This is a genomic window from Pseudomonas sp. UYEF17 (assembly GCF_040546125.1).
In the GTDB taxonomy this organism is placed as follows: domain Bacteria; phylum Pseudomonadota; class Gammaproteobacteria; order Pseudomonadales; family Pseudomonadaceae; genus Aquipseudomonas; species Aquipseudomonas putida_Z.
This window is the reverse complement of sequence record NZ_JBEPNE010000010.1, coordinates 1-57,671: the sequence shown is the minus strand read 5'-3', so window position 1 is coordinate 57,671 and position 57,671 is coordinate 1. Positions and strand designations below refer to the sequence as shown.

Sequence of the window (57,671 nt, the reverse complement as noted above, 5' to 3'; positions counted from 1 at the left end):
CAAGCTGGGCATCGAGCAGGGGCCGAGCCAGCAGCACCCGCCACTCGTTGCGTGAGCGACTGACGCCGATATCGGCATATTGGCTATCGAGCAGGGCCGTGCAGTAGTCGCTGCGCAGCATGTCAAAGGCCTCCTCGGCATCTTGCGCGCCGACCAGGCGGATGGCCCGCACCTTCACCGCCTGATACCCCGCAGCCTTCAATCCTTCCCGCAACGCCCCGCCGTAGCCGACCGGCAACGCCAGTTTCGGCTTCAGCACCAGCGGCGTCGAACCCCGAATAATGCGCCGCTCGCAGCGTTGTGGCTGGGTGCGATAGTCGTTGATGGCTGCCACCAGTTGCCTTTCCCCGCTGGCATGGGCGGGGTTGGCGAACAGGGGAAGAAAAGGAATGAAGCAGAGCGAAACAAAGGGGGAGCGACGGACTGCTTGGCGCATGGGGTGAATGGCTCTGGTGAATGACGGCGGCAAGGCCGATTTGAGGGCTCGGCTAAGACTGTGCGCCTCAATACAGGTTCACGTGTACGGGGTACAATTTTTCGCGGGTACTCAACTTGAATGCTGCAACAAGGTAAACCGCAATGACACAAGCTACCGATCAGGCTTTTTACGACCGCGCGGATGCGCATATCGAACTGGCGAACCAGCAGATCGAGAAAATCGAAGACCTGGGCAAGGTCAGTGCCTCGCTGACCTTCGGCGCCTCGCGCTTCAATGCCTGGATGAGTGCCCGCAGTTTCAAGACCAGTGCCGAACTGGCTGCCGCGCGGGAGGAGCTGTTGAAGTATTTCTGCGAGCAGTACCGGATGATGCTCGAGGACAACCTGGACGAGCACATCGAGCATTTTGACCGGTATGTGTTGGGCAAAGGCGACTGAACCCTATGGTGCAGGCGGTTTCCTTGTAGGAGCGGCCTTGTGTCGCGAACGGGCTGCGGAGCAGCCCCAGGACCTCAGCCGAAATGCACAAATTGCTGGGGCTGCTCTGCAGCCCTTTCGCGACACAAGGCCGCTCCTACAGGGTACGCGATGTGTGGATAAACCCGGTGACGGGCTATCGGGCCTTTTTCTCCAGAATCCGCGCCCCGGTACCTTCCTTGCCCAGCACATCCTCGGGGTTGCGCAGCGGGCAATCTTCCAGCGACAGGCAGCCGCAACCAATGCAGTTGTCCAGGCTGTCGCGCAACGCTTCCAGAGTACGAATGCGGGCGTTCAGGTCTTCGCGCCAGGCGGTCGACATCTCGCCCCATTGCGCTGCCGTGAGCTTGCTGTTGGGCGCATAGCGGCTGAAGGCCTGCTTGATCTCCTCAAGCGGAATACCCGTGCGCTGCGCCACCTTGATGATGGCCAGCGTGCGCAGCACCAGTGAAGGATAGCGGCGCTGGTTACCCGCCGTACGGACGCTGGCGATCAGCCCCTTGGTCTCGTAGAAGTGCAGCGCAGAAACCGCCACGCCGCTGCGTTTGGCCACTTCCCCTACCGTTAGCATCCGTGTGTTGTCCGCTGCCATGCCTGTTGACCTCAAGTTAACTCGAGCTCTTATAGTCCTGCCCGATCTTCCCCGCAACCGCTTTCCCTGATGATCGGAGCACTGCATGAACAAAAGGACGTTACTGGCCTGGGCTGGCGCTGTTGCAGGTGTGCTGGCCGCTGCCTATGCATTGGTCGGCAGTGGCTCGGCGCCGCCGGCTGCGGCGGCATGGCCGGCGACCAAGGTGGCGCTGGCCACGGCCGAGCAGGTGCAGCTGGCACGACAGAACTTTGCCTCGGGGGAGCTGGAGGCGGTCAACCAGGTACAGGTGGCGGCCGAGACGGCGGGGCGCATCACCCGCATCGCCTTCGAGTCGGGGCAATGGGTGAGTGCAGGGCAATTGCTGGTACAGCTGAACGATGCCCCGGAGCAGGCCCAGCGCGTGCAGTTGCGCGCCAGGCTGCGCAATGCCGAAGTGGTGCTGCAGCGCAGCCGCAAGCTGCGCGCGGTGAACGCTGTGTCACAGGAGCTGCTCGACAATGCGGCCACCGCCGTGGACGTGGCCAGCGGTGAACTGCAGCATGTCGAGGCGCTGATCGCGCAGAAGGCAATACGCGCGCCGTTTGCCGGCAAGCTCGGCATTCGCCGGGTGCATCAGGGCCAGTACCTGAGCGCCGGTGAGACCATCGCCAGCCTGGCCGACATCAGCCAGCTGCATGTCAATTTTTCCCTGGGCGAACAAGCCGCCCCCGAAGTGCACGTGGGGCAACTGCTGGCGCTGACGGTGGATGCGGTGCGCGGGCAGGACTTCCAGGCCCGGGTGGTCGCGGTGGACCCGGTGGTGAGCAAGGCGCGCCTGGTGCAGGTGCAGGCGGCCTTGCCGAACCCGGGCGGGCAGTTGCAGCCGGGCATGTACGCCGGCGTGCGCCTGGATGCCGCGCAGCCGTCAAGCGTGCTGGCCGTGCCGGAAACCGCGATTACCTACACCGCCTACGGGCAGACGGTGTTCGTCGCTACCCGGGACCCGGAACAGGGCACCCGGGTCAGCCGGGTGCGGGTGACTACCGGTGAGCGCTGGCAGGGGCGGGTGGAGATCACCTCAGGCCTGGCGCCCGGTGACCAGGTGGTGGTTTCCGGCCAGTTGAAACTGAGCGACGGCATGCCGGTCGAGCCAGTGGCGCAAGACAGCCTGCAGGCCAGCCAGGGAGGGCGGCAATCGTGAAGTTCACCGACCTCTTTGTCCGCCGCCCGGTGCTGGCGCTGGTGGTCAGCAGCCTGATCATCCTGCTGGGGCTGTTTGCCATGGGCAAGCTGCCGATCCGCCAGTACCCGCTGCTGGAAACCTCCACCATCACCATCAGCACCGAGTACCCGGGCGCCTCTGCCGAGCTGATGCAAGGTTTCGTGACCCAGCCGATCACCCAGGCGGTGTCGTCGGTCGAGGGCATCGACTACCTGTCCTCGTCGTCGCAGCAGGGGCGCAGCCTGATCACCTTGCGCATGGTGCTCAACCGCGATTCGACCCAGGCGCTTGCCGAGACCATGGCCAAGGTCAACCAGGTGCGCTATCGCCTTCCGGAAAAGGCCTACGACCCGGTGGTGGAGCTGTCGGCAGGTGACTCCACGGCGGTGGCCTACGTGGGCTTTGCCAGCGAAACCTTGTCGATACCCGAACTGAGCGATTACCTGTCGCGGGTGGTGGAACCGCAGTTCTCCGGCATCGATGGTGTGGCCAAGGTGCAGTCGTTCGGCGGGCAGCGCCTGGCCATGCGCCTGTGGCTGGACAGCGAACAGATGGCCGGGCGCGGGGTGACGGCCGCCGATGTGGCGCAGGCGGTGCGTGCCAACAACTACCAGGCGACGCCGGGGCAGGTGCGTGGGCAGTACGTGCTGGCCGATATCCAGGTGGACACCGACCTGACCCGGGTCGAGGACTTTCGCGAGCTGATCATCCGCAACGATGGCACCGACCTGGTGCGCCTGCGCGATGTCGGCACTGTCGAGCTGAGCGCGGCGGCCACCCAGACCAGCGCCACCATGAACGGCAAGCCCGCCGTGCACCTGGGGCTGTTCCCCACCCCGACCGGCAACCCGCTGTTGATCGTCGAGGGTATTCGCCAGCTGCTGCCGCAGATCCGTCAGACCCTGCCACCCGGGGTGGAGGTGGCGCTGGCCTATGAGACCGCACGCTTCATCGACGCCTCGATCGACGAGGTGCTGCGTACCCTGGTGGAAGCCATGCTGATCGTGGTGCTGGTCATCTGGCTGTGCCTGGGCTCGCTGCGCAGCGTGGTGATCGCGGTGGTGGCCATCCCGCTGTCGATGCTCGGTGCGGCGGGCCTGATGCTGCTGTTCGGCTTCAGCCTGAACCTGCTGACCTTGCTGGCGATGGTGCTGGCCATCGGCCTGGTGGTGGACGATGCCATCGTGGTGGTGGAGAACGTGCACCGCCATATCGAAGAGGGCAAGTCGCCGGTTGCTGCTGCGCTGGCCGGGGCGCGGGAAATCGCCGGGCCGGTGATCGCCATGACCCTGACCCTGGCCGCCGTATACGCGCCGATCGGCTTGATGGGCGGGCTGACCGGCACGCTGTTCCGTGAGTTTGCCCTGACCCTGGCGGGGGCGGTGATCGTTTCCGGCATCGTCGCGCTCACCCTGTCGCCGGTGATGAGCTCGCTGTTGTTGCAACCCGGCCAGCAGCATGGCGCCATGGCCAACATGGCCGACCGCCTGTTCGGCATGCTGACCGGGGCCTATGGGCGAGTACTTGCCTACACCCTGTCGCATCGCTGGATCAGTGGTGGTGTGGCGCTTCTGGTGTGCCTGAGCCTGCCTTGGCTGTACCTGCTGCCGCAGCGCGAACTGGCCCCGCCCGAGGACCAGGCGGCGGTGCTGACGGCCATCAAGTCGCCGCAGCATGCCAGCCTGGATTATGTGGAGCGCTTTGCCCTGAAGCTGGACCAGGTGATGAAGTCCCTCGCCGAAACCACCGACACCTGGATCATCAACGGCACCGACGGCCCGGCCGCCAGTTTCGGCGGCATCAACCTCAGCGCCTGGCAGGCCCGCGAGCGTTCCGCCGCGCAGGTGCAGGCGCAGTTGCAGCAGGCCGTGGCGGACATTGAAGGCAGCAGCATCTTCGCCTTTCAGGTGGCCTCGCTGCCGGGCTCCAGCGGTGGTTTGCCGGTGCAGATGGTGTTGCGCAGCGCACAGGATTACCCCGAGCTGTACCAGACCATGGAGGTGATCAAGCAGCGTGCCCGCGACAGCGGCCTGTTCAGCGTCGTGGACAGCGACCTCGACTACAACAACCCGGTGGTCAAGGTGCGCATCGACCGCGCCAAGGCGGCCAGCCTGGGCATCAGCATGCAGGCCATCGGCGAGTCGCTGGGCGTGCTGGTGGGCGAACAGTACCTCAACCGCTTCGCCCTGTTCGGGCGCTCCTACGACGTGATCCCGCAAAGCATCCAGGACCAGCGCCTGACGCCGGCGGCGCTGAACCGCCAGTACGTGCGCGCCGAAAACGGCAGCCTGGTGCCGCTGGCCACGGTGGTGCACCTGGACATCGAAGTGGCGCCCAACCGCTTGCTGCAGTTCGACCAGCAGAACGCCAGTACCCTGCAGGCGATCCCGGCGCCCGGTGTGTCGATGGGGAATGCCGTGGCATTTCTCGAACAGCTTGCCGCCGAACTGCCACCTGGCTTCAGTCATGATTGGCAATCGGAGTCGCGCCAGTACGTGCAGGAGGGCTTTGCCCTGATGTGGGCGTTTCTCGCCGCCCTGGTGGTGATCTACCTGGTGCTGGCCGCGCAGTACGAAAGCCTGGTGGACCCGCTGATCATCCTGGTGACCGTGCCGTTGTCGATCTGCGGTGCGTTGCTGCCGCTGGCGCTGGGCTGGGCCACGCTGAATATCTACACGCAGATCGGCCTGGTGACCCTGATCGGGCTGATCAGCAAGCACGGCATCCTGATGGTGGAGTTCGCCAACGAGATCCAGGTGCGTGACAACCTCGACCGTGCCGCCGCCATCGTCCGCGCCGCGCAGATACGCCTGCGGCCGGTGCTGATGACCACGGCGGCGATGACCTTCGGCGTGCTGCCGCTGCTGTTTGCCAGCGGCGCCGGGGCCAACAGCCGCTTTGGCCTGGGGGTGGTGATCGTGTGCGGGATGCTGGTGGGGACCTTGTTTACCCTGTTTGTGCTGCCGACGATCTATGCCTTGCTGGCGCGAGACCATCGGGTGACCACGGTGCGGGGGCAGCAGTTGGCGGAGGCTGAGCGGGTGTTGGACATGTGAGGTAAACCTGGCCACATGCGCAATCCCTGTAGGAGCGGCCTTGTGTCGCGATAGGGCTGCGCAGCAGCCCCGGCAATTTGTGCACCTGCGCGGAAATCCTGGGGCTGCTGCGCAGCCCTATCGCGACACAAGGCCGCTCCTACAGGGATCGCGCAAGTTTTGGGATATCGAGCATGGCGCTGGTTTGATCAGCCAGGCGACCGATCCCGGCGCATCTGGGTAACCAGGGTAAAGCGATCATCCGGGTGCACCGTCTCGGACACCGCCATCAGGTCGCCGTTTTCCTCGCGGTAATGGCGAATGATCTTCAGCCCTGGCGCGCCTGCCTCGGCCTTCAGCACCCGGGCCATTTCCGCGCTCAGCAACACTGCCCGCACCTGCTGGTCGACCACCGCGATCGCCCGGCCATAGTGCTGCTCGATCAGCCCCGCAATCAGTTGGTCGGGGTGCTCGCGGGCCAACTCGATGACCTCGGCATAGTCGCGCTGCGCGTACACATCGGTCCAGCACAGCGGCGCGGCGTTGTGCACGCGGTCGACACGGATGCTCGACACGCAGAAGTAGTGCTCGCCCGGAACCAGCCCCAGCCGCGCCGCCTCGCTCAGGTCGGCGACGAAGTGGCGCACGTCCTGGATTTCCCGTTGCTGGGTTTCCGCCAGGTGCGCCAGGTCCGCCACGCTGGCCAGTGACTGCGAGTAGCCACCGCGCGGGCTGCTGGCCTCCACCCGGGTGCCCACGCGCTTGCGCCGCGATACCAGCCCTTGGTTGAGCAACTGGTTGATCGCCGCGCGCACAGTGTGTCGGCTCACATCGTACAGGTCGCACAGCTCGAACTCGGTCGGCAGCAGGCTGCCCACAGGGTAGCGGCCACTGGCGATGCCTTCCATCAAGTCCTTTGCCACGGTGGTATAGCGCGTCGGGTTCATACCTTTGGTCTGTCTCGCGAATTTGTAACAGCGGCGGGGCGCAATGCGGCCCCGGAAATCAAGCCTGTGCGGACAGGCTCATATGCAGCAAGGGGAATGGCCGGCCTTCGCCATCCAGCGGTGAACGGCCGGTCTGGATGAAACCATAGTGCCGGTAGAACCCCACCGCCTGCGGGTTCTGCTCGTTGACATCGACGCTCATCACGCTGTGCTTCTGGCGGCCGAAGTCCAGCAGCGCGCGGCCTATGCCCTTGCCATGGCGCTCGGGGGCGACGAAGAGCATTTCCACGTGGTTGCCATTGAAGCCGATGAAGCCCAGCGGGCGGTCTTCGGTGTCAACCGCGACCCAGAGCTCGACGGCCAGGAGGTAGACGTCGCGCAATTGCGGCAGCAGCGCGTCGATGTCGGACGCTTGCAGAAAGTGGTGCGTGGCGCGCACGGCGCGCAGCCAGATATCGAGCAGTTGCGGGTGGTCTGCAGCGATGCTTTGGCGAATGATCATGGAGTCATGCCTGGTGAGGCCGGGAGGAAAAAAGGGTACCCGGATTGTGTGGGGCGGGGCAATGGACGGTGGGGCAGGGCATCAGCTGATGTGTTGCCCGGGCCGGCCCTTTCGCGGGTAAACCCGCTCCCACAAGTACGGCACTGCCCTCGAGCCCGGCGCCGTACCTGTGGGAGCGGGTTTACCCGCGAACATGGGCGAAGCCCGTGCCATCGATGGGCTCGACTGCAATCCACACCGATAGTTAGAAGCCTGCCTCCAGGCCCAGCAGGTCCTGCACCGTCTGCCTGCGGCGAATCATCCGTAGCGCTCCATCCTCGATCAGGAACTCCGGCAGCAACGGCCGGCTGTTGTAGTTCGACGACATCGACGCGCCATAGGCCCCGGCGTCGTGGATCACCAGCAGGTCACCCACCTGCGCCTGGGGCAGGTCGTGCGGGGTCAGTTCCTGGTCATCCTGGGTAAACACATCACCCGACTCGCACAGCGGCCCGGCCACCACGGTCGGCTGCCGTGGGCGGTCAACCGGCTGGCCGTCGGCGTCGAGCAGGGTCATGCGGTGGTAGGCCCCGTACATCGCCGGGCGCATCAGGTCGTTGAAACCGGCGTCGATCATGACGAAGGTATTGCGGCCCACCTGCTTCACGGCGCGTACCTCGGCCACCAGGTACCCCGATTCCGCCACCAGGAAGCGCCCTGGCTCGATCTCCATGCGCACGGGGTGGCCCAGCATCGCTTCGATCTCCTTGCGGGCCACGGCCCAGGTCCGGGCGTAGCGTTGCAGGTCGACCGGCTTGTCGCTGCTGCGGTACGGGGTGGAAAGGCCGCCGCCAATGGAGAACGCCTCGATGTCCACGCCCAGGCGGCCGATCAGCTCGATCATCGAGCGCGCCACTTGCTCCAGATGCTGGTAGTCCACCCCCGAGCCGATGTGCATGTGCACCCCTACCAGGTGCAGGCCATGGGTTTTCACGCAGGCCAGCGCTTCACCCAGCTCTTCGTGCCAGATGCCGTGCTTGCTGTTCTCGCCGCCGGTGTTGGTCTTGCGGCTGTGGCCATGGCCAAAGCCGGGGTTGATGCGGATCCACACGCGGTGGCCGGGCGAGCGTTCACCCAGTTGGCGCAGCATGTCGATGGAACCGGCGTTGACTTCGATCTTCGAGGCCACCACCCGCTCCAGGGTCGGCCGGTCCAGCGCGTCGCAGGTCAGCACCACGCCGGCAGGGTCGCCATCCACGCTGGCGCCCGCGGCAAAAGCCCGCTCCATTTCGCCCAGCGACACTGCGTCCAGCACCAGGCCGTGGGCACGCATCAGGCGCAGCACATGCAGGTTGGGGTTGGCCTTCTGGGCGAAGCGCACGGTGTCGAACACCTTCAGCTGTTCGACACGCTCGGCGATGGTGCCGGCGTCATAGGCCCACAGCGGCGAGCCGTGCTGGCGGACAGCCTCGGCCAGAAGAGTGAAGGGTGCAGTCATGGCGGCGCTACTCATATAAGGAAGGCCACGAGGATGAGCCAAAGCAGGAATTCAGAAAAATAGCTATTTTTCTGTCAGCCATTCATATCTGATATGACCATTGCCGACTTGCCAGGTGTTGCCCGTGAAACTGTCCGTCCGCCATATCGAAGTGTTCCGCGCCATCATGGCCGCTGGCAGCGTCACCGGTGCGGCGCGCCTGCTGTTTACCTCGCAGCCCACCGTCAGCCGTGAGCTGGCGCGGCTGGAGCAGGTAACCGGGCTGAACCTGTTCGAGCGCGAAGGTGGCCGCCTGGTGGCGACGGCCCAGGCGCTGCTGTTGATCGAGGAGGTTGAACGGGCCTACGTAGGGCTGGAGCGCATCGACCGCTTTGCCCAGGCCATCCGCAATTTCGAGCAGGGCCGGCTGGCCATTACCTGCCTGCCGCTGTTTTCCCAGACCTTGCTGCCCAAGGCTTGCCAGCGTTTTCACCAGCAGCACCGGGGCGTGAGCGTGAGTATCCTGGCGCAGGAATCGCCGTTGCTGGAGGAGTCGCTGGTTGCCCAGCAGCATGACCTGGGCCTGACCGAGGTAGAACAGATACCGCGTGGCGCCTACGGCGAATTGCTGTTCAGCGCCAACATGGTGTGCGTGCTGCCCGACGGGCACCCGTTGCAGGCCAGGGCCGAGCTGGAGCTGAGCGATTTCCACGAGGTCGACTTCATCAACCTGGCCAGCCTGGACACCTACCGGCAGCGCCTGGACCAGCACTTTCGCGCGGCAGGGGTGAATCGCCGCACGGTCATCGAGACCACCAGTGCGGCCTCGGTGTGCGCCATGGTCAGGCAGGGCCTGGGGGTGGCGATCATCAACCCGCTGAGCGGGCTGGAGGCGGCGCAGGGCGGGTTGCCGATTCGGCGGTTGCGGGTGTCGGTGCCCTACCAGGTGATGCTGATCAGGCCGGACCACCGGCCGGCGTCGGCGGCGGTGGAGCCGTTTTGCCAGGCGTTGCGGCAACAGGCCCAAGAGATGCAAGCGGCACTGATCTGAAGCCTGGCGCGGCCTTTGTAGGAGCGGCCTTGTGTCGCGATGGGCCGCAAAGCGGCCCCAGAATCTCGGCGTCACGGCATACATTGCTGGGGCCGCGTTGCGGCCCATCGCGACACAAGGCCGCTCCTACAGGGATCGCGCAAGCGTTTGGATTGCTGTATGGCTCAGAGTTCGCAGACAAAGGTGCCGGTCCCGGCCAGGATGTTCTCCAGGGTTTCCTTCACTTCATCCATGTCACTCAACTCGCTGGTCAGGTTGATCTCCAGCACTTCATCCCCCTTCAGCGCATCCCGGTCGCCGGCCGCTACTTCGATCAGCAGGCGCTTGGGGCTCAGGGTCACTTTCAGGCCATCCAGCGTCGACGGCTCGTCATCCAGGGTCAGGTCGACGGTGTCTTCGTCCGGGTAGCGGGTCAGCAGGAACATCTGACCCTTGTCGCTGTGGCAGCACAGGGTCGCCATGTTGTCTTCCTCGTCATCGCAAGGGGTGGCGAACAGCAGGGCAGTATTGATTTGCATGGACAAGGCTCGGATCAAAGGAAACGGAAGGGAATTCTGACAGTCTTGCCGACAGGCATAAACGTAAAGTTACCCCCCCTTGACCGAAATTGTCGCAGCGCTGCAAGCCTTGATGACCGATCAGTCGTTAAGCTTCGGCGAGCCCTGGGCGTGCCTGCGCACGTTCAACGCCTGGTTTTACCGTCCGCCTTGCCACGGGTTGGCTATCGTTGATCCGTACACGGCGCACGCAGCGACGCTTCAATTATTACAAAGCCCAAGCGGAGTACCACAGATGGCGTTCTTCACCGCAGCCAGCAAAGCCGACTTCCAGCATCAACTGCAAGCGGCCCTGGCGCAGCACATCAGCGAACAGTCCCTGCCACAAGTCGCGCTGTTCGCCGAGCAGTTCTTCGGCATCATCTCTCTGGACGAACTCACCCAACGCAGGCTTTCCGACCTGGCCGGCTGCACCCTGTCAGCCTGGCGCATCATCGAGCGTTTCGACCCCGAATACCCGCAAGTACGGGTGTACAACCCCGATTACGAACGCAATGGCTGGCAATCGACCCACAGCGTGGTCGAAGTGCTGCACCACGACCTGCCGTTCCTGGTCGACTCGGTACGCACCGAGCTCAACCGCCGCGGCTACAGCATCCACACCCTGCAAACCACCGTGCTCAGCGTGCGCCGCGGCGCCAAGGGCGAGCTGCTTGAACTGCTGCCCAAGGGCACCCAGGGCGAGGGCGTACGCCATGAGTCGCTGATGTACCTGGAGATCGACCGTTGCGCCAACGCCGCCGAGCTGACGGTCCTGGCCCGCGAGATCGAGCAGGTGCTGGCCGAGGTGCGGGTGGTGGTTGCCGACTTCGAACCGATGAAGGCCAAGCTGCGTGAAGTGGTGGCGGAGGTGGAGCAGACCGCCTTTGGCCCGGCGCAGCACGAAAAGGGCGAGGTGAAGGCTTTTCTCGAGTGGCTGCTGGACAACCACTTCACCTTCCTGGGCTATGAAGAATTCACCGTCAAGGGCGACGCCGATGGCGGCCAGATGGTCTACGACGAGCAGTCGTTCCTCGGCCTGCCGCGCCGCCTGCGCGTGGGCCTGACGAGCGACGAGCTGCGCATCGAAGACTATGCCGTGGCCTACCTCAACGAACCGTTGCTGCTGTCGTTCGCCAAAGCCGCGCTGCCAAGCCGCGTACACCGCCCGGCCTACCCGGACTACGTGTCGATCCGCCAGCTGGACGCTGATGGCAAGGTGATCAAGGAACACCGCTTCATGGGCCTGTACACCTCGTCGGTGTACGGCGAAAGCGTGCATGCCATCCCTTATATCCGCCAGAAGGTCACCGAAGTCGAGCGCCGCTCGGGCTTCGATCCCAAGGCCCACCTGGGCAAGGAACTGGCCCAGGTGCTGGAAGTGCTGCCGCGCGACGACCTGTTCCAGACCCCGGTCGACGAGCTGTTCAGCACCGTCATGTCGATCGTGCAGATCCAGGAACGCAACAAGATCCGCGTGTTCCTGCGCAAGGACCCGTACGGCCGCTTCTGCTACTGCCTGGCCTATGTACCGCGGGAAATCTACTCCACCGAAGTGCGGCAGAAGATCCAGCAGGTGCTGATGGAGCGCCTGAAGGCCAGCGACTGCGAGTTCTGGACCTTCTTCTCCGAATCGGTGCTGGCCCGTGTTCAGCTGATTTTGCGGGTAGACCCGAAAAACCGCATCGACATCGACCCGCAGCAGCTGGAACGTGAAGTGATCCAGGCCTGCCGCTCGTGGCATGACGACTACTCGGCGCTGGTGATCGAGAACTTCGGCGAAGCCCAGGGCACCAACATCCTCGCCGACTTCCCCAAAGGTTTCCCGGCTGGTTACCGCGAGCGCTTCGCCGCGCACTCGGCGGTGGTCGACCTGCAGCACGTGCTGAACCTGTCGGAAAGCAAGCCGCTGGCGATGAGCTTCTACCAGCCGCTGACCCAGGTCGGCGAGCGCACCCTGCACTGCAAGCTGTACCACGCCGACACGCCACTGGCGCTGTCCGACGTGCTGCCGATCCTGGAGAACCTTGGCCTGCGCGTGCTCGGCGAGTTCCCGTACCGTCTGCGCCATGCCAGTGGCCGCGGCTACTGGATCCACGACTTCGCCTTCACCTACAGCGAAGGCCTGAGCCTGGACATCCAGCAGCTCAACGACACCCTGCAGGATGCCTTCATCCACATCGTCCGCGGCGATGCCGAGAACGACGCCTTCAACCGCCTGGTGCTGACCGCCGGCCTGCCATGGCGCGACGTGGCGCTGCTGCGCGCCTACGCCCGTTACCTGAAGCAGATTCGCCTGGGCTTCGACCTGGGCTACATCGCCAGCACCCTGAACAACCACACCGACATCGCCCGCGAGCTGACCCGGTTGTTCAAGACCCGCTTCTACCTGGCGCGCAAGCTCACCCAGGAAGATCTGGATGACAAGCAACTGCGCCTGGAACAAGCTATCCTGACCGCGCTGGACGACGTGCAGGTGCTCAACGAAGACCGCATCCTGCGTCGCTACCTGGACCTGATCAAGGCCACCCTGCGCACCAACTTCTACCAGCCGGACGCCAACGGCCACAACAAGTCGTACTTCAGCTTCAAGTTCAACCCCAAGCTGATCCCCGAACTGCCTAAACCAGTGCCCAAGTTCGAGATCTTCGTCTACTCGCCACGGGTCGAAGGCGTGCACCTGCGCTTTGGCAACGTCGCCCGCGGCGGCCTGCGCTGGTCCGACCGTGAGGAAGACTTCCGCACCGAGGTGCTGGGCCTGGTGAAAGCCCAGCAGGTGAAGAACTCGGTCATCGTGCCGGTCGGTGCCAAGGGCGGCTTCCTGCCGCGCCGCCTGCCGCTGGGCGGCAGCCGTGACGAGATCGCCGCCGAAGGCGTGGCGTGCTACCGCATCTTCATTTCCGGCCTGCTCGACATCACCGACAACCTCAAGGACGGTGGCGTGGTACCGCCGGCCAACGTGGTGCGCCATGACGATGACGACCCGTACCTGGTGGTGGCGGCCGACAAGGGCACCGCGACCTTCTCGGACATCGCCAACGGCATTGCCATCGACTACGGCTTCTGGCTGGGCGACGCCTTCGCCTCGGGCGGCTCGGCCGGTTACGACCACAAGAAGATGGGCATTACCGCGCGCGGCGCCTGGGTGGGCGTGCAGCGCCACTTCCGCGAGCGCGGCATCAATGTGCAGGAAGACCCGATCACCGTCATTGGCGTCGGCGACATGGCCGGCGACGTGTTCGGCAACGGCCTGCTGATGTCCGACAAGCTGCAACTGGTGGCGGCGTTCAACCACCTGCACATCTTCATCGACCCGAACCCGGAGCCAGCCGCAAGCTTTGCCGAACGCAAGCGCCTGTTCGACCTGCCGCGCTCGGCCTGGAGCGACTACGACACCAGCATCATGTCCGAAGGCGGCGGGATCTTCCCGCGCAGTGCCAAGAGCATCGCCATCAGCCCGCAGATGAAAGAGCGCTTCGCCATCGAAGCCGACCGCCTGACCCCGACCGAGCTGCTCAATGCGCTGCTCAAGGCACCGGTAGACCTGCTGTGGAACGGTGGCATCGGTACCTACGTCAAGGCCAGCACCGAGAGCCACGCCGACGTCGGTGACAAGGCCAACGACGCGCTGCGGGTCAATGGCAACGAACTGCGCTGCAAGGTGGTGGGCGAGGGCGGCAACCTGGGCATGACCCAGCTTGGCCGGGTCGAGTTCGGCCTGCATGGCGGCGCCACCAACACCGACTTCATCGACAACGCCGGCGGCGTGGACTGCTCCGACCACGAGGTCAACATCAAGATCCTGCTCAACGAAGTGGTGCAGGGTGGCGACATGACCGAGAAGCAGCGCAACCAGCTGCTGGGCAGCATGACCGACGAAGTGGCCGGCCTGGTGCTGGGCAACAACTACAAGCAGACCCAGGCGTTGTCGCTGGCGGCCCGCCGCGCCCGCGAGCGGATTGCCGAGTACAAACGCCTGATGGCCGACCTGGAGGCCCGAGGCAAGCTGGACCGCGCCATCGAGTTCCTGCCGTCCGAAGAGCAGCTGGCCGAGCGCCTGGCCGCCGGCCAGGGCCTGACCCGCGCCGAGCTGTCGGTGCTGATCTCGTACAGCAAGATCGACCTCAAGGAACAGCTGCTCAAGTCGCTGGTGCCGGACGACGACTACCTGACCCGCGACATGGAAACCGCCTTCCCGCCGTCGCTGGTCAGCAAATTTGCCGAGTCCATGCGCCGCCACCGCCTGAAGCGCGAAATCGTCAGCACCCAGATCGCCAACGACCTGGTCAACAACATGGGCATCACCTTCGTCCAGCGCCTGAAGGAGTCGACCGGCATGAGCCCGGCCAACGTGGCCGGGGCCTATGTGATCGTGCGCGACATCTTCCATCTGCCGCACTGGTTCCGCCAGATCGAGGCACTGGACTACCAGGTGCCGGCGGAAATCCAGCTGACCCTGATGGACGAGCTGATGCGCCTGGGCCGCCGTGCCACCCGCTGGTTCCTGCGCAGCCGCCGCAACGAGCAGGACGCCGGGCGCGACACCGCGCACTTCGGGCCGAAGATCGCGCAACTGGGGCTCAAGCTCGACGAGTTGCTCGAAGGCCCGACCCGCGAGCGCTGGATGGTGCGCTACCAGGGCTTCGTCGAGGCCGGTGTGCCGGAGTTGCTGGCGCGCATGGTGGCTGGCACTACCCACCTGTACACCCTGTTGCCGATCATCGAGGCCTCGGATGTTACCGGCCATGACCCGGCGCAGGTGGCCAAGGCGTTCTTCGCCGTGGGCAGCGCGCTGGACCTGACCTGGTACCTGCAGGAAATCAGCAACCTGCCGGTGGAGAACAACTGGCAGGCGCTGGCCCGCGAGGCGTTCCGCGACGACATCGACCTGCAGCAGCGGGCGATCACCATCTCGGTACTGCAGATGGCCGATGCACCGGAAGACATGGACGCCCGCGTGGCGCTGTGGGCCGAGCAGCACCGGGTGATGGTGGAGCGCTGGCGCGCCATGCTGGATGACCTGCGCAATGCCACCGGTACCGACTATGCGATGTACGCGGTGGCCAACCGCGAGCTGGTCGACCTGGCCATGAGCGGGCAGGCGGCGGTGGTGCCGTCCTGAGCCATGAGCTGAAATGAAAAGCCCCGGCAGTGATGCCGGGGCTTTTTTATTCCTGTGCTGGCCCTTTCGCGGGTGAACCCGCTCCCACAGGGATATCACAAGACTTGAGTGCAGTTAGGTCCCTGTGGGAGCGGGTTTACCCGCGAAGCGGCCGGTACAGGCTTACTTGAACCTGCGCTCCACCCCTTTCTCCACCAGAATCTTCGCCGAAATCTCCTCCACCGAAAAATGCGTGGAATTGATGTTGGGAATGTTCTCCCGGCGGAACAGGTTTTCCACCTCGCGCACTTCGAACTCGCACTGGGCAAAGCTGGAATAGCGGCTGTTGGGCTTGCGCTCGTGGCGGATGGCGGTGAGGCGGTCGGGGTCGATGGTCAGGCCGAACAGCTTGTTGTGGTGCTTTTTCAGCACCGCCGGCAGCTGCAGGCGCTCCATGTCGTCCTCGGTCAGCGGGTAGTTGGCGGCGCGGATGCCGAACTGCATGGCCATGTACAGGCAGGTGGGGGTCTTGCCGCAGCGCGATACGCCTACCAGGATCAGGTCGGCCTTGTCGTAGTAGTGGGTGCGCGCGCCATCGTCGTTGTCCAGGGCGAAATTCACCGCCTCGATGCGTTCCATGTAGTTGGAATTGCCGCCGATCGAGTGCGACTTGCCGACGGAATACGACGAATGGGCAGTCAATTCTTGTTCAAGCGGGGACAAAAACGAAGAAAAGATGTCGATCATGAAGCCATTCGAGGTAGCCAGGATCTCACGGATGTCCTGATTGACGATGGTGTCGAAGATGATCGGGCGTACACCATCGCGCTCGGCTGCGGCGTTGATCTGCTGGACCATGGTCCGCGCCTTTTCCGGCGAATCGATGTAGGGACGGGTGAATTTATTGAACGGAATGCTCTCGAATTGAGCGAGCAGACTCTGGCCCAGGGTTTCGGCAGTGATGCCGGTGCCGTCGGAGATGAAGAACGCGGTTCGTTTCATTTGCGATCTGGGCCTTAAGCTGATGACGTTTCTTGGATATGATAAGTTCGGTTTGCCGAATGCGGCTGTCGGCATTCTCACTTATTTTCCAGGTACAGGCCACAAGCGTCCGGCCAAGTCAACGAAGGCAGGCGGGCGCCCTTGAGCTTTTCCAATACAGTTAGTGGAGAGATCACCTTGGTAGAGTACGTAGTTTCCCTCGATAAGCTCGGCGTCCATGATGTGGAGCATGTGGGGGGCAAGAACGCATCCCTGGGCGAGATGATCAGCAACCTCGCAGGTGCTGGTGTATCGGTGCCGGGCGGCTTTGCCACTACGGCGCAGGCGTACCGCGATTTTCTCGAACAGAGTGGTCTCAACGACCGTATCCACGCCGCGCTCGACGCACTCGACGTGGATGACATCAACGCCCTGACCAAGACCGGCGCGCAGATTCGCCAGTGGGTCATGGAAGCCGACTTCCCGGCCCGCCTGGATTCGGAAATCCGTACGGCCTTCGCCGAAATGGCTGCCGGAAACGACAACATGGCAGTTGCCGTGCGCTCCTCGGCCACCGCCGAAGACCTGCCGGACGCCTCGTTCGCCGGCCAGCAGGAAACCTTCCTCAACATCCGCGGCGTCGACAACGTGATCCGCGCGGCCAAGGAAGTGTTCGCCTCGCTGTTCAACGACCGCGCCATCGCCTACCGCGTGCACCAGGGCTTCGACCACAAGCTGGTGGCTCTGTCCGCCGGCGTGCAGCGCATGGTCCGCTCCGAAACCGGCACCGCCGGCGTCATGTTCACCCTCGACACCGAGTCGGGCTTCCGCGACGTGGTGTTCATCACCGGCGCCTACGGCCTGGGCGAAACCGTGGTGCAGGGTGCGGTCAACCCTGACGAATTCTACGTGCACAAACAAACCCTGGAGGCCGGCCGCCCGGCCATCCTGCGCCGTAACCTGGGCAGCAAGGCGATCAAGATGGTCTACGGCGAAGAAGCCAAGGCCGGCCGCTCGGTCAAGACCGTCGAAGTGGACCGCGCCGAGCGCGCGCGCTTCTGCCTGACCGATGCCGAGGTCAGCGAGCTGGCCAAGCAGGCCATGATCATCGAGAAGCACTACCAGCGCCCGATGGACATCGAATGGGCCAAGGACGGTGACGACGGCAAGCTGTACATCGTCCAGGCGCGCCCCGAGACGGTGAAGAGCCGCTCCAGCGCCAACGTCATGGAACGCTACCTGCTGAAAGAGAAGGGCACCGTACTGGTCGAAGGCCGCGCCATTGGCCAGCGCATCGGCGCCGGCAAGGTCCGCGTGATCAACGACGTATCGGAAATGGACAAGGTCCAGCCGGGCGACGTGCTCGTCTCCGACATGACCGACCCGGACTGGGAACCGGTGATGAAGCGCGCCAGCGCCATCGTCACCAACCGTGGCGGGCGTACCTGTCACGCGGCGATCATCGCCCGTGAGCTGGGCATTCCGGCCGTGGTCGGTTGCGGCAACGCCACCCAGGTGCTGAAAGACGGCCAGGGCGTGACCGTATCCTGTGCCGAAGGCGATACCGGCTTCATCTTCGAGGGCGAGCTGGGCTTCGACGTCAAGCAGAACTCGGTCGACGCCATGCCTGACCTGCCGTTCAAGATCATGATGAACGTCGGCAACCCGGACCGTGCGTTCGATTTCGCCCAGCTGCCCAACGCCGGTGTCGGCCTGGCGCGCCTGGAGTTCATCATCAACCGCATGATCGGCGTGCACCCCAAGGCACTGCTGAACTACGCAGGCCTGCCGGCCGACCTGAAGGACAGCGTCGACAAGCGTATCGCCGGCTACAACGACCCGGTCGGCTTCTATGTCGAGAAGCTGGTCGAAGGCATCAGCACCCTGGCTGCGGCCTTCTACCCGAAAAAGGTCATCGTGCGCCTGTCGGACTTCAAGTCCAACGAGTACGCCAACCTGATCGGCGGCAAGCTGTACGAGCCGGAAGAAGAAAACCCGATGCTGGGCTTCCGTGGCGCTTCGCGCTACATCAGCGAATCGTTCCGTGACTGCTTCGAGCTCGAGTGCCGTGCGCTCAAGCGCGTGCGCAACGAGATGGGCCTGACCAACGTCGAGATCATGGTGCCGTTCGTACGCACCCTGGGTGAAGCCAGCCAGGTCGTCGACCTGCTTGCCGAAAACGGCCTGGCCCGCGGCGAAAACGGCCTGCGCGTGATCATGATGTGCGAACTGCCGTCCAACGCCATCCTCGCCGAAGAGTTCCTGGAATACTTCGACGGCTTCTCGATCGGCTCGAACGACCTGACCCAGCTGACCCTGGGCCTGGACCGTGACTCGGGCATCATCGCCCACCTGTTCGACGAGCGTAACCCTGCGGTGAAGAAGCTGCTGGCCAACGCCATTGCCGCGTGCAACAAGGCTGGCAAGTACATCGGCATCTGCGGCCAGGGCCCGTCGGACCACCCGGACCTGGCCAAGTGGCTGATGGAACAGGGCATCGACAGCGTGTCGCTGAACCCGGACTCGGTACTCGAAACCTGGTTCTACCTGGCCGAAGGGCAGGGCGCGGTCTGATGCAGTAAAACGCGGGGGTACGTCTGGCGTACCCCCGCCTGGTTTTTTCCAGGGCGAGCTCCAGCAATGGATCCCGCCCTTTTTTGTGCACCAAGCAACCTTATGCAAAGCAGCAGCACTCTATTCCCCGTGGCCCTGCTCAGTGCCGAGCGCCGCGGTGACCTCAGCGAAGACGTGTACCGGATCAAGGCCGGCAACAGCCCTGACCCCAGCGTCGAGCTGGCTGTCACCCGCCTGGGGCTGGCCGATCAGGGTCAGGCCCAAGGCGTGCCGGTCATTCTCCTGCACGGCAGCTTCTCCAACCGCCGCTTCTGGTACTCGCCCAAAGGGGTTGGCCTGGGGGCCTATCTGGCCCGCGCCGGCTTCGATGTGTGGATCCCGGAAATGCGCGGCCACGGCCTGTCGCCGCGTAACCATGACTGGAAGCACAACAGCGTTGCCGCCTATGCCCGCGATGACCTGCCGCTGATTGCCGCGTTCGTGCGCGAGCAATCGGGCCAGGCGCCGCACTGGGTCGGCCATTCCCTGGGTGGTACGACCCTGGCGGCAGCACTGGGTGGTGGTTTTCTGCCTGCCGAGCAGGTGGCCAGCGTGGCGCTGTTCGGTACCCAGATCAGCCGCGTGTACTGGCCGTTGAAGGTGCCGCCGCTGGCCTGGGGGGCGAAGCTGCTGCTCAAGCGCTGGGGGCAGATTTCCGGGCCGCGTTTCAAGCGTGGGCCGGAGGATGAGCCGATCGGCCTGGCCCTGGAAAGCATGCGCTGGCATGGCCTGTTCGGGCGCTTTGGCGACAAACAGAGCGACTGGTGGGCGGGGCTGGCCAAGGTGGATGTGCCGCTGCTGGCCGTGGCTGGTGCGGGGGACTTCCAGGACCCGGTGTGGGCCTGCCGCAAGCTGTTCGAGCAATTGGGCGGTGAGCGCAAGCAGTTTCTGCGGTTGGGCCCCGAGGAAGGCTTCGAGGCTTTCGGGCATGTCGACATGCTGGTGAGCAAGGCCGCGCAGGTGCAGGTGTGGCCGTTGGTGGAGCGTTGGCTGCGGGATCCGCTGGTGCCGGTGCATGAGTCCACGGTGGTGGCGGAGCCTGTGCCTGTCGGTTGAATGGGTTGCGCCTGTGCTGGCCCTTTCGCGGGCACGCCCGCTCCCACAGGGACCTCACAGCATTCAGCCCCTGTGTGGTCCCTGTGGGAGCGGGCGTGCCCGCGAAAGGGCCGGTACAGGCAAAACACAACTGACTGCTTGGTCCCGGATGACTGCAATGGGCTCTACGGTGTAGCCTTGGCCGATACCCGCTTTCGTTGTGACTGACAGGAGCTTCCCATGCAGCATTACGTTACGCCCGACCTGTGTGATGCCTACCCGGACCTGGTGCAGGTGCTGGAACCGATGTTCAGCAATTTCGGCGGCCGCGATTCGTTCGGCGGCCAGATCGTCACCATCAAGTGCTTCGAAGACAACTCGCTGGTCAAGGAGCAGGTCGAACTCGATGGCAAGGGCAAGGTCCTGGTCGTCGATGGTGGTGGCTCGCTGCGCCGCGCACTGCTCGGCGACATGCTCGCCGAGAAGGCTGCCAAGAACGGTTGGGAAGGCCTGGTCATCTACGGCTGCGTGCGTGACGTCGACGTGCTGATCCAGACCGACGTCGGCGTGCAGGCCCTGGCCAGTCACCCGATGAAGACCGACAAGCGCGGCATCGGCGACCTCAACGTGGCAGTGACCTTCGCCGGGGTGACCTTCCGCCCGGGCGAGTACGTGTATGCCGACAACAACGGCGTGCTGGTCTCGCCAAGCCCGCTGAAAATGCCGGAGTAATGCGCCGCCCGCGCTGATGGAGCTTTGATGTTCGAGGAAGACAACGCGCAGTGGGGGCTGGTACACGCCCTGGTGCTCGATGGCAAAGGCGGCGCGCGCTCGATTGCCCGTACCGAGCTGGACGACCTGCAGCTGCAACCCGAGCAGAGCCTGTGGCTGCACTGGGACCGCAGCCATCCGCAAACCCGCACCTGGCTGCTGCACGACAGCGGCCTGAGCGCATTCGCCTGCGAGCTGCTGCTGGAAGAAAATACCCGGCCGCGCCTGCTGCCCATGGCCGATGAACAGTTGTTGCTGTTCCTGCGTGGGGTCAACCTCAACCCGGGTGCAGAGCCTGAAGACATGGTCTCGGTGCGCATCTTCGCCGAGGCGCAGCGGGTCATCTCGCTGCGCCTGCGGCCGTTGCGCGCCAGTGACGAGATTCTCCAGCAGCTCGAAGAGGGCAGGGGCCCGAAATCGGCTTCCGAGCTGTTGCTGCTGATGGGCGAACTGCTGACCGAAAAGGTCCAGGGCCTTGTCAGCGACCTGTCCGAACTGGTCGACCTGGAAGAAGAAAAGGTCGAATCCGACGAACGGTACACTCCAGAGAATGGTTGCCTGCAGCAGATCCGCCGGCGTGCCGCCGGCCTGCGGCGTTTCCTGGCTCCGCAGCGGGAGATCTACGCCCAGCTGTCGCGTAGCAAATGGAGCTGGTTCGTCGATGCCGACGCCGATTACTGGAACGAGCTGAACAACAGCCTGATCCGCTACCTCGAAGAGCTGGAACTGACCCGCGAGCGGGCCGCCCTGGTGCTGGAAAGCCAGGATCGTCGGCGCAGCGAGCGCATGAACCGCACCATGTACCGCTTTGGCATCATCACCTGCATCTTCCTGCCCATGAGCTTCATTACCGGGCTGCTGGGCATCAATGTCGGCGGCATCCCGGGGGCGGAAAACCCCTATGGCTTCCTGTTTGCCTGCATCGTCGTGCTGGGGCTGGCGGTGGGGCAGTGGTGGCTGTTCCGGCGGTTGCGGTGGGTATAGATGCTCATTGACCTGCACCGGCCCTATCGCCGGCAAGCCAGCTCCCACAGGTGCACCATAGGTTTCAAGGCTTGTGGTACCCCTGTGGGAGCTGGCTTGCCGGCGATAGGGCCAGTGCAGGCAAGCGCCATTCATTTTGAAACACTCGTCCCAAATCGATGTGTGACCCATCGACCGGCCATCTCGTCTCTGACTGACACTGCGCGAGGTGCCCATGCACGATCCGTTTGAAGAATCCCTGCGCGACCTGCTCAAGGCGTCACCCTCCGGCAATGACCGGGACGACCGGGACGACGCCGCTTGCCTGGGTCGCGTGCTGAAAACCGCCAACCGCCAGGTTGGCGCGGGCGATCTGTTCAGCCTGCTTGGCCGCTGGAGCCAGGCGCTGCTGATCGCCGTGAACAATGGCGCGGCGCATGTTGCGCCGGTGCGTCGACACTCTTCCCGCAACGCTGCCAACGGCAGCAAAGCAGATAAGGCCGATTGAATATGGAACTCGATCTCTGGACCCAGAGCCTGGTCACCGCCATGACTGCCCTTTGGACCAAGGTAGCGAACTTCATCCCCAACCTGTTCGGCGCGCTGGTCGTGGTGCTGCTCGGTTTCGTGGTGGCCAAGCTGCTCGACACGCTGCTGTCCAAACTGCTGGCCAAGTTCGGCCTGGACCGCCTTATGGCCGGCACCGGCCTGACCAAGATGCTCGGCCGGGTCGGCATCCAGGTACCCATCTCCACCCTGATCGGCAAGATCGTCTACTGGTTCGTGCTGCTCATCTTCCTGGTCTCGGCCGCCGAGTCGCTGGGCCTGGAGCGGGTCTCGGCAACCCTCGACATGCTTGCCCTGTACCTGCCGAAGGTGTTCGGCGCAGCCCTGGTGCTGCTGGCCGGCGTGCTGCTGGCCCAGGTGGCAAACGGCCTGGTACGCGGCGCTGCCGAAGGCATCGGCCTGGAATACTCGGCAGGCCTGGGGCGTATCACCCAGGGCCTGGTGATCATCATCAGCATCTCGGTGGCCATCAGCCAGCTGGAGGTGAAAACCGACCTGCTGAACCATGTGATCGTGATCGGGCTGATTACCGTTGGTCTGGCCGTTGCGCTGGCAATGGGCCTGGGTAGCCGCGAAATCGCCGGGCAGATCCTGGCCGGCATCTACGTGCGCGAACTGTATCAGGTGGGCCAGCAGGTGCGAATTGGAGAGGTCGAAGGGCACATCGAGGAAATCGGCACGGTCAAGACGACGCTGCTGACCGATGATGGCGAACTGGTGTCGCTGTCCAATCGCGAGTTGCTTGAGCAGCGAGTCAATAGCCGCTAACCGCACAAAGCTGTTAATGTATGCCGCCGCGAAAATCGACCCACGGGGTCGCGCGGCGACATTGACCTGACTGTCGGCCAGATCCGTTTTGAATAAAGTTCATTCGCCGCCCATGCGTTATGACCCCCGCGAGCTCACCGACGAAGAGTTGGTGGCGCGTTCGCATGAGGAGCTGTACCACGTTACCCGCGCCTATGAAGAGCTCATGCGGCGCTACCAACGGACCCTGTTCAACGTCTGTGCGCGTTATCTGGGGAACGACCGTGACGCGGACGATGTCTGTCAGGAAGTCATGTTGAAAGTGCTGTACGGGCTGAAGAACTTCGAGGGTAAGTCCAAGTTCAAGACCTGGCTCTACAGCATCACCTACAACGAATGCATTACCCAGTACCGCAAGGAGCGCCGTAAACGTCGGTTGATGGATGCCTTGAGTCTGGACCCTGTTGAAGAGGCGTCCGAAGACAAGGCTCCAAAGCCGGAAGAAAAAGGCGGGCTGGACAAGTGGCTGGTGCATGTGAACCCGATTGACCGGGAAATCCTGGTGCTGCGTTTTGTCGCAGAGCTGGAATTTCAGGAAATTGCCGACATCATGCACATGGGCCTGAGCGCGACAAAAATGCGCTACAAGCGCGCGCTAGACAAGCTTCGGGAGAAATTTGCCGGCCTCGATGAAACTTAGTGGCGTGCAAATATCTCTAACGAACCGGCGAGTTCTGCTAGACTTGCCGTCGAGTTGTCCCCCTTGTTTGTGGTGGGACTGCTTAACTATCACCAGATGGGGATTTAACGGATGAAATTGAAAAACACCTTGGGCTTGGCCATTGGCTCGCTCGTCGCTGCTACTTCGTTCGGCGTTCTGGCTCAAGGCCAAGGCGCTGTGGAAATCGAAGGCAACGTTACCAAGCAGTATTACGACAGCGAACGTAACTTCAAGAACGACGGCACCAATCCTGGTGTTCGCCTGGGCTACTTCCTGACCGACGACGTTTCCCTGGACCTCGGCTACAACGAGACCCACAACGCTCGTGGTGAAGTCTTCAACAAAGACATCAAAGGTTCCAAGGCCAAGCTCGACGCTACCTACCACTTCGGTACCGTGGGCGACGCTCTGCGTCCGTACGTTTCCGCCGGTTTCGCTCACGAGAGCCTGGGCCAGGCCACTCGTAGCGGCCGCGACCACTCCACCTTCGCCAACGTTGGCGCTGGCGCCAAGTGGTACATCACCGACATGTTCTTCGCCCGTGCTGGCGTAGAAGCCATGTACAACATCGACAACGGCAACACCGAGTGGGGCCCGACCGTTGGTGTTGGTCTGAACTTCGGCGGTAGCCCGAAGCAAGCTGAAGTCGCTCCGGCTCCAGTTGCCGAAGTGTGCTCCGACTCCGACAACGACGGCGTTTGCGACAACGTCGACAAGTGCCCAGACACCCCAGCCAACGTTACCGTTGACGCTGATGGCTGCCCGGCTGTTGCCGAAGTCGTTCGCGTTGAGCTGGACGTCAAGTTCGACTTCGACAAGTCGGTCGTCAAGCCAAACAGCTACGGCGACATCAAGAACCTGGCTGACTTCATGAAGCAGTACCCACAGACCACCACCACCGTGGAAGGTCACACTGACTCCGTCGGCCCAGACGCTTACAACCAGAAGCTGTCCGAGCGTCGTGCCAACGCTGTCAAGCAGGTCCTGACCCAGCAGTACGGCGTGGAATCCAGCCGTGTTGACTCGGTTGGCTACGGCGAAACCCGTCCGGTTGCCGACAACGCCACCGAAGAAGGCCGCGCTGTCAACCGTCGCGTTGAAGCTCAGGTAGAAGCCCAGGCCAAGTAATTGGTTTGAAGCTTCATGAAAAACCCGGCCTCGGCCGGGTTTTTCTTTGCCTGGGATTTATTCGGTCTCAAAGCCTGCACAATGCCTGTAGGAGCAGCCTTGCGCTGCGAAGAGGCCATTACAGCAACAGAATACCATTGCCCGTACCGGCCTCTTCGCAGCGCAAGGCTGCTCCTACAGGGATGGCGTTCAGCCCGCGGCTGCGATCAGCCCCAGGGCCTGCTGTTCCCCAACCACCTCCCCAATCACCAAAATCGCTGGGCTACGCAAGCCAAACCCCCGCGCATCCTCGACCATCCCCCGCACATCGCTCCTGCGCTCCCGCTGCTGCGGCAACGAGGCATTTTCGATCATCGCCACCGGCGTCGCCGGTGCCATGCCCCCGTCCAGCAACCCTTGGCGCACCTGCTCCAGCCTGGCCACGCCCATGTACACCACCAGCGTCGTTCCGCCCTGGGCCAAGGCCGCCCAGTTCAGTTCGCTGTCGTCCTGGGTATGTGCCGTGACCAGCGTCACGCCCCGGCTCACACCCCGTGAGGTCAGGGAAATCCCGCATTGCGTGGCGCCAGCCAGGCCGGCGGTGATGCCGTTGACCACTTCCACCTCGATGCCATGCCCTTGCAGCCACAGCGCCTCTTCACCACCACGGCCGAAGATGCACGGGTCGCCGCCCTTGAGCCGGACCACGCAGCGCCCTTGCCGCGCATGGCGCAGCATCAGGCGCTGGATGAACGCCTGCGGCGTGGAGCGGCAGCCGCCGCGCTTGCCCACGGCAATCACCTGGGCCTGTGGGCAATGTTCCAGCACCGCCGGGTTGACCAGGTCGTCGATCATCACCACAGCGGCTTGCTGCAAGGCGCGTACAGCCTTGAGGGTGAGCAGTTCGGGGTCGCCAGGGCCAGCACCAACCAGCCAGACTTTCGCATTCATCAGGGTTTCCTCATCGGCAAGGTGCGTTCAGCCCTTGAGCAGGGTGAGCAGCAATATCAGGTTGAACAGCAAGGACAGCAGGGCCAGGGTGCGCCAGACCTTCAACGGTTCGCGCTCCAGCAACGGCCGTGGCCGGCTGGGCAGTTCCTGGCGGTCGCCACGCTCGAGCAGCAGCAACCAGTGTTCGGCGGTTTCGAAGCGCTGCGCCGGGTCCGCTGCCAGTGCCTGCTGCAGGTTGTGCTGCAGCCATTCCGGCAGGTCGGGGCGGTAGCGCGCGGCGTTGACCGGCTGGCCGAAGCGCGGGCGCTGGAAGGCCTCCACTTCGCCGTAGGGGTAATGCCCGGTCAGCAGGTGATACAGCGTCACGCCCACGGCATATAGGTCCTGGCGTGGGCTGGGCGGCTGGCCGTCGAACGCTTCCGGGGCAATATATGACGGCGTGCCCGGCAACTCGTGCAGCGGGTCTTCGGACAGCCCCGGGCAGTAGGCCAGGCCGAAGTCCAGCAGGCGCAGCTGGCCATCGCTGCCCAGGTGCAGGTTCTCTGGCTTGATGTCGCGGTGTAGCAGGTTGCGCCGGTGCAGTACGCCGACCGCCTGCAGCAGCTGCCGGGCCAGCTCCAGCCACTGCGGCATGGGTAGCGGGCCGTGCTCGGCCAGCAGCGCTGCCAGGCTCTGGCCGGGGTATTCGCGCATCACGTAGTACAGGTGCTGGCGCTGGCTGGCGGTGTGCAGCTCGGGGAAGTGCCGGCCAGCGACCCGGCGCAGGAACCATTCTTCCAGCAACAGCCCTTGCGCCGCGCCGGGCTCCTGCTCGCGTGCGGCGGGCAGGGTCTTCAGCAGCCAGGCTTGGCCCTGGGCATCGCGTACCCGGTACAGCAGCGACTGGCGGCTTTGCGAAAGCAGCTTTTCGGCTTGCCAGCCATCGATTACCTGGCCTTCACGAAGAGGGCCGGGCACTGGCCATTGCTGCAGTTGCGCCAAGGTGTCGCCCAGGTTGGCCGTGCCCAGTTGCTCGACCTGCACCAGCAAGGCACTGGCGTTGTCCTGGCTGCCGTTCAGGTGCGCGCTGGCGACCAGGGTGTCGACGGCCAGTTGCAGGTCGGGTTGCTCGCGCAGCACCGCTTGGATGTGCTGGTCGCCCAGGCTGGCCCATACGCCATCGCTCAACAGCAGGAAGCTCTCGCCCGGCTGCAGCTCACCTTCCAGATAATCCACCAGCAGGTGCTGGTCCAGGCCCAGCGCGCGCTTCAGCACATGCTGCATGCCTGGCTGGTCCCATACATGGTCTTCGCTCAGGCATTGCAGGCGCCCAGCGTGCCAGCGGTACACACGGCAGTCACCCACGTGGGCCAGGGTAAAGCGCCGGCCACGCAGCACCAGCGCGCTGAGGGTGGTCAGCAGTGGCTGGCCACTGCCTTGGGCACGCAACCAGCGGTTCTGCGCCAGCAGCAGGCGGTCGAGGGCCTGGGCCACGCTCCAGGTCGCGGGGGTGGCGTAGTAGTCCAGGGCCAGCGCCTGCAGGCTGGCACGGGCTGCCAGGCCGCCATCGGCACATTGGCTGACGCCGTCGGCGAGGGCGAACAGGTAGCCTTTGCTGGCGGCCAGCTCCGGCGCCGGGGTAACCAGGCGCAGGGCGTCCTGGTTTTCCTCGCGCGGCCCGGTGGCGCTGGCCTGGGCAAAGTTCAGTTGCAGGCTCATGGCTGTGCCTCAGACCCGTGCCGCGGTAACCGCAGCCGAGCCCCAGGTGGTGCGCCAGCGCTGTTTCACGCCGTGCAGGCCGAACCAGGCCAGCAAGCCCAGGCTGGCGAACAGCCACAGCCCCAGCTGGTAATCACCGGTGTGCTGCTTGATGGTGCCAAGCCCGGCGGCCAGCAGGAAGCCACCGATGCCGCCGGCCATGCCGATCAGCCCGGTCATCACGCCGATCTCCTGGCGGAAGCGTTGCGGTACCAGCTGGAACACCGCGCCATTGCCGGCCCCCAGGCCGAGCATGGCGCTGACGAACAGGGCCAGTGCGGCGGCGGCGCTAGGCAGGTTGAAGCCGACTGCAGCGATGCAGATGGCCGCCACACTGTACATGCCCAGCAGGGTGCGAATGCCGCCGAAGCGGTCGGCCAGAGCGCCGCCGAGCGGGCGCATCAGGCTGCCGGCGAACACGCAGGCAGCGGTGTAGTAGCCAGCGGTGACCGGGCTCAGGCCATACTGATCGCTGAAATAGCCGGGCAGGGCGCTGGCCAGGCCGATGAAGCCGCCGAAGGTGACGCTGTAGAAGAACATGAACCACCAGCTGTCACGGTCACCCAGTGCCTTGAGGTAGTCGGCCATGGCTTTTGGCTTGGGCCGCTGCGGAGCATTGCGTGCCAGCAGGGCGAACACCAACAGCGCCAGCGACAGCGGGACCAGCGCGAAGCCGAACACATTGTTCCAGCCAAAGCCCGCAGCCAGCGCCGGGGCCAGCAGGGCGGCGAACACCGTGCCGGAGTTGCCGGCACCGGCAATGCCCATGGCTTTGCCTTGGTGCTGTGGCGGGTACCACTGCGAGGCCAGCGGCAATGACACGGCGAACGAGGCACCGGCAAAGCCGAGGAACACGCCCAGCAGCAGTGCTTGTTCATAGCTGTGCACGCCCAGGTGCCAGGCAGCGGCGAGGGCGACGATGACCACCACCTGGCCGATCAGCCCTGCGGTCTTTGGCGACAGGCGGTCTACCAGCACGCCCATGGCAAAGCGCAGGATCGCCCCGGCCAGGATCGGCGTGGCCACCATCAGGCCCCGTTGTTGTGCACTCAGCTGCAGATCGGCGGCAATCTGCACCGCCAGTGGGCCAAGCAGGTACCAGACCATGAAGCTGAGGTCGAAGTACAGGAACGCGGCGAACAGCGTGGGCACATGCCCGGATTTCCAGAAGCTGGTACTCATCGAACACCTCACTCGGCAATGCAACGGAACGAAAAAGACGCCGCTACCCGCTCCACGTGGGTGGAGGGGAGAGCGACGTCTTTGTCGGGATCAAGTGGGCAACCGCCGTTGGCTACCGGTGATATTTGTTCAGCAAGAGATGGGCCAACTCGGACCGTGGGTTGACTCGGGTTATGTGGGAGCGGCCTTGTGTCGCGAAAGGGCTGCGCAGCAGCCCCGGCAATATCTGCGGCGAAGCTGAAAATTCGGGGGCCGCTACGCGCCCCTTTCGCGACACAAGGCCGCTCCCACATGGATCGCGTGAGGTTTTGAACGAAGCGTCAGCCCAGCATCTCGTGCATGGCAATGATCTGCTCGGCCACCTGGATCAGCTTCTGCTGCCGGCTCATGGCCTGGCGGCGCATCAGGGTGTAGGCCTGTTCTTCGTTGCAGTCCTTCATCTTCATCAGCAAACCCTTGGCCTGTTCGATGCGCTTGCGCTCGGCCAGTTGCTGGTCGCGCGCAAGCAGCTGCGCCTTCAGCGCCTGGTCGCTTTCGAAGCGGGCCATGGCCACGTCCAGGATCGGTTGCAGCCGCGCGGCATGGATGCCTTCGACGATGTAGGCGCTGACCCCTGCCTGGATCGCCTGGCGCATCGCCCCAGGGTCGTGCTCGTCGGTGAACAGCACGATCGGCCGCGGCTGGTCACGGCTGACCAGGACCACCTGTTCCATCACATCGCGGTCCGGTGAGTCGGTATCGATCAGCACCACGTCCGGGCGCACCGTTTCGACGCAGGCGGGCAGGTCGATGGTCAGGTCCGGGGCTTCGATGACCTCGAAGCCGGCCTCGCTCAAGGCCGCCTTGAGGCGGCCGAGTTTGCTCTGGGTGTCGTCGATCAGCAGGATGCGCAACATGAATGGTCCCCCTCACGCGCCGACACGGGCATCAGGCAGGTCGCCCAGTGCATGCAGGCTGAAACTGCGGGCATAACCGTAGGGGTCACTGCCGTCCCAGCGGCTGCCATCGATCAGCAGACTACTGCGCATCGGCTGCTCGGGGCAGGCCACGCCGAGGCTTTGTGCCGCCTCGCCATACAGTGCCAGCTGCTGGACCTGGCGGGCTACGCCGAGGTAGTCGGGGTCGTCGCGCAGCAGGCCCCAGCGGCGGAACTGGGTCATGAACCACATGCCGTCGGACAGGTACGGCAGGTTGGCCCGGCCATGATCGTGCAGGCGCAGGGCGTGCGGGTCTTGCCAGTGGTTGCCCAGGCCGTCGTGGTAGCTGCCGAGCAGGCGTGGTTCGATACTTGCCAGCGGGGTGGCCAGGTAGGCGCTGCCGCTGAGCAGTTGCGCAGTGCTGCGGAGGTTCTCCGGGCTTTGCTCGATGAAGCGGCTGGCGGCGAGGACTGCCTTGATAAGCGCGCGGGCGCTGTTGGGGTATTGCTCGGCAAAGGCGCGGGCGCAGGCCAGGACCTTTTCCGGGTGGTCCGGCCAGATCGACTGGCTGGTGGCCAGGGTGAAGCCCTGGCCCGTGGCTACGGCATCGGCAGCCCAGGGTTCGCCCACGCAGAAGCCGTCGATGCGCCCGGCCTGGATATGCGCGGCCATCTGCGCTGGTGGCACCACCACGCTGTCGACGTCGCGCAATGGGTGGATGCCCTGGCTGGCCAGCCAGTAATACAGCCACATGGCGTGGGTGCCGGTGGGGAAGGTCTGGGCGAAGGTGAGGCGTGCGCCATGCTGGTGCACCAGGCGTGCCAATGCTTCAGGGTTGGTCACGCCTTTGCGCTGCAGGGCCGGGGACAGGTTTATGGCCTGGGCGTTCTGGTTCAGCCCCATGAGCACGGCCATGGCGCTGGCCGGTACACCGCCGATGCCCAGGTGCACGGCGTACACCAGGCCATACAGGCAGTGCGCGGCATCCAGCTCGCCGCTGACCAGCTTGTCGCGCAGCCCGGCCCAGGAGCCCTGGCGCTTGAGGTTGAGGGTAAGGCCGTGCTGCTGGGCAAAGCCCTGGGTGGCGGCGACTACTACCGAGGCGCAGTCGGTCAGGGCCATGTAGCCGATGTTCAGGCTGGGCTTTTCCGGCGCGTCGCTGCCGTTGACCCAGGCCAGGGGCGTTGCTCGGGGTACAGTGTTCACAAGGTTCCTCGCCCGTACTGATAAGGCTGTGGGCTTTTCCGGTGCAACCGATGTGCCATCTGGCAGCATCCCTGTGGAGCAACTGCCTTGTGCCGCCTGCATTGGCCTCATCGCCGGCAAGCCAGCTCCCACAGATACAGCGCAGGTTTCAGCTCTTGTGTTGTACCTGTGGGAGCTGGCTTGCCGGCGATGGGCTGCTCAGCAGCCCCACGATTTGCTGTCATGCCGGCCTCGCGCTGGCTATAATCGCCCCCTCATTCACCCCGAGCCTTGCCCGCCCATGTATACCCTGGCCCGCCAGCTGCTGTTCAAGCTTTCTCCGGAAACCTCCCACGACCTGTCCCTGGACCTGATCGGCGCCGGTGGCCGTCTTGGCCTCAACGGCATGCTGTGCAAGCAGCCGGCGGCTTTGCCGGTTACGGTCATGGGCTTGAACTTCGCCAACCCGGTGGGCCTGGCGGCCGGCCTGGACAAGAACGGCGCGGCCATCGACGGTTTCGCCCAGCTGGGCTTCGGCTTCGTCGAAATCGGCACCGTCACCCCGCGCCCGCAGCCGGGCAACCCCAAGCCGCGGCTGTTCCGCCTGCCGGAGGCAACAGCCATCATCAACCGCATGGGTTTCAACAACCTGGGCGTTGATCACCTGCTCGGCCGGGTGCGGGCTGCGCGTTACAACGGCGTGCTGGGCATCAACATCGGCAAGAATTTCGACACCCCGGTGGAGCGTGCCGTCGATGACTACCTGATCTGCCTGGACAAGGTTTACACCGACGCCAGTTACATCACGGTCAACGTCAGTTCGCCAAACACCCCGGGCCTGCGCAGCCTGCAGTTCGGCGATTCGCTCAAGCAGTTGCTCGATGCCCTGGCCGAGCGCCGCGAGCAACTGGCCGGCACGCATGGCAAGCGCGTACCTCTGGCAATCAAGATTGCTCCGGACATGAGCGACGAAGAAACCGCCCTGGTGGCCGCCGCGCTGATGGAGTCGGGCATGGATGCGGTGATCGCCACCAACACCACGCTGGGGCGTGAAGGTGTCGAAGGGTTGCCGTACGGTGGCGAGGCGGGGGGCCTGTCGGGCGCGCCGGTGCTGGAGAAAAGCACCCATATTGTCAAGGTGCTGGCGGGCGAGCTGGGCGGCAAGCTGCCGATCATTGCCGCTGGCGGCATTACCGAAGGCCGCCATGCCGCCGAGAAGATCGCTGCCGGGGCGAGCCTGGTGCAGATTTATTCGGGCTTCATTTACAGAGGGCCAGCGTTGATTCGCGAGGCGGTGGACGCTATCGCTGCGATGCCGCGGTGACCTGGCCGGCCCATTCGCGGGCGAGCCCGCGAAGAAGCCAGCGCGGATATGGATTCGAAGTCATAAAAAAGGGCCCCATCAAGGGGCCCCTGGGCCTTCGCCCGCCGCCCGGATAGGGCGTGCATGGTAAATCGAATTCAGTGTCCTCGTTCAGCCAACGGCGTGATTTTCGTTGAGTCTATGGATGCCAGCGGTGCCAGTCATTCCGTCCCAGTTATCACCGCGACCTTCACGCCAGCCGTTGATCCAGGCTTGGCGAACAGAAGGAAGATTGAAGGGGCAAAGTTCGCGGGATTTGCCGGTGACCCCGTATTGGTAGCCACGTGAATATGCTCTTTCCAACGGATCACGCTTAAGTCTTCTCATAGGGTGTTGCCCTCACTTGTTGACTGTAATGTCCCGTCGGCCTCTCCGAGGCCGGGCAGAGTCTTTCTGCCGGTGTGCGCTCGCTGCCGGCGTGGCGAGCTGAAAGTGCCACCTCGTTGCGAAGTGGCCTGAGACCAGTTCTATCGAATGCGAGTCACCGTGTGAATGATCGATTTGTCATAAGCACGTAACCTTTCCAAGGGTGAGGGGATAAGTAAATAAATGCGACTCAACCTTGTTTAGCGTTGAGCCCGCTATGATCAGGCTTTGCCGATCATTGACGTCATTTCGCCAGCGTTTCTCGCGGATGACAGTAATAATTTGAAATGCGACGAAGGGTCACATCGGCCCCGGTATCGCCAGAATTTTTCGTACTGCCTGATGATCTAAGCTGTCTTTGCCACAGGGCCAAGCACAGATCGGTCAGGCGGCCCGGCCTTTCACCGCACGCTCGCGTGCCGGGAAAGGCCACCCGCACGCCTGCTGGAAAGGTGTGCGGGCAAACATCGCGGGGCGATGCGTCGCCCCGTCAGTCAAATAGCCCAAGGCGCTGGATTACTCATGTCGGACCGTTTCGAACTTTACCTCACCTGCCCCAAAGGCCTGGAAGGCCTGCTTGCCGAAGAGGCGCGGGGCCTCGGCCTGGATGACGTGCGCGAGCACACCTCGGCCATTCGCGGCGCCGCCGACATGGAAACCGCCTACCGCCTGTGCCTGTGGTCACGCCTGGCCAACCGGGTGCTGCTGGTACTCAAGCGCTTCTCCATGAAGAACGCCGACGACCTCTACGATGGCGTGCACGCGGTCGACTGGGCCGATCACCTGGCAGCCGATGGCACCCTCGCGGTGGAGTTCAGCGGCCATGGCTCGGGCATCGACAACACCCACTTCGGTGCGCTGAAGGTCAAGGACGCGATCGTCGACAAGCTGCGCAACCGCGAAGGCCTGCGCCCGTCGGTGGAAAAGATCGACCCTGATGTGCGCGTGCACCTGCGCCTGGACCGTGGCGAAGCCATTCTCTCCCTCGACCTTTCCGGGCACAGCCTGCACCAGCGTGGCTACCGCCTGCAGCAAGGTGCCGCGCCGCTGAAAGAAAACCTGGCGGCGGCGGTGCTGATCCGCGCCGGCTGGCCGCGCATTGCCGCCGAAGGTGGCGCGCTGGCCGACCCGATGTGCGGTGTGGGTACCTTCCTGGTCGAAGCGGCGATGATCGCCGCCGATATCGCGCCCAACCTCAAGCGCGAACGCTGGGGCTTCAGTGCCTGGCTCGGCCATGTACCGGCGTTGTGGCGCAAGGTGCATGACGAGGCGCAGGCGCGGGCACAGGCCGGCCTGGCCAAGCCACCACTGTGGATCCGTGGCTACGAGGCCGACCCGCGGCTGATCCAGCCAGGCCGCAACAACGTCGAGCGTGCCGGCCTGGGCGACTGGGTGAAGATCTACCAGGGCGAAGTCAGCACCTTCGAGCCGCGCCCGGACCAGAACCAGAAAGGCCTGGTCATCAGCAACCCGCCCTATGGCGAGCGCCTGGGTGACGAAGCCAGCCTGCTGTACCTCTACCAGAACCTCGGCGAGCGCCTGCGCCAGGCCTGCATGGGCTGGGAGGCGGCGGTATTCACTGGCGCGCCGCAGCTGGGCAAGCGCATGGGCATTCGCAGCCACAAGCAGTACGCGTTCTGGAACGGCGCCTTGCCGTGCAAGCTGCTGCTGTTCAAGGTGCAGCCCGACCAGTTCGTTACCGGCGAGCGCCGCGAGGCGCAGCCTGAAGGCGCGGAAAGCCGCCAGCAGGCAGCACCGGCCAGCGAGCCGGCGCGCCTGTCGGAAGGGGCGCAGATGTTCGCCAACCGCCTGCAGAAAAACCTCAGGCAACTGGGCAAGTGGGCCCGCCGCGAGCAGGTCGATTGCTACCGCCTGTACGATGCCGACATGCCCGAGTACGCCCTGGCGGTCGACCTGTACCAGGATTGGGTGCACGTGCAGGAATACGCCGCGCCACGTTCGGTCGACCCAGACAAGGCCCAGGCACGCCTGCTCGACGCGCTGGCAGCCATCCCGCAGGCCCTGGGCATTTCGCCGCAGCGTGTGGTGCTCAAGCGTCGCGAGCGGCAGAGCGGCACGCGCCAGTACGAGCGCCAGGCAACCGAAGGCCGCTTCCAGGAAGTGAACGAAGGCGGCGTCAAGCTGCTGGTCAACCTCACCGACTACCTCGACACCGGCCTGTTTCTCGACCATCGCCCGATGCGCATGCGCATCCAGCGCGAAGCAGCCGGCAAGCGCTTCCTCAACCTGTTCTGCTACACCGCCACGGCTACCGCGCATGCGGCCAAGGGCGGCGCGCGCAGCACCACCAGCGTCGACCTGTCGAAAACCTACCTGGACTGGGCGCGGCGCAACCTGGCGCTCAATGGCTTCTCCGAGCGCAACCGCCTGGAGCAGGGCGATGTGATGGCCTGGCTGGAGGGCAACCGCGACAGCTACGACCTGATCTTCATCGACCCGCCGACCTTCTCCAACTCCAAGCGCATGGAAGGCGTGTTCGACGTGCAGCGTGACCACGTGCAGCTGCTGGACCTGGCCATGGCCCGCCTGGCGCCGGGTGGCGTGCTGTATTTCTCCAACAACTTCCGCAAGTTCCAGCTGGACGAGCACCTGATGGCGCGTTACGCGGTGGAGGAAATCACGGCCCAGACCCTGGACCCGGACTTCGCCCGCAATAACCGTATCCATCGCGCCTGGCGTCTGCAGCTTCGTTGAGGCGACGAGGTACATTGCGCGGCTAATGGCCAATAGCTATAACTGAGGGCAGGGCAAGATAATCCGCAGGACGCTGACGTGACGAGATGGGTGTATGTCAAAGGGTGGCGTGCGTGCGCGGTTGCTTGGCCTGTGTACAGAGGCGGTGTCCGCCTGGGCGGTGGCCCTGGTCGCCCTGGTCGTGGGCGGCCTGTTGACGGCCGTCCTGGCGTTAGCCACGCAAACCTTCTACAAGCAGCAACTGCGCCAGCGCTTCGAGCTGCTGGCCAGCGAGCGTTTCAGCCGTATCGCCGAGCGGTTTGACGAACAGCAGCAGCGCCTGGACGGGCTGCGGCGGTTTTTCAGCTTTTCCAACGAAATCACCCCACACGAGTTCGACGGCTACGCCAGGCCATTGCTGCAGCGGACCCTGGCCTACGCCTGGGCGCCGCGTGTCGAAGCCGCGCAACGCGCCGAGTTCGAGCGCCAGGCCAGTGCGCATTCCAGCCCGGGCTATGTGATCCGCGACCAGGATGAGCAAGGCCAGTGGCGGCCATCCCCCCAGCGCGACCATTACTTCCCGGTGCTCTATACCCAGTCGGGTGAATTGCCCGGGCTGCCCTATGGGCTGGACCTCGCCGGCCAGGAAGTGCCCCTGGCGGCACTGGCGCGGGCGCTGGGGCCGGGCAGCATGGCGGTGTCCGAGCCACTGCCCATGTTCGATACCAGCTCGGATGCGCGTGGCCTGCTGATGGTGGCGCCGGTGTTTTCCGATGCCAACCCCCGCGGCGCTGCAGTGGGCTATGTGATGGCCTTGCTGAGCATGCGTGAGTTGGTCAGTGACGGGCGCCCGGTTTCGGCAGACGATAACCTGGTGGTGCGTATCGTCGACCCCACCGGGCTGCATGGCCCCGAGGTGATGTTCGATTCGCAGAACCCGGTCGCACCCCTGCCGCTGGCCACCAACCAGCTGTTGCACCTGGCTGATCACCACTTCCAGCTGAGTATCCGGCCGAGCCTGGCCTTCGTGCGCGCCAACCGTTCATCCGCAGTGCTGGCGGTGAGCCTGCTGGGCGGCTTGTTGAGCCTGCTGCTCAGTGTCTTGCTCTACAGCTTGTTCAGCCAGCGCCAGCGCGCCTTGGCCCTGGTCGAGCAGCGCACCGCCGAGCTGCGGGTCAGCGAGCAATCCCTGCGTGGCACCCACAACCAGCTGCGCAGCGTGCTGGATGCCGCAACCCAGGTGGCGATCATCGCCACCAACCTCAAGGGCGTGGTCAGCACCTTCAACGCCGGCGCCGAGCGCATGCTCGGTTACCCCGCCAGCGAGGCGATCGGCCAACTGCGCCTGGAGGACCTGGTGCTGCCCGAGGAGTTGAGCCTGCGTGCCCATGCCTTGAGCCTGCGTTACGGCCGGCCGATTGAAGGTGGCCAGGCCATGTTCGCCGAAACGGTGCAGGAGCATGGCGCCGAGCCGGGGGAGTGGACCTTGTTGCGCGCCGATGGCAGCCAACTGGTGGCCAACATGCTGGTCACCGCCATGCTCGATGAACAGGGGTTGTGGGTCGGTTACCTGGCGATCTGCATCGATGTCACTGAACGGCGGCGGGTGCATGAGGCGCTGGCGGCGCGTGACCGCCTTCTGGAAAAGCTCAGTGCCGAGGTGCCGGGCGGCATCTACCAGTACCGCCTGGATGGCAACGGCCATTCCTGCTTTCCGTACGCCAGCATGGGCCTGTACGACATCTACGAAGTCGACCTGCAGCAGTTGCGCGAGGATGCCACGGCGGTGTTCGAGCGTATCCACCCGGATGACCTAGAGCGCGTGCGCCGCTCGGTGCGTTACTCGGCCGAACACCTGTCGCCCTGGCGCGAGGAATACCGGGTCTGCCTGCCGCGTGCCGGGCTGCGCTGGGTGCGTGGCGAGGCGACACCGGAGGTGGGCGAGCAGGGCTGCACCTTGTGGCATGGCTACCTGACCGACATTTCCGACCTCAAGGGCGTGGAGGAAGAGTTGCGTGCGCTGTCGGTGACCGACTCGCTGACCGGCATCCATAACCGCCGTTACTTCCAGGAGCGGCTCAAGCTCGAACTGGAACGGGCCCAGCGCGATGGCCAGGCACTGGCGGTGATCATGCTCGATATCGATCACTTCAAGCGCATCAACGACCATTTCGGCCATGCCGTCGGCGACCGCGTGCTGCGTAGCCTGTGCCTGCGTATCGGCCAGCGTTTGCGGCGTACCGATGTGTTCTGCCGGCTGGGCGGCGAGGAATTCATGGTGCTGTGCCCGGGCAGCGATGCCGAGCAGGCGCGGCTGCTGGCGCTGGAGCTGTGGCAAGGAGTGCGCAATGTGCCGGTGGAAGGCGTGGGCAGGGTGACCGCGAGTTTTGGTGTGGCGGGCTGGCGACCGGGGGAAGGGGCCGATGCCTTGCTGTTGCGGGCTGATGCAGGCGTGTATGCGGCCAAGCAGGCCGGGCGGGACCGGGTGGAGGGGGAGTTGGCCTGACAGCTTTCAGTTGCCAATGCCGGCCCTTTCGCGGCTAAAGCCGCTCCCACAGGGACATCACAGGTCTTGAACCCTGCACTGTGTAGGAGCGGCTTTAGCCGCGAAGAGGCCGGTACCGGCTAACGATCAGTTGGCCGCTGTGCTGCCGGCCAGTTTCGGCTGACGGTAAAGGTCCAGCAGCACCTGGTCGAGCACCTGCGAGGCGCCCCACGGTTTCGGGTCGTTGAGGATCGCCGCCACCGCCCAGGTATGGCCGTTGCTGTCGCGGCTGAAGCCGGCAATTGCCCGCACGGTGTTCAGCGTGCCGGTCTTGATGTGCCCTTCGCCGGTCATGGCGGTACGCTTCAGGCGCTTGCGCATGGTGCCGTCCATACCCACCAGCGGCATCGAGCTCATGAACTCGGCGGCATAGGGGCTCTTCCAGGCGGCCTGCAGCATCGCGGCCATCTCCCGGGTGCTGACCCGTTCGGCACGCGACAGGCCGGAACCGTTTTCCATCACCAGGTGCGGCGCGGTAATGCCCTTCTTCGCCAGCCACTGGCGCACCACGCGCTGGGCGGCGCGGGCGTCGTCACCGTCGGCATCGGTGCGGAACTGCGCGCCAAGGCTCAGGAACAGCTGCTGGGCCATGGTGTTGTTGCTGTACTTGTTGATGTCGCGGATCACTTCCACCAGGTCTGGTGAGAAGGCGCGGGCCAGCAGGCGAGCGCCCTTGGGCACGTTCTCGAAGCGGTCGCCACCCTGGATGCTGCCACCCAGCTCGTTCCAGATCGCGCGCACGGCACCGGCGGCGTAGGTTTGGTGGTCGAGCAGCGACAGGTAGGTCTGCGAGTTGCAGCCGTCACCCAGCTGGCCGCTGACCGTTACGCTGATGCCATCGGCCTGCTGCACCGGGTTGTAGCGCACATCACCCGAGCACTGTTTGGAGGCCACCGCCTTGACCTGGTTGTCGATGCGGATGCTGGCAATCGGCGGTTCGACCGCGATGGTGACCTTGCCGCCATCGTTGCGGGCCACGAAGCGCAGGGCCTTGAGGTTGACCAGCAGTGAGTCGGGCTTGACCAGGAACGGCTTGTTCTCATCGCCGCCGTCGTCGTTGAACTGCGGCAGGTTGGGCTGCACGAAGTGGCTGCGGTCCAGCACCAGGTCGCCGGTGATGGTGCGCACGCCATTGGCGCGCAGGTCACGCATCAGCAGCCACAGCTTCTCCATGTTCAGTTTCGGGTCGCCGCCACCTTTGAGGTACAGGTTGCCGTTGAGTACACCGTTGCTCAGGGTGCCATCGGTGTAGAACTCGGTTTTCCACTGGAAGGTCGGGCCAAGCAGTTCGAGGGCGGCGTAGGTGGTGACCAGTTTCATGGTCGAGGCCGGGTTGACCGAGACATCGGCATTGAACACGGTCGGTGTGCCGGGGCCGTCCAGCGGCAGCATCACCAGCGACAGGGCAGAATCCTGCAGCTTGTTGGCCTTGAGGGCCTGCTGCACTTTGGCAGGCAGCGTGGTGTTGACGGCGGCGGCCTGGCTGGGCAGGGCGAGTGGCAACAGCAGACCGGCAAGAACGAGGGGACGAAGCGTTTTGATCATGATCGATAAATACCCTACGGCGAGGGAAAAGGGCATTGGGGCTGTAAGGGATGATGGCCCCAGGGTGAAAGAATACGCATTATGCCCCAAGCGCAGCGACGATGCGCCACGTTCGACGGAAAAGCACCCCCAATAAAAAAGGCCACCCCTTGGGGTGGCCTTTTCAGCGATCGAGCCGGGCCGGTATTACTCGGCCTTGTTGATCGGCTTTTCCGGGTACCAGGCGTCCAGCAGCGGGCTGACTTCGATCTTGGTCAGTTCGCTACGGCCTTTGAGCCAGGCTTCAACGGCTGCACGCTGTTCTTCGCTGACCGAGCCACGTTTGACCGAGCACACCAGGCCGAAATCGTCACCGCCTACATAGTCCAGGCCGTTGGCGTCCATGGCTTCTGCCAGGAACGCGTCGAGGAAAGCATCGATTGCCTGGTCATCCAGATCTTCCTTGAATTCCAGGTTCAGCTCGAAGCCCAATTCCTGAAACTCGTCGACACACAGCTTCTTGCGCAGACGACGGGAGCGGTTTGTGGCCATGAAACAATCCTCTTAGGTAATAACGCCGCGCAGTCTACCAGTTAACACGCCTGGCTGCCTGCCTGTGTGCAGGTGCCTGTGGCCAGTTCCTTGGCCAGGGCACGTTCTACCCGGCACATATGCCGCGCCAGTGCCTGGCGCCGCAGGCGTAACTGGTCGGTAGGCAAGCCGCGTGCCTCCAGGGCTTCGCAGGCCTTCATCAGCGCGGGGGCTTCCAGCATCCGCGCGGCGCTGAGCACCTTGTGCGCCTGTTCGGCAATGGCATCGCTGTCGTGCTGCGGATGCAATGCCATCAAGGTGGCCAGGTCGGCCTGCAGGCTCTGCTGCAATGCCTGCAGGAAGCGCTGGCGGTCGTTCGGGTCATGCCCGACCACTGTGGCCAGGCCGTCCAGGTGGTACAGCTTGAGCCGCGGTTTGTGCTGGCGGCGCGGGCGGATGCCGGCCAGGCGCTGGCTGAGCGTGCCCAGGCTGATGGGCTTGAGCAGGCAGTCGTCCATGCCGGCGCTCAGGCACTTTCGGCGTACCTCCGGCTGTGCGTTGGCGGTGTAGCCGAGAATGGTGCAGCGCGGCCGCTTGCCATGGCGTTCCTCGGTACGCACGGCGGTAGCCAGCTGGTAGCCGTTCATGTGCGGCATGTTGCAGTCGAGCACCAGCACATCGAAGTCGCCCGCCCGCCAGGTGGCCAGGCCTTCGCGACCGTCGCGGGCGCTGGTGTGCTCCAGCCCCAGGTAGCCAAGCTGCTGTGCCATCAGTTGCAGGTTGGCCGGGTGGTCGTCGATCACCAGCACGTTCAGCCGTGGGTCGGGCACATCGAGGTTCTCTATCAGCGGGGCCGGCTGCGCCGCAGCGTCAACCCGCTGCAGCGGCATTTTCAGGCGTACCTGGGTGCCGACATCCTCCAGGCTCTTGATGGTCAGGCTGCCGCCCATCATTTCGCACAGGTTGCGACAGATGGCCAGGCCCAGCCCGGTACCCGCGCGGGCGCTCTGGCTATGCGGGTTGGCCTGGATGAACGGGTTGAACAGGCGTTGCAGGTCGTCGGCGTGGATACCGATGCCACTGTCGCGCACTTCCAGCTCCAGCACGGCGGGGGTAGTGCTGCCGTCGTCCACCAGGCCGACGCAGATGCGCACCTGGCCATGCTCGGTGAACTTGATGGCGTTGCTCACCAGGTTGGACAGGACCTGCTTGAAACGCAAGGGGTCGAGCAGGGCATGGCAGCGTGCGGCCGGTGCGATCATCACCTCCAGGGCCAGGCCTTTCTGCCGCGCCTGGCCTTCGAAAATGCGCCCCACCGATTCGACCAGGGCCGCCAGGTCGACGGCCTCCGGGGCGAGGGACAAGTGCCCCGACTCGATGCGCACGATGTCGAGGATATCGCCGATCAGGCCCAGCAGGTCCTTGGCCGAGTGGTGGGCCAGCTCCAGCGCGCAACGGTCTACCCGGCCTTGGTCGGCACGCTTGACTGCCAGTTCGAGCATACCGATGACCGCATTCATCGGGGTGCGGATTTCGTGGCTGATGGTGGCCAGGAACGTGCTTTTGGCGCGGTTCGCATCGTCGGCCTGCTGCTTGGCCTGGCGCAGCTCCATGACCAGATGGCGGCGCTCGCTGATGTCGATCCAGCCACCGATGATGCCTTGCACCTCACCCAGTGAGTCGCGGTACGGCAGGATCCAGTGGTAGATGGTCATCTCCCGGCCCTGGATCCGTAGTGGCCGGTCCATGATCAGTGGCGAGCCTTCGGCCATCACCTTCAGGTAGTCGGCGTGGATCTGCCGGGTCTGCTCGAAATCGGCGAACAGGCTGCCCTCCAGGTTCTTGCCGATGACCTCTTCGGAGCGGGCCTGCACGGCTTCCAGATAGCTGTAGTTGCAGCTTTGCAGGCGGCCCTCGCGATCACGCACGTACATGGGGTGGGGCGTACCGTTGAGCAGGGCGCGCATGAACGCCAACTGGTCGTTCAGCGCCCGTTCGGCGCGTTGCCGCTGGCGAATCTGCAGGCGCAGGCGGGCATTCCACAGCAAGGCCAGCAGCAACAGCACGGCGGTGCCCAGTACCACCTGTATCGCCAGCCGGCGGTAGCCCTGGTCGTTGCCATCCTCGTGCAGGCTGAAGCCGCGCCAGCGGTTGTTGATGACCCCCAGTTCTTCCGGCGAGATGCTCAGCAGCGCCTTGTCGAGGATCGACACCAGCGCCTGTGACGGGGCACTGGTGGCCATGGCGAAGTTGGCGGGTTCGCTGCCGACGGTAGCCCGGATGACCAGTTCGGGGTTGCCGGCCAGCGCGTGGTTGGCGTCGATCAGGGTGGTGATCACCGCATCGACGGCACCGCTGTTGAGCAACGCCATGGAATAGAACGAACTTTCGGTCTCGACCCAGCCGATTTGCGGATGGTGCCGCGACAGCATGGCGTCCATGGCACTGTAGCGGGTAATGGCAATGCGATGCCCCTGCAGTTGCTCCAGCGAGGTGAAGGGCTTTTTGTCCTTGCGGCTGACCAGTACATAGGCGCTTTCCAGGTAGGGCCGGCTGATTTGCAGGTCGTCTTCGTTCACCCCGCCGGTAGCCAGTGCGGCGATGACATCGGCGCGGCCATCCTTGAGGCGGGCAATCATGTCGGCGAGGCCGCTGGCGCGCTGCACTTCGAAACGCAAGCCGGTGCGCAGGCGAATGAGTTCGAGCAGGTCGGCGGTGATACCGCGAAAATGCCCCGAGCCATCGAAATAGGAGACCGGTGCAGCGGTCTCGTCGATCGCCACGCGCATCACCGGGTGATCCTGCAGCCATTGTTCTTCTGCGTCGGTCAGTTGCAGCCTGCGGTCGGTCAGCAGCAGGTCGCTACCGGCGCTCCAGCGCTTGAAGATACTGGCGCGTATGGCCAAGGTCTGTCCGTCCAGGGTGGCGTTCACCATCTCCATCAGCACCCTGTCCTCGTGGCGCAGGGCAAAACCGAAGCCGATGGCTTCGTGCTTGCCGAAACTGGCCATGCGCAGGCGCGGCAGGTGGCCGCGATTGAGCTGGTAGTGGGTGGAAATGGTATCGCCGATGAATACGTCGGCCTGGCCGAACGCCACGGCACTCAGGGCCTGGCTGGACGAGCCGAAGGCCAGCAGCTCGGCCTTGGGGTAGGCGCTTTTCACCTCCTGCCGGGGCAGATAGTGGTAGAGCATGCCCAGGCGCATGCCCGCCAGGCCCATGTCCAGCGCCCGGCTTTCGTCCTCGCGCGTTACCAGCACTGGTTGGTCGATGGCATAGGGGTGCGACAGGGCTAGGTCATCGCTGGCCGCTTCGTAGCCATTGGCGCTGCCAAGCAGGTCGATGTCGCCCTGCCGGAGCGCCTCCACCGCCGCTTGCCGGCTGGAAAAGCGCAGCACCCGCACAGGCAACTGCAGGGCCTTGCCGATCAGGCTCGCGTACTCGGCAGTTAGGCCCTGGTAGTCGCGACCCCCACTGGTGATGTCGAACGGCGGGTAGTCCGGTGCCGAGGTACCCAGCACCAGTTCCTGACGGCCTTCGAGCCATTGACGTTGTTCGCTGGTGAGGGCAGGCAGTGCCGGCCTGGCCGATGAGCGTGCCAGCAAGGCATAGGACGAGGCCTCGTGATGGGTAGCCTGTGCCACGCCGCTGAACAGAAGCAGGGTGAGCAGCAGGCGAACGATAAGGCGCACCATGACTACCCTCAGACCAGCGCGTTGCGTTTGGCCATTTCGATCAGGTCGACCAGCGTATTGACCTGAAGTTTGTGCATTAGGCGCTTCTTGTAGGTACTGACGGTCTTGCTGCTGAGAAACATGCCCTTGGCAATTTCCTTGTTGCTGCGGCCTTGGGCGAAGAGTTGCAGCACCATCAGTTCGCGGTCATTCACCTGGCGGAAAAGTTGCAAGTCGGCATCTACCGCCTGGTCATGCTTGATTGCCTGGCTGGGGAAGTAGTTGTAACCGGCCAGCACGGCCTTGATTGCACTGAGCAGTTCGCTCAGGTCTTCCTGCTTGCACACGTAGCCTGCAGCACCGGAGTGCATGCAGCGTACGGCAAACAATGCGGGAGACTGCGCGGTCAGTACCAGCACCTTCAGGGGCAGGGCCATGGCCTGGAAGCGGGCAAGCACCTCCAGCCCGTCTAGCTTGGGGATGCTGATGTCGAGAATGACCAGGTCGGGGGCGGTTTCGCGAATCATCTGCATGGCGTCCACGCCGTTGTCCGACTCGCCGACAACTTTGTAATTCTGGTTTTCCAGCAACATACGAACGGCCAGGCGGATGACGGGGTGGTCGTCGACGATAAATATGGAATGCATGTTCAACTTCCCTGCGGGCTATTGAGGGTGACAGGCGGCACCATATCGCAGTTGGAAGTCATCGGGCATGCGAGGAAGGGCTATTAGCCCTATATGGGAAATGGCTTACAAGATAAAACAAAACGGGCTACGAGGCAGGCGCGTTTAACTCGATGTCAAAGCGTGATTGGTAACTTTTCATTTGTTTTTATTCGTGCTGTTTAACTTGCTGCCAATATATGTAGGAAGTTTCCCACAATACACGGTGCAGCTCCGGGCGATGCCCGGGCTGCACCGGCAGTGCTCAGGTCGGGCTGGAGCGCCCGGTCATTTCCCGGGCCATTTCGCTGGCATAGCTGTCGGTCATCCCGGCGATGAAGTCGATCATGCGCAGGAAGGCGCTGTGCAGCGAGCCGTGTGGATCGGGGGCATTGTTGCCGATCAGGTCCAGTACCCGGCGGCTCTTGAACGACGGCGTGCGTCCGCCGTGCTGTTCGAGGGCGGCGCCGCAGAAGGTGTTCAGCAGAATCTCCAGCGTGGTGTAGGCGCCGATCTCGTGCAGGGTCTTGCGCTTGTCCTGGAAGATCTTGTTGCGTGCCATGTCCTTGGCCTGCAGCACGCAGCGCTTGGCCGGGCCATGCATGTGTTCGACCAGGTCGCCCGCCAGCTGGCCGGCCAGCAAGGCTTGCTGCTGCTCGACGAAGGCGCGGGCGGCAGCGTTGGTCAGGTGCTCGATGGCCTTGCCGCGCAGGATCGCCAGCTTGCGCCGCCGGGAGTCGCCTGGGCCGAGCTGACGGTAGGTTTCCGGCAGGTCATCGCCGACCAGGTCGAGCAGCAGCGCTTCGACTTCCGCGTACTGCAGCAACTCCATTTCCAGGCCGTCTTCCAGGTCGATCAGCGCGTAGCAGATGTCATCCGCAGCCTCCATCAGGTAGACCAGCGGGTGGCGCGCCCAGCGCTGATGTTCCAGTTGCGGCAGGCCGAGCTTGCGGGCGATCTGTTCGAGCAGCGGCAGTTCGCTCTGGTAACTGCCGAACTTGTGCTTCTTGTAGCCCAGGGCGTCGGCGTGGCGTGCGCTCCACGGGTACTTCAGGTAAGTGCCGAGGGTGGCATAGGTCAGCCGGGTACCGCCGTCGAACTGGTGGTACTCCAGCTGGGTGAGTACGCGAAAGCCTTGGGCGTTGCCTTCGAAGTTGAGGAAGTCGGCGCGCTCGTCGTCGCTCATGTCGTCCAGCCAGCCACGCCCGGCGGCCTGCTGGAACCAGTGGCGGATGGCGTCTTCGCCAGAGTGGCCGAACGGTGGGTTGCCGATGTCATGGGCCAGGCAGGCCGACTGCACGATCATCCCCAGGTCGCTGGGGGCGCACCAGTCCGGCAGGCTGTCGCGCAGGGTTTCGCCGACGCGCATGCCCAGCGAGCGGCCGACGCAGCTGACTTCCAGCGAGTGGGTCAGGCGTGTGTGGATATGGTCGTTGCTGGAAACCGGGTGCACCTGGGTCTTGCGCCCTAGGCGGCGGAAGGCACCGGAGAAGATGATGCGGTCGTGGTCCTTGTGGAAGGGGCTGCGCCCGAGTTCATCGGCGCTGTACAGGGCTTTGCCCAGGCGTTCGCGGGTGAGCAGGGTGTGCCAGTCCAAGGCGCGGTCTCCTGTAGGTCGAAGGCAGCAGCATATCCTGTAGGAGCGGCCTTGTGTCGCGAAAGGGCCGCAACGCGGCCCCAGGATTTCAGCAATAGTGCACAAATTGTCGGGGCTGCTATGCAGCCCTGTCGCGACACAAGGCCGCTCCTACAGGGACCGCGATGGTTAGGGGCGGCGGCTGCCTTGCAGGTACAGGCGCAGCAGCGGCAGCAGGCTGGTGCCCAGGCGCAACAGCCGCGCCAGGTTGCCGCTGCGCACGCCCTTGCCGGTGAGGAAACCCAGCGCCACCACGGCGCCAATCCCCCACAGCGGCGCATGCTTGATGCCCAGCCCGTCGTGCAGCGAGCTGCCCATGCCGCGCACGCGGCGCAGCGGCTCAAGCAACTGTGCGGACTCGTGGCGGATTTCCTGGCGGTGCATTTCCATGCGCAGGCGCAGCAGCGCCTTGCGCAGTTCCCGCGGGTTTCGGGTGTTTGGCAGTTCTGGCAGGCTCATGGCAACAGGCGCTCCCGGTCCTTGGCAAGTTCCTCGAGGGTGGCGCCGAAGGGCGACGACTCGTCGAACACCGCTGCCTTCAGGCGCAGGCCGCAATACAGCGCGGCGATGCCGTAGAACACGCACAGGCCGATGATGCCGGCCAGGCGATAGCTGTCCCACAGCAATACCAGCAACAGCCCGGACAGCGCCGTCAGCAGCAGCAGGGCGAATACCAGGGCCAGGCCGGCGAACAGCAGCAGGCTCAAGGTGCGGCCCTTCTGCTCCTGCAACTCGATGCCAAACAGTTCGATATGGCTGTGCAGCAGCCCCAGGGCAGCCGCGCCCAGGCGCCTGCCCGAGGCGCTGGCGCCGTTGGCGTCGTTCTCCATGGGAACCCCTTAGCGCCGGTTGGCCAGCAGGCCGATCAACAGGCCGACGCCAGCGGCAATGCCGATCGCCTGCCATGGTTTTTCCTGCACGTACTGTTCGGCACTGCCCAGTGCTGCCTGGCCGCGCTCGCGCACCGAGTCCTGGGTCAGCTGCAGGCTTTCGCGGGCCTGGGCCAGGCGGTCGTGGATCTGTTCACGCAACTCGTCAGCCTGGTCGCCGGCCAGGTTGGCGGTGTCGGCCAGCAGCTTCTCGGTGTCACGGACCAATGCCTGGAAGTCAGCCATCAATATCTCTTGTGCAGTCTTTGCCGATTTGCTGGCCATGGGTGTCTCCCTGTCGATGAGTGTTGGTAGTTCGAGTGATAGCACGCGCGGAAGGTTCAAGTGCCGGCGCTGGTATGGGCCTTGCTAAGGCTTTGCCACGTTGCGGGGCGCCCCAGGCAGGTATTGCGCCGATTAGGGGCGCCAGCGCAGCGGATACCGATAAACCTTAACCCAATCCACGACAAACCCAAGAAAAAACCACGCAGGCTCCGCCCGGCTCACCGAAACAGGGCAGGGGGCTGGCACCGATTCGGTGCAGGGATGCAGGTTCTTGAACTGTCCTGGTGCCTTTTTCAGCAGGTCTGCCTATTTCATGGAAAACATGCACAGCGCGATGGACTCCCTGGTCCATGGTTCCAACACCCTGTTCATTCTCATGGGCGCCATTCTGGTGCTGGCCATGCACGCCGGCTTCGCGTTTCTCGAAGTGGGCACGGTGCGCCACAAGAACCAGGTCAACGCCTTGTCGAAAATTCTCAGCGACTTCGCTATCTCGGCATTGGTGTACTTCTTCATCGGCTACTGGATCGCCTACGGGGTCAACTTCTTCCAGCCAGCGGCGGCGCTGGCGGCCGACCATGGCTATGCGCTGGTCAAGTGCTTCTTCCTGCTGACCTTTGCAGCGGCGATCCCGGCGATCATCTCCGGGGGCATCGCCGAGCGGGCGCGCTTCGTGCCGCAACTGTGTGCCACGGCGTTGATCGTGGCGTTCATCTACCCGTTCTTCGAGGGCGTGGTGTGGAACGGCAACCTGGGCGTTCAGGCCTGGTTGCAGGCACGCTTCGGCGCGCCGTTCCATGACTTTGCCGGCTCGGTGGTGGTGCATGCCATGGGTGGTTGGCTGGCGCTGGCGGCGGTGCTGCTGCTGGGCGCACGCCGCGGGCGCTACCGCGATGGCCGGCTAGTGGCGTTTGCGCCGTCGAGCATTCCCTTCCTGGCATTGGGGTCGTGGATCCTGATCATCGGCTGGTTCGGCTTCAACGTCATGAGTGCCCAGACCTTGCAGGGTGTCAGCGGCCTGGTGGCGATCAACTCGCTGATGGCCATGGTCGGTGGCACCCTGTCGGCCTTGCTGGCCGGGCGTAACGACCCGGGCTTCCTGCATAACGGGCCGCTGGCCGGGCTGGTAGCGGTTTGTGCCGGTTCCGACCTGATGCACCCGATTGGTGCGCTGGCCACCGGCTTGGTGGCGGGTGCGCTGTTCGTCTGGACCTTCACCGCGGCGCAGAACCGCTGGAAGATCGACGATGTGCTGGGGGTGTGGCCGTTGCATGGCCTGTGCGGTGTCTGGGGTGGCATGGCCTGCGGCATCTTCGGCCAGGAGGTGCTGGGTGGCATGGGCGCTGTCAGCCTGGTCAGCCAGTTGCTGGGCAGCCTGATGGGCGTGGTGGTGGCATTGGCCGGCGGTTTTGCCGTGTATGGTGCAATCCGCGCGCTGCACGGGCTGCGCTTGAGCCATGAGCAGGAGTTCCAGGGCGCGGACCTGTCGCTGCACCGTATCGGCGCCACCAGCCAGGATTGAGCCAGGTCAGGTGCACGGACGGCAGGACAGACCTAGAATAGGTTTCTCCCTGCCAAAGCGGACTTGCCCCCATGCTGCCTGAATGCCAACTGTTCGGCACCCTCGGCTGCCACCTGTGTGAAGTGGCCGAGGCCGTGCTGATGCCCTTTGTCGACCATGGCCTGCTGGTAGAACTGGTCGACATTGCCGAGAACGAAGCCCTGTTCGAACGCTATGGCCTGATCATTCCGGTGCTGCGCCGCTGTGACAATGGCGCCGAGCTGCACTGGCCGTTCGATGCCGAACAGGTGGTGGCGTTTCTCGCGCAGTAATCGCGCAAGGGGAGGTCTGTCCCTGCTCCATGCGGCGTGCTGCGTTGTGATGATCCGCTGCCGGCACGTTGAGGCCGGCATCCTTCAGCTGTCATCAGGAACCCAGCCATGCTCATTTCCCCCCATTTCACCCTCGATGAAATGACCGTTTCTCAGCTCGCCGCCAGGGAAGGGCTCGACAACAATCCTCCAGCCGAAGCGCGTGCCAACCTGCAGTTGCTGTGCAATGCACTGGAGCAGGTGCGCGCGTTGTTCGGTGCACCGGTCATCGTCAGCAGCGGCTATCGCAGCCCCGCAGTCAACCAGCGCATTGGCGGGGCGCTGGCGAGCAAGCATCTGCAGGGGCTGGCGGCTGACTTCACGGTGATTGAAGTCAGCCCGCGCGAGGTGGTGCGCCGGATCAGCGAAAGCGCCATCCCCTTCGACCAGCTGATCCTCGAATTCGATAACTGGGTGCACCTGGCCGTGTCGCGTAGCGACCCCCGGCGCCAGGTGCTGACCATCCGCAAAGGCACCGGCTATCTGCCGGGGCTGCAATGAAGCGCATTGACGGCGGCAAGGGGATGTTCGTATGCTGTATATAAATACAGTGTCGAGGTGAAGCCATGCTCAATGTCGAGCAACTCAAGTACAGCGTCAACCGCATGCCCGTCGAGCGGGTGGCCGACGCTGTTCTGGAACTGCGCCTCGAAGGCCTGGTGACCGACGACCGTACGCCGTTCGGCAAGGTCCACTTCAATACCTGCTTCGCCGAGATCGAGGCCCTGTTCCAGCGTGCCGGCTACCACCGTGGGCTGGACGTGGTGGGGTACCAGGGGTTGCTGTATGCCCTCTACGACCCTGGGCGCTGGGAGCCGGTGCAGGTGTTGCGCTGGCTAAAGGAGCGCTGCGAGGCCATTGCCCAGGCTGGTTGAGGGCGCGGGCTTGGGGGATAATGCGCGGCCGTGAACGTTTCGAGCCCTGCCATGACCACGCCTTTCGACCCCGCCCGCCAGCAAGCCAGCACGGTGTGCCTGCCCCCCGGTAATTGGGCGACGGTGCTCGACTGCCTGTGTGACCATTTCAAGGCCATCGACCGCGCCCAGTGGCTCGACCGCTTTGCCCGGGGCCGGGTGCTGGATGCCGAGGGGCGGGCGGTTTCTGCCGAACTGCCTTACAAGCGCGGTATGCGTTTGCACTACTTCCGTGAGGTGCCGAACGAGCGGCCGATCCCGGTGCAGGAGACCGTACTGCATGTGGATGAGCACCTGGTGGTAGCCGACAAGCCGCATTTCCTGCCAGTGACGCCGACTGGCGAATACGTCGAACAGACCTTGCTGCGCCGCCTCATCCGCCGCCTGGGCAACCCGCATCTGGTGCCGTTGCACCGTATCGACCGGCATACCGCCGGGCTTGTGCTGTTTTCCGCCAACCCGCAGAGCCGCAGTGCCTACCAGCGGCTGTTCCCCGAACGACGTATCGACAAGCGCTACCAGGCCATTGCCGCGGCCATGCCGCAGCACGATTTCCCGCTGGTGCACAAAAGCCGCCTGGTTCATGGCGAGCCGTTTTTCCGCATGCATGAGGTAGAGGGGGAGGCCAACAGCGAAACCCTGGCCGAAGTGCTGGAGAAGAATGGCGAGCTGTGGCGTTACGGGCTGTCGCCGGTGACTGGCAAGACCCATCAGTTGCGTGTGCACATGGCGGCATTGGGGGCGGGGATCTGCAATGACCCGTTCTATCCGCAGTTGGTCAACGAAGAGGATGACTACCAGCGGCCACTGAAGTTGCTGGCGCAGAGCCTGCGCTTTGCAGACCCGCTGAGCGGGGAAGAGCGCTACTTCGAGAGCTGCTTGCAGCTGGATTGGTAGTCTGGACGGGGTCGTTGTAGGAGCGGCCTTGTGTCGCGATGGGCCGCGAAGCGGCCCCGGCATTTTTTGCATCACCGCTGAACTCCTGGGGCCGCTTCGCGGCCCATCGCGACACAAGGCCGCTCCTACAGGGCCCTAGCGGTTGAACCGCTCCACCAGCGAGTACTGGGTGCCCGCCGTGCTGGTCAGCTCTTCGCTGAGCAGCGCCGAGTGCTGGGCCTGTTCGGCAGTCTGGTCGGCCAGGTCGGCGATGGTGCTGATGTTGCGGCTGATCTCGTCAGCCACTGCAGTCTGCTCCTCGGTCGCCGCAGCAATCTGGGTGGCCATGTCGGTAATGTTGGCTACCGCTTCACTGATGCCCACCAGCGCCTCGTCGGCCTGCATCACACGGTCGACGCCTTCCTGCGCTTGGCGATGGCCGGTTTCCATGGTCAGCACGGCATTGCTGGCGGTTTGTTGCAGCTTGGCGATCAGGCCGTGGATCTGCCCGGTGGATTCGGCGGTGCGCTGGGCCAGCTGGCGTACCTCGTCGGCCACCACGGCAAAGCCTCGGCCCATTTCACCGGCACGTGCCGCTTCGATGGCCGCGTTCAGCGCCAGCAGGTTGGTCTGGTCGGCGATGCCCTTGATCACATCGACCACGCCACCAATCTCGTCGCTGTCCTTGGCCAGTTGCGTCACCGTCTGGCCGGTCTCGCCCACCGCCGCCGACAGGCGCTCGATGGCCTCGCGGGTTTCACCGGCAATCTGCCGGCCCTGGCTGGTCAGGCGGTTGGCTTCCTGGGTGGCATCGGCGGTGCGCTGCACGTGGTTGGCCACTTCCTGGGTGGTGGCGGCCATCTGGTTGACCGCAGCGGCAACCTGCTCGGTCTCCACCCGCTGGCGTTCCAGGCCCGAAGAACTCTTGTGCGCCAGCTCGTCGGACTGGCGCGCCTGTTCGCTGAGGTGTTCGGCGCTGTCCTGCAGGCGGGTCAGGCAGGTTTTCATGCGCGCGTCCTGGCTGAGCATGGCCATTTCCAGGCGCGCCTGCACGCCACGGCTGTCGGTGTACATCTGCGCGATCAGCGGGTCGGAAGTGGTCTGTTCGGCCAGGCGCAGCAGGCGCTTGAGGCCGCGCTGCTGCCAGCTCAGGCCCAGCAGGCCCAGCGGTACGGAAAGCCCGGCAGCCAGGGCGAAGCCCCAGGAATGGCCCAGCCAGTTGCCGATCAGGAAGCCCACCTGGCTGATCAGGATGAACGGCAACCAGTCCTGCAGCACCGGCAGCCACTTGTCCCGGCGTGGTACCGGCGGCTTGCCCTGGTTGATGCGCTGGTACAGCGCCTCGGCGCGGCGGACCTGCTCGGCGGTAGGCTTGACCCGTACCGACTCGAAGCCCACCACCTGGTTGTTGTCGAAGATCGGCGTGACATAGGCGTTGACCCAGTAGTGGTCACCGGACTTGCAGCGGTTCTTGACGATACCCATCCACGGCTGGCCCTGCTTGAGGGTTTGCCACATGTGGGCAAACACCGCTGGCGGCACGTCGGGGTGGCGCACCAGGTTGTGCGGCGCACCGGTCAGCTCTTCGCGGGTGAAACCACTGATCTCGATGAAGGCATCGTTGCAGTAAGTGATCACACCTTTGGCATTGGTGGTGGAGATCAACCGCTGCTGGGCAGGGAAAGTCCGTTCTCTCTGGGTAATCGGCTGGTTGTTACGCATGGGTTGATAGTCCGCAGGGCTTTCGACAGGTATCGGCAAGCCGCTGGTTTTATTGAATGAATAATTAATGTGCTTGATCTGTGGCAATAAGCCATCACTTGATCTGGGTTAGCCAGCGAGCACGTTCAAGCAAGTTGGCGTCATTATTGCGTTTTTACTGCTGTTTCATGACGTATAAGTCGAATGATGACCGATTAGCTAGCCAAGAGCCAGCATCGGATAGCTGAACAGGGTGAAGTGCACCAGGTTCAGGCCGAAATGGCAGAGCACCGCCGCCGCCACGCCGCCCCAGCGGTACGCCAGGCCGTAGCCGATACCGGCAAGGGTGGCCAGGTACACCCATTGCCAGCCGGCCCCCAGGTGGGCCAGGCCGAACAGCAAGGCGGCGGCGAACAATGCCAACCCTTGGTGGCGCAGTAGCCGTTGCAGGCCGGCCTGGATGTAACCGCGGAACAACAGTTCTTCGGTCAGGCTTACCAGCAGCAGGTTGTTCAGCAGCCAGAGCCAGGCCTGGTCGGGCCATTTCGGGGCCCAGGCCAGCATGCCCAGTGCCCAGGCGCCGCCCAGGCAGGCGAGCAGGGTCAGGGGCAGGGCGTACAGCAGGCTGGTCGCCATGCCCTGGCTGCGCCACAGGAACAGCCAAGGGCAGGCCAGCAGCAGCCAGGCGCCGATCAGCGGTTTGTCCAGGTTCAGGTACATCGTGAAGGGCAGGGCGCCGGGGCTGAGGACAACGCCGTCGATGACCTTGGCAGCGTTGAAGCCGGGCAGCCAGTGCAATGCCAGGGCGATGGCCAGGAGGATGAACAACGTGTGGCCGAGGGCTTGTTGCCAGCGCTGGGGGCGGCGAGCGAGCAGGGCGCTGGCAAGCAGGGCGAGAAAGGTGGGCAGGGTGGTGATGCCGAGGTTGCCCTGGCTCAGGGCGAGGGTGTAGCCGAGTGCCAGGAGTGAAAGTGCGATCAGGTGGAAGCGAGGCACGAGTGGTCCTTTTCGGGTAAACGGAAACGGGCCGCTACGCGTCGTCTGTAGGAGCGGCCTTGTGTCGCGATGGGCCGCATAGCGGCCCCAGATTTCAGCTTCGCCGCCGCTAACGAGCGGGGCCGCTGCGCGCCCCATCGCGACACAAGGCCGCTCCTACAGGCGATCGGCGTGCACAGCAGCCCCAAGCATACCCGCCTCAACCCGCAATCAGCTGGCGCAACACGTAATGCAATATCCCCCCCGCCTTGAAGTACTCCACCTCATTCACGGTATCGATCCGGCACAGCACCTCGATCTGCTCCTGCTGCCCATCCTCGCGGGTGATGCGCAACGGCAGGCTCATGCCCGGGCAGATCTGTGCGCCGTTCAAGCCAAGCACATCGATCTTCTCCTTGCCGGTCAGCCCCAGTTGCTTGCGGTTGTGCCCGGCCTTGAACTGCAGCGGCAGTACGCCCATGCCTACCAGGTTGGAGCGGTGAATGCGCTCGAAGCTTTCCGCCAGTACCGCTTTGACCCCCAGCAGGTTGGTGCCCTTGGCGGCCCAGTCGCGGCTCGAGCCGGTGCCGTATTCCTGGCCGGCGATCACCACCAGCGGAGTGCCTTCCTGCTGGTAGCGCATGGCCGCGTCGTAGATCGACAGCTTCTCGCCACTGGGCACGTGCAGGGTGTTGCCACCTTCTTCGCCCGCCAGCATTTCGTTGCGGATGCGGATGTTGGCGAAGGTGCCGCGCATCATCACTTCATGGTTGCCACGCCGCGAGCCGTAGGAGTTGAAGTCGCGGGGCTCCACGCCCTGCTCACGCAGGTAGCGCCCGGCCGGGCTGTCGGCCTTGATGTTGCCGGCCGGGGAAATATGGTCGGTGGTCACCGAGTCACCCAGCAGCGCCAGGATCCGCGCACCCTGGATGTCGGTGATCTGCGGGGGCGGCCCGCCGATGTCGTCGAAGAACGGCGGATGCTGGATATAGGTGGAGTCGGCCTGCCACACGTAGGTGGCCGCCTGCGGTACCTCGATGGCCTGCCACTGTGCATCGCCGGCGAACACCTCGGCGTACTCCTTGTGGAACATCGCCGTGTCGACCTTGGCCACGGCAGCGGCGATTTCCTGCTGGCTGGGCCAGATATCGCGCAGGTACACCGGCTGGCCATCCTTGCCGGTGCCCAGCGGGTCGCAGGTCAGGTCCAGGCGCACGCTGCCGGCCAGGGCATAGGCCACCACCAGCGGCGGCGAGGCCAGCCAGTTGGTCTTGACCAGCGGGTGCACGCGGCCTTCGAAGTTGCGGTTGCCCGACAACACCGAAGCCACCGTGAGGTCGGCGCTGCCGATGGCTTTTTCGATCGCTTCATCCAGCGGGCCGGAGTTGCCGATGCAGGTGGTGCAGCCATAGCCGACCAGATCGAACCCCAATTGGTCCAGATAGGTGGTGAGCCCGGCGGCCTTGAAGTAGTCGGTGACCACCTTGGAACCCGGCGCCAGCGAGCTCTTGACCCAGGGTTTGCGTTGCAGGCCTTTTTCCAGGGCCTTTTTCGCCACCAGCCCGGCGGCCATCATCACGCTGGGGTTGGAGGTGTTGGTACACGAGGTGATCGCGGCAATCACCACGGCGCCATCGCGCAGTGTGTGGGTCTGGCCTTGATGGCTGTAGTCGATCTCCCCCGCCTGGTCGGCGTTGCCCACCGCCACGCCGCCGCCACCTTCGCTTTCCAGGCGGCTGACCTCTTTGGCCAGCGGCTTGGGTTGCAGTTCGATGAAGTGGTCGAAGGCCTGGCTGACCTGGCCCAGGGCTACCCGGTCCTGCGGCCTCTTGGGCCCTGCCAGGCTGGCCTCGACCTCGTGCATGTCCAGCGCCAGGCTGTCGCTGAACAGTGGCTCCTGGCCGGGCTGCCGCCACAGGCCCTGGGCTTTGCAGTACTGCTCGACCAGTTGCACGGTCGCCTCGGGGCGGCCGGACAGGCGCAGGTAGTCCAGGGTCACCTGGTCGACCGGGAAGAAGCCGCAGGTGGCGCCGTATTCCGGGGCCATGTTGGCGATGGTCGCACGGTCGGCCAAGGGCAGCTCGGCCAGGCCATCACCATAAAACTCGACGAACTTGCCCACCACGCCCTTCTTGCGCAGCATCTGCGTCACCGTCAGCACCAGGTCGGTGGCGGTGATGCCTTCGCGCAGCTTGCCGGTCAGCTTGAAGCCGATCACTTCGGGGATCAGCATCGACACCGGCTGGCCGAGCATCGCCGCCTCCGCTTCGATGCCGCCCACGCCCCAGCCGAGCACGCCCAGGCCGTTGATCATGGTGGTATGCGAATCGGTACCGACCAGGGTGTCGGGGAAGGCGTAGGTGCGGCCATCGGCCTCACGGGTCCAGACGGTGCGGCCGAGGTATTCGAGGTTGACCTGGTGGCAGATGCCGGTGCCCGGCGGTACCACGCGGAAGTTGTCGAAGGCGCTCTGGCCCCAGCGCAGGAAGGCATAGCGCTCGCCGTTGCGCTGCATTTCGATGTCGACGTTCTCGCTGAAGGCCTGCGGCGTGCCGTAGCGATCGACCATCACCGAATGGTCGATCACCAGGTCCACGGGTGACAGCGGGTTGATCCGCTGCGGGTCGCCGCCGGCCTTGGCCATGGCTGCGCGCATGGCGGCCAGGTCGACCACGGCCGGCACACCGGTGAAGTCCTGCATCAGCACCCGCGCCGGGCGGTACTGGATCTCGCGGTCGGAGCGTCGCTCGCCCAGCCATTGGGCGAGGGCGCGCAGGTCGTCGCCGGTGACGGTCTTGCCGTCTTCCCAGCGCAGCAGGTTTTCCAGCAGCACCTTCAGCGACATGGGCAGGCGCTGCAGGTCGCCCAGTTGGCGGGCGGCTTCGGTGAGGCTGAAGTAGTGGTAGGTCTTGTCGCCGACCTGTAGGGATTTGAGGGTATTCAGGCTATCGAGCGAGGGCATTGCCAACTCCTTCTGCGCCGGTGCCTGGCAAGATCTGCCGGTGGCACCGCTCTGTATCGATCCGCACGGCACGGACCTGGCTGAAAGGTCAGGTTAGACCGCTTTGCGCCACCTGACCCTTTTCTGGACCGGCGGGGCGTGTCGCAGGTTCCGATCTTCCTTTATCATCGCCGCCCTGCCGGCGCCTGTGGCGCGCCAGCCGTAGTGGAGTGAGAGATGAATACCCTGTTCATGCATTGCCGGCCCGGTTTCGAGGGTGAGGTGTGCGCCGAAATCAGCGAACATGCCGCCCGCCTGGGTGTTGCCGGCTATGCCAAAGGCAAGCCGCAAAGTGCCAGTGCCGAGTTTGTCTGTAGCGAGGAGGGCGGTGCCGAGCGGTTGATGGGGGAACTGCGCTTCAACCAGCTGATTTTCCCGCGGCAGTGGGCCCGTGGCGGTTATGTCGAACTGCCGGAAAGCGACCGCATCAGTGTGCTGCTGGCGCACCTGGCCGGGTTCCCGGTGTTTGGCAGCCTGTGGCTGGAGGTGCTGGACAGCAACGAAGGCAAGGAACTGTCCACCTTCTGCCGCAAGTTCGAGGTGCCGCTGCGCAAGGCTTTGGAAAAGGCCGGCCGCCTGGTCGACGACCCCAGCCGCCCACGCCTGCTGCTCACCTTCATCAGCGGCCGCCGGGTATTTGCCGGTGTTGCCCCGGCCAACAACAGTGCGCTGTGGCCCATGGGCATCCCGCGCCTGAAATTCCCCCGCGAGGCACCCAGCCGCTCGACGCTCAAGCTGGAAGAGGCCTGGCACCAGTTCATCCCGCGCGAGCAGTGGGAGCAGCGCCTGGGCGATGACATGACCGGTGTCGACCTGGGGGCCTCGCCGGGTGGCTGGACCTACCAGCTGGTGCGCCGGGGCATGCTGGTGACCGCCATCGACAACGGGCCGATGGCCGAAAGCCTGATGGACACCGGGTTGGTTCAGCACCTGATGGCCGATGGTTTCACCTGGCAACCGAAGCAGCCGGTGGACTGGATGGTGTGCGACATTGTCGAGAAACCGGCGCGTACCACCTCGCTGATCGAGACCTGGCTGGGCGAGGGGTTGTGTCGTGAAGCTGTGGTCAACCTGAAGCTGCCGATGAAACAGCGCTATGCCGAAGTACGCCGGCTGCTCGACCGCATGGAGGCGACCTTCAAGGCGCGCAAGATCAAGGTGTCGATTGCTTGCAAGCAGCTGTATCACGACCGCGAGGAAGTGACCTGCCATCTGCGCCGGTTGGACTTGAAGCCGCGCTAGCACAGCGAACTGCTTTGCTCTTGCTCTTGCTCTTGCTTCGGCTTTTGCTTCTAAGCGCGCGATAGTTCAGGCGCCGCCGATTGCGACTTCAGGAGGCCGAGCGAAGGGACTGCGGAGGGAGG

General features: G+C 64.4%; 46 protein-coding genes (1 of these 46 running past the window's edge). 22 read left to right on the top strand and 24 right to left on the bottom strand.

The genetic code is table 11. From position 1 onward, the window contains the following. Positions 1-436 carry the 5' portion of a CAP domain-containing protein gene (locus ABIB24_RS16345; protein WP_274078933.1) on the bottom strand. 425 nt of this gene lie to the left of the window's left edge, so only the first 436 of its 861 coding nucleotides appear in the window; its start codon is at positions 434-436; its stop codon lies off the left edge, out of view. 143 nt (positions 437-579) lie between these two features. On the opposite strand from ABIB24_RS16345, the gene ABIB24_RS16340 reads away from it, so the two are divergent. After that, positions 580-876, top strand: a complete 297-nt coding sequence (locus ABIB24_RS16340; RefSeq protein ID WP_015269483.1) for a DUF3144 domain-containing protein — start codon at positions 580-582, stop codon at positions 874-876. A gap of 175 nt (positions 877-1,051) precedes the next feature. On the opposite strand, the gene soxR is transcribed toward ABIB24_RS16340, so the two are convergent. After that, a complete protein-coding gene (soxR, locus tag ABIB24_RS16335; RefSeq protein WP_016500816.1) occupies positions 1,052-1,507 on the bottom strand; it encodes a redox-sensitive transcriptional activator SoxR in 456 nt (151 codons plus the stop codon). Between the two features lie 85 nt (positions 1,508-1,592). Between soxR and ABIB24_RS16330 the strand changes: the two genes are divergently transcribed. Both ABIB24_RS16330 and ABIB24_RS16325 read left to right on the top strand, forming a co-directional pair. Then, positions 1,593-2,690, top strand: coding sequence for an efflux RND transporter periplasmic adaptor subunit (locus ABIB24_RS16330; RefSeq protein WP_274120137.1), 1,098 nt, complete (start codon positions 1,593-1,595; stop codon positions 2,688-2,690). Beyond that, complete coding sequence (locus ABIB24_RS16325; RefSeq protein WP_354316864.1) at positions 2,687-5,767, top strand: MexW/MexI family multidrug efflux RND transporter permease subunit; 3,081 nt, start codon at positions 2,687-2,689, stop codon at positions 5,765-5,767. The genes ABIB24_RS16330 and ABIB24_RS16325 overlap by 4 nt, the downstream gene beginning before the upstream one ends. Before the next feature lie 188 nt (positions 5,768-5,955). Here the strand turns inward: ABIB24_RS16325 and ABIB24_RS16320 are convergent, their stop codons facing one another. From ABIB24_RS16320 to lysA, 3 genes are all read right to left on the bottom strand, one after another. Beyond that, positions 5,956-6,693, bottom strand: coding sequence for a GntR family transcriptional regulator (locus ABIB24_RS16320; protein WP_137163320.1), 738 nt, complete (start codon positions 6,691-6,693; stop codon positions 5,956-5,958). Between the two features lie 58 nt (positions 6,694-6,751). After that, positions 6,752-7,195, bottom strand: a complete 444-nt coding sequence (locus tag ABIB24_RS16315; protein ID WP_137163321.1) for an acetyltransferase — start codon at positions 7,193-7,195, stop codon at positions 6,752-6,754. Positions 7,196-7,439: 244 nt separating this feature from the next. Then, a complete protein-coding gene (lysA, locus tag ABIB24_RS16310) occupies positions 7,440-8,672 on the bottom strand; it encodes a diaminopimelate decarboxylase (protein WP_085589290.1) in 1,233 nt (410 codons plus the stop codon). 124 nt (positions 8,673-8,796) lie between these two features. Here lysA and ABIB24_RS16305 point away from each other — a divergent pair, with 124 nt between their 5' ends. Continuing rightward, the gene (locus ABIB24_RS16305) at positions 8,797-9,702 is read left to right on the top strand and encodes a LysR family transcriptional regulator (protein ID WP_025338281.1); all 906 of its coding nucleotides are present in this window, start codon (positions 8,797-8,799) and stop codon (positions 9,700-9,702) included. Positions 9,703-9,866: 164 nt separating this feature from the next. Here ABIB24_RS16305 and ABIB24_RS16300 read toward each other — a convergent pair whose 3' ends face one another. Beyond that, complete coding sequence (locus ABIB24_RS16300; RefSeq protein WP_137163323.1) at positions 9,867-10,220, bottom strand: hypothetical protein; 354 nt, start codon at positions 10,218-10,220, stop codon at positions 9,867-9,869. Positions 10,221-10,494: 274 nt separating this feature from the next. Between ABIB24_RS16300 and ABIB24_RS16295 the strand changes: the two genes are divergently transcribed. Continuing rightward, the gene (locus ABIB24_RS16295) at positions 10,495-15,360 is read left to right on the top strand and encodes an NAD-glutamate dehydrogenase (RefSeq protein WP_085589292.1); all 4,866 of its coding nucleotides are present in this window, start codon (positions 10,495-10,497) and stop codon (positions 15,358-15,360) included. 162 nt (positions 15,361-15,522) lie between these two features. Here ABIB24_RS16295 and ppsR read toward each other — a convergent pair whose 3' ends face one another. Next, the gene (ppsR, locus tag ABIB24_RS16290; protein WP_024086557.1) at positions 15,523-16,341 is read right to left on the bottom strand and encodes a posphoenolpyruvate synthetase regulatory kinase/phosphorylase PpsR; all 819 of its coding nucleotides are present in this window, start codon (positions 16,339-16,341) and stop codon (positions 15,523-15,525) included. 177 nt (positions 16,342-16,518) lie between these two features. Between ppsR and ppsA the strand changes: the two genes are divergently transcribed. The 8 genes from ppsA to ABIB24_RS16250 all read left to right on the top strand — a co-directional run bounded on the left by ppsA (position 16,519) and on the right by ABIB24_RS16250 (position 24,865). Further along, positions 16,519-18,894, top strand: coding sequence for a phosphoenolpyruvate synthase (ppsA, locus tag ABIB24_RS16285; RefSeq protein WP_075044190.1), 2,376 nt, complete (start codon positions 16,519-16,521; stop codon positions 18,892-18,894). Between the two features lie 102 nt (positions 18,895-18,996). Beyond that, complete coding sequence (locus ABIB24_RS16280; RefSeq protein WP_274079801.1) at positions 18,997-19,989, top strand: alpha/beta fold hydrolase; 993 nt, start codon at positions 18,997-18,999, stop codon at positions 19,987-19,989. A 219-nt stretch (positions 19,990-20,208) separates the two neighbouring features. Further along, positions 20,209-20,700, top strand: coding sequence for a ribonuclease E activity regulator RraA (rraA, locus tag ABIB24_RS16275; RefSeq protein ID WP_021785500.1), 492 nt, complete (start codon positions 20,209-20,211; stop codon positions 20,698-20,700). Between the two features lie 27 nt (positions 20,701-20,727). Then, complete coding sequence (cmaX, locus tag ABIB24_RS16270; RefSeq protein ID WP_063913854.1) at positions 20,728-21,723, top strand: divalent cation transporter CmaX; 996 nt, start codon at positions 20,728-20,730, stop codon at positions 21,721-21,723. A gap of 214 nt (positions 21,724-21,937) precedes the next feature. Then, on the top strand, positions 21,938-22,210 hold the full coding sequence (locus ABIB24_RS16265) for a hypothetical protein (RefSeq protein WP_004376140.1): 273 nt from the start codon (positions 21,938-21,940) through the stop codon (positions 22,208-22,210). A 2-nt stretch (positions 22,211-22,212) separates the two neighbouring features. Then, positions 22,213-23,037 carry a mechanosensitive ion channel family protein gene (locus tag ABIB24_RS16260; RefSeq protein ID WP_004376138.1) on the top strand — a complete coding sequence of 275 codons (825 nt, stop codon included), beginning with the start codon at positions 22,213-22,215 and terminating at the stop codon, positions 23,035-23,037. A 112-nt stretch (positions 23,038-23,149) separates the two neighbouring features. After that, complete coding sequence (gene sigX, locus ABIB24_RS16255) at positions 23,150-23,716, top strand: RNA polymerase sigma factor SigX (protein WP_003248665.1); 567 nt, start codon at positions 23,150-23,152, stop codon at positions 23,714-23,716. A gap of 111 nt (positions 23,717-23,827) precedes the next feature. Further along, the gene (locus ABIB24_RS16250; RefSeq protein ID WP_004376136.1) at positions 23,828-24,865 is read left to right on the top strand and encodes an OmpA family protein; all 1,038 of its coding nucleotides are present in this window, start codon (positions 23,828-23,830) and stop codon (positions 24,863-24,865) included. A 189-nt stretch (positions 24,866-25,054) separates the two neighbouring features. Here ABIB24_RS16250 and cobA read toward each other — a convergent pair whose 3' ends face one another. From cobA to ABIB24_RS16225, 5 genes are all read right to left on the bottom strand, one after another. Beyond that, on the bottom strand, positions 25,055-25,795 hold the full coding sequence (gene cobA / locus ABIB24_RS16245; protein ID WP_274079802.1) for a uroporphyrinogen-III C-methyltransferase: 741 nt from the start codon (positions 25,793-25,795) through the stop codon (positions 25,055-25,057). A 27-nt stretch (positions 25,796-25,822) separates the two neighbouring features. After that, the gene (locus ABIB24_RS16240; protein WP_085617185.1) at positions 25,823-27,493 is read right to left on the bottom strand and encodes a bifunctional protein-serine/threonine kinase/phosphatase; all 1,671 of its coding nucleotides are present in this window, start codon (positions 27,491-27,493) and stop codon (positions 25,823-25,825) included. 9 nt (positions 27,494-27,502) lie between these two features. Beyond that, positions 27,503-28,714 (bottom strand): nitrate/nitrite transporter, encoded by a 1,212-nt coding sequence (locus ABIB24_RS16235; RefSeq protein WP_085664968.1) that lies wholly within the window; start codon positions 28,712-28,714, stop codon positions 27,503-27,505. Positions 28,715-29,034: 320 nt separating this feature from the next. Continuing rightward, the gene (locus ABIB24_RS16230; protein ID WP_137163327.1) at positions 29,035-29,610 is read right to left on the bottom strand and encodes an ANTAR domain-containing response regulator; all 576 of its coding nucleotides are present in this window, start codon (positions 29,608-29,610) and stop codon (positions 29,035-29,037) included. A 12-nt stretch (positions 29,611-29,622) separates the two neighbouring features. Continuing rightward, positions 29,623-30,837 (bottom strand): CmpA/NrtA family ABC transporter substrate-binding protein, encoded by a 1,215-nt coding sequence (locus tag ABIB24_RS16225; RefSeq protein WP_137163328.1) that lies wholly within the window; start codon positions 30,835-30,837, stop codon positions 29,623-29,625. A gap of 280 nt (positions 30,838-31,117) precedes the next feature. On the opposite strand from ABIB24_RS16225, the gene ABIB24_RS16220 reads away from it, so the two are divergent. Then, positions 31,118-32,140, top strand: a complete 1,023-nt coding sequence (locus tag ABIB24_RS16220; protein WP_025338291.1) for a quinone-dependent dihydroorotate dehydrogenase — start codon at positions 31,118-31,120, stop codon at positions 32,138-32,140. 150 nt (positions 32,141-32,290) lie between these two features. Here ABIB24_RS16220 and rmf read toward each other — a convergent pair whose 3' ends face one another. After that, entirely contained in the window at positions 32,291-32,506 is a 216-nt protein-coding gene (gene rmf / locus ABIB24_RS16215) for a ribosome modulation factor (RefSeq protein ID WP_003248687.1), read from the bottom strand. A gap of 561 nt (positions 32,507-33,067) precedes the next feature. On the opposite strand from rmf, the gene rlmKL reads away from it, so the two are divergent. Together rlmKL and ABIB24_RS16205 are read left to right on the top strand one after the other, a co-directional pair. Continuing rightward, entirely contained in the window at positions 33,068-35,260 is a 2,193-nt protein-coding gene (gene rlmKL, locus ABIB24_RS16210) for a bifunctional 23S rRNA (guanine(2069)-N(7))-methyltransferase RlmK/23S rRNA (guanine(2445)-N(2))-methyltransferase RlmL (protein ID WP_085617191.1), read from the top strand. Positions 35,261-35,354: 94 nt separating this feature from the next. Next, entirely contained in the window at positions 35,355-37,745 is a 2,391-nt protein-coding gene (locus ABIB24_RS16205) for a sensor domain-containing diguanylate cyclase (protein WP_274079843.1), read from the top strand. A gap of 126 nt (positions 37,746-37,871) precedes the next feature. Here ABIB24_RS16205 and dacB read toward each other — a convergent pair whose 3' ends face one another. From dacB to ABIB24_RS16165, 8 genes are all read right to left on the bottom strand, one after another. After that, positions 37,872-39,329 (bottom strand): D-alanyl-D-alanine carboxypeptidase/D-alanyl-D-alanine endopeptidase, encoded by a 1,458-nt coding sequence (gene dacB, locus ABIB24_RS16200; RefSeq protein ID WP_025338294.1) that lies wholly within the window; start codon positions 39,327-39,329, stop codon positions 37,872-37,874. Positions 39,330-39,515: 186 nt separating this feature from the next. Further along, positions 39,516-39,860, bottom strand: a complete 345-nt coding sequence (locus ABIB24_RS16195) for a YggL family protein (protein ID WP_004376110.1) — start codon at positions 39,858-39,860, stop codon at positions 39,516-39,518. Between the two features lie 41 nt (positions 39,861-39,901). Further along, the gene (locus tag ABIB24_RS16190; RefSeq protein WP_274079842.1) at positions 39,902-43,534 is read right to left on the bottom strand and encodes an ATP-binding protein; all 3,633 of its coding nucleotides are present in this window, start codon (positions 43,532-43,534) and stop codon (positions 39,902-39,904) included. An 8-nt stretch (positions 43,535-43,542) separates the two neighbouring features. After that, a complete protein-coding gene (locus ABIB24_RS16185; RefSeq protein ID WP_025338296.1) occupies positions 43,543-44,160 on the bottom strand; it encodes a response regulator transcription factor in 618 nt (205 codons plus the stop codon). Positions 44,161-44,443: 283 nt separating this feature from the next. Next, entirely contained in the window at positions 44,444-45,775 is a 1,332-nt protein-coding gene (locus tag ABIB24_RS16180) for a deoxyguanosinetriphosphate triphosphohydrolase (protein ID WP_013971681.1), read from the bottom strand. A 168-nt stretch (positions 45,776-45,943) separates the two neighbouring features. Continuing rightward, entirely contained in the window at positions 45,944-46,273 is a 330-nt protein-coding gene (locus ABIB24_RS16175; RefSeq protein WP_013971682.1) for a hypothetical protein, read from the bottom strand. Beyond that, the gene (locus ABIB24_RS16170) at positions 46,270-46,644 is read right to left on the bottom strand and encodes a phage holin family protein (RefSeq protein ID WP_025338297.1); all 375 of its coding nucleotides are present in this window, start codon (positions 46,642-46,644) and stop codon (positions 46,270-46,272) included. Before ABIB24_RS16170 ends, ABIB24_RS16175 begins: the two co-directional genes overlap by 4 nt. 9 nt (positions 46,645-46,653) lie before the next feature. Continuing rightward, positions 46,654-46,968, bottom strand: a complete 315-nt coding sequence (locus ABIB24_RS16165; RefSeq protein WP_025338298.1) for an ElaB/YgaM/YqjD family protein — start codon at positions 46,966-46,968, stop codon at positions 46,654-46,656. A 313-nt stretch (positions 46,969-47,281) separates the two neighbouring features. On the opposite strand from ABIB24_RS16165, the gene ABIB24_RS16160 reads away from it, so the two are divergent. The 5 genes from ABIB24_RS16160 to ABIB24_RS16140 all read left to right on the top strand — a co-directional run bounded on the left by ABIB24_RS16160 (position 47,282) and on the right by ABIB24_RS16140 (position 50,651). Beyond that, a complete protein-coding gene (locus ABIB24_RS16160) occupies positions 47,282-48,490 on the top strand; it encodes an ammonium transporter (RefSeq protein ID WP_137163331.1) in 1,209 nt (402 codons plus the stop codon). A 71-nt stretch (positions 48,491-48,561) separates the two neighbouring features. Next, positions 48,562-48,801: a glutaredoxin family protein gene (locus ABIB24_RS16155; RefSeq protein WP_063913871.1), complete on the top strand. Its 240-nt coding sequence runs from the start codon at positions 48,562-48,564 to the stop codon at positions 48,799-48,801. A 108-nt stretch (positions 48,802-48,909) separates the two neighbouring features. After that, complete coding sequence (locus ABIB24_RS16150; protein ID WP_137163332.1) at positions 48,910-49,341, top strand: D-Ala-D-Ala carboxypeptidase family metallohydrolase; 432 nt, start codon at positions 48,910-48,912, stop codon at positions 49,339-49,341. A 65-nt stretch (positions 49,342-49,406) separates the two neighbouring features. Beyond that, positions 49,407-49,715: a hypothetical protein gene (locus ABIB24_RS16145; RefSeq protein WP_004376097.1), complete on the top strand. Its 309-nt coding sequence runs from the start codon at positions 49,407-49,409 to the stop codon at positions 49,713-49,715. A gap of 51 nt (positions 49,716-49,766) precedes the next feature. After that, positions 49,767-50,651, top strand: a complete 885-nt coding sequence (locus tag ABIB24_RS16140) for a pseudouridine synthase (RefSeq protein WP_025338302.1) — start codon at positions 49,767-49,769, stop codon at positions 50,649-50,651. A gap of 135 nt (positions 50,652-50,786) precedes the next feature. Here the strand turns inward: ABIB24_RS16140 and ABIB24_RS16135 are convergent, their stop codons facing one another. From ABIB24_RS16135 to acnA, 3 genes are all read right to left on the bottom strand, one after another. Next, positions 50,787-52,352, bottom strand: coding sequence for a methyl-accepting chemotaxis protein (locus ABIB24_RS16135; protein WP_025338303.1), 1,566 nt, complete (start codon positions 52,350-52,352; stop codon positions 50,787-50,789). Between the two features lie 198 nt (positions 52,353-52,550). Continuing rightward, the gene (locus ABIB24_RS16130; protein ID WP_274079841.1) at positions 52,551-53,327 is read right to left on the bottom strand and encodes a CPBP family intramembrane glutamic endopeptidase; all 777 of its coding nucleotides are present in this window, start codon (positions 53,325-53,327) and stop codon (positions 52,551-52,553) included. 199 nt (positions 53,328-53,526) lie between these two features. Next, entirely contained in the window at positions 53,527-56,268 is a 2,742-nt protein-coding gene (gene acnA, locus ABIB24_RS16125) for an aconitate hydratase AcnA (protein ID WP_274079840.1), read from the bottom strand. Between the two features lie 216 nt (positions 56,269-56,484). On the opposite strand from acnA, the gene rlmM reads away from it, so the two are divergent. Beyond that, a complete protein-coding gene (gene rlmM / locus ABIB24_RS16120; RefSeq protein ID WP_085589413.1) occupies positions 56,485-57,549 on the top strand; it encodes a 23S rRNA (cytidine(2498)-2'-O)-methyltransferase RlmM in 1,065 nt (354 codons plus the stop codon). The last annotated feature ends 122 nt before the right edge of the window (positions 57,550-57,671 follow it).

Bases quoted from the DNA above. Each gene is read 5' to 3' on its own strand.
- ABIB24_RS16160 (WP_137163331.1), top strand. From the start codon at position 47,282: ATGGAAAACATGCACAGCGCGATGGACTCCCTGGTCCATGGTTCCAAC.
- cmaX (WP_063913854.1), top strand. From the start codon at position 20,728: ATGTTCGAGGAAGACAACGCGCAGTGGGGGCTGGTACACGCCCTGGTG.
- ABIB24_RS16135 (WP_025338303.1), bottom strand. From the start codon at position 52,352: ATGCGTAACAACCAGCCGATTACCCAGAGAGAACGGACTTTCCCTGCC.
- ABIB24_RS16340 (WP_015269483.1), top strand. From the start codon at position 580: ATGACACAAGCTACCGATCAGGCTTTTTACGACCGCGCGGATGCGCAT.
- ABIB24_RS16300 (WP_137163323.1), bottom strand. From the start codon at position 10,220: ATGCAAATCAATACTGCCCTGCTGTTCGCCACCCCTTGCGATGACGAG.
- ABIB24_RS16140 (WP_025338302.1), top strand. From the start codon at position 49,767: ATGACCACGCCTTTCGACCCCGCCCGCCAGCAAGCCAGCACGGTGTGC.
- ABIB24_RS16235 (WP_085664968.1), bottom strand. From the start codon at position 28,714: ATGAGTACCAGCTTCTGGAAATCCGGGCATGTGCCCACGCTGTTCGCC.
- ABIB24_RS16260 (WP_004376138.1), top strand. From the start codon at position 22,213: ATGGAACTCGATCTCTGGACCCAGAGCCTGGTCACCGCCATGACTGCC.
- rmf (WP_003248687.1), bottom strand. From the start codon at position 32,506: ATGAGAAGACTTAAGCGTGATCCGTTGGAAAGAGCATATTCACGTGGC.
- ABIB24_RS16195 (WP_004376110.1), bottom strand. From the start codon at position 39,860: ATGGCCACAAACCGCTCCCGTCGTCTGCGCAAGAAGCTGTGTGTCGAC.
- ABIB24_RS16230 (WP_137163327.1), bottom strand. From the start codon at position 29,610: ATGTTGCGCATCCTGCTGATCGACGACACCCAGAGCAAACTCGGCCGC.
- ABIB24_RS16155 (WP_063913871.1), top strand. From the start codon at position 48,562: ATGCTGCCTGAATGCCAACTGTTCGGCACCCTCGGCTGCCACCTGTGT.
- soxR (WP_016500816.1), bottom strand. From the start codon at position 1,507: ATGGCAGCGGACAACACACGGATGCTAACGGTAGGGGAAGTGGCCAAA.
- ABIB24_RS16185 (WP_025338296.1), bottom strand. From the start codon at position 44,160: ATGCATTCCATATTTATCGTCGACGACCACCCCGTCATCCGCCTGGCC.
- lysA (WP_085589290.1), bottom strand. From the start codon at position 8,672: ATGACTGCACCCTTCACTCTTCTGGCCGAGGCTGTCCGCCAGCACGGC.
- ppsR (WP_024086557.1), bottom strand. From the start codon at position 16,341: ATGAAACGAACCGCGTTCTTCATCTCCGACGGCACCGGCATCACTGCC.
- ABIB24_RS16315 (WP_137163321.1), bottom strand. From the start codon at position 7,195: ATGATCATTCGCCAAAGCATCGCTGCAGACCACCCGCAACTGCTCGAT.
- ABIB24_RS16145 (WP_004376097.1), top strand. From the start codon at position 49,407: ATGCTCAATGTCGAGCAACTCAAGTACAGCGTCAACCGCATGCCCGTC.
- ABIB24_RS16190 (WP_274079842.1), bottom strand. From the start codon at position 43,534: ATGGTGCGCCTTATCGTTCGCCTGCTGCTCACCCTGCTTCTGTTCAGC.
- cobA (WP_274079802.1), bottom strand. From the start codon at position 25,795: ATGAATGCGAAAGTCTGGCTGGTTGGTGCTGGCCCTGGCGACCCCGAA.
- rraA (WP_021785500.1), top strand. From the start codon at position 20,209: ATGCAGCATTACGTTACGCCCGACCTGTGTGATGCCTACCCGGACCTG.
- ABIB24_RS16330 (WP_274120137.1), top strand. From the start codon at position 1,593: ATGAACAAAAGGACGTTACTGGCCTGGGCTGGCGCTGTTGCAGGTGTG.
- ABIB24_RS16320 (WP_137163320.1), bottom strand. From the start codon at position 6,693: ATGAACCCGACGCGCTATACCACCGTGGCAAAGGACTTGATGGAAGGC.
- ABIB24_RS16175 (WP_013971682.1), bottom strand. From the start codon at position 46,273: ATGAGCCTGCCAGAACTGCCAAACACCCGAAACCCGCGGGAACTGCGC.
- rlmM (WP_085589413.1), top strand. From the start codon at position 56,485: ATGAATACCCTGTTCATGCATTGCCGGCCCGGTTTCGAGGGTGAGGTG.
- ABIB24_RS16250 (WP_004376136.1), top strand. From the start codon at position 23,828: ATGAAATTGAAAAACACCTTGGGCTTGGCCATTGGCTCGCTCGTCGCT.
- ABIB24_RS16240 (WP_085617185.1), bottom strand. From the start codon at position 27,493: ATGAGCCTGCAACTGAACTTTGCCCAGGCCAGCGCCACCGGGCCGCGC.
- acnA (WP_274079840.1), bottom strand. From the start codon at position 56,268: ATGCCCTCGCTCGATAGCCTGAATACCCTCAAATCCCTACAGGTCGGC.
- ABIB24_RS16205 (WP_274079843.1), top strand. From the start codon at position 35,355: ATGTCAAAGGGTGGCGTGCGTGCGCGGTTGCTTGGCCTGTGTACAGAG.
- ABIB24_RS16295 (WP_085589292.1), top strand. From the start codon at position 10,495: ATGGCGTTCTTCACCGCAGCCAGCAAAGCCGACTTCCAGCATCAACTG.
- ABIB24_RS16165 (WP_025338298.1), bottom strand. From the start codon at position 46,968: ATGGCCAGCAAATCGGCAAAGACTGCACAAGAGATATTGATGGCTGAC.
- dacB (WP_025338294.1), bottom strand. From the start codon at position 39,329: ATGATCAAAACGCTTCGTCCCCTCGTTCTTGCCGGTCTGCTGTTGCCA.
- ABIB24_RS16265 (WP_004376140.1), top strand. From the start codon at position 21,938: ATGCACGATCCGTTTGAAGAATCCCTGCGCGACCTGCTCAAGGCGTCA.
- ABIB24_RS16170 (WP_025338297.1), bottom strand. From the start codon at position 46,644: ATGGAGAACGACGCCAACGGCGCCAGCGCCTCGGGCAGGCGCCTGGGC.
- ABIB24_RS16280 (WP_274079801.1), top strand. From the start codon at position 18,997: ATGCAAAGCAGCAGCACTCTATTCCCCGTGGCCCTGCTCAGTGCCGAG.
- ABIB24_RS16150 (WP_137163332.1), top strand. From the start codon at position 48,910: ATGCTCATTTCCCCCCATTTCACCCTCGATGAAATGACCGTTTCTCAG.
- ABIB24_RS16220 (WP_025338291.1), top strand. From the start codon at position 31,118: ATGTATACCCTGGCCCGCCAGCTGCTGTTCAAGCTTTCTCCGGAAACC.
- rlmKL (WP_085617191.1), top strand. From the start codon at position 33,068: ATGTCGGACCGTTTCGAACTTTACCTCACCTGCCCCAAAGGCCTGGAA.
- sigX (WP_003248665.1), top strand. From the start codon at position 23,150: ATGCGTTATGACCCCCGCGAGCTCACCGACGAAGAGTTGGTGGCGCGT.